This window comes from Actinomadura citrea (assembly GCF_013409045.1).
Classification (GTDB): Bacteria; Actinomycetota; Actinomycetes; order Streptosporangiales; family Streptosporangiaceae; genus Spirillospora; species Spirillospora citrea.
This window is the reverse complement of the sequence record NZ_JACCBT010000001.1, coordinates 1,793,607-1,851,277: the sequence shown is the minus strand read 5'-3', so window position 1 is coordinate 1,851,277 and position 57,671 is coordinate 1,793,607. Positions and strand designations below refer to the sequence as shown.

Genomic DNA, 57,671 nt, shown 5'->3' with positions numbered 1-57,671 from the left:
CACGCTCGGCCGTGTCCCGCCGGAAGCGCACCGGATCGTAGCCGAGGGCCATCCGCAACCGCCGCTGGTCGGGCACGACCGTCAGGTGCAGGGGGTAGTGCGGCTGCTGGATGACCCGCAGGTCGGCGACCCGGACCGTCCCCCCGTCGGTCCAGCTCGGCCGCACCGGATAGTTGATGTAGACGACCAGGCTCTCGAACAGCGCGGTGCCGCGCGGTACCTCGCTCCATCGCTGGACGTGCGCCAGGGGGCTGTAGTCGTACTCCCGGCCGTCGGCCAGCTGCGCCTGGAGCCCGGTCAGCCAGTCGGCGAGCGAGGTGTCCCCGGCGACCCGGGCCCGGACCGGAAGGACGTTGATGAACAGCCCGACCATGTCGTCCACGCCGGCGAACTCGGGTGGGCGGCCGGAGACCACCGAGCCGAACACGACGTCTTCCCGCCCGCTGTACCGGCTGAGCGTCAACGCCCACGCCGCCTGGACCACCGTGCCCAGCGTCAGCCGGCGCGTCCGGGCCAGAGCCTCCAGCCCTGTGAACACCTCCGGGGGCAGCGTCGCGTGGACCTCGCCGAACTCCGGCCCGTTCCTGACCGGGGGGTCGACGGCTTCTCCGCCGATCGGAGTGGGCTCGGTGAATCCGGCGAGGCGCTCGCTCCAGAAGCTCTCGGCTCTCCCGAGATCCTGCCGCTGGGTCCACGCGACGTACTCCCAGAACGGTCTCGGTGCCCCCCGCTCGGGCAGCCGTCCGGCGGCGAGCTCCCGGTACCAGCCGAACACGTCGTCGAGCACGAGATAGGTCGACCATCCGTCGAGCAGCAGATGGTGGTAGGACCAGACCAGCCACCACGCCTCATCGGCGACCCGGACCACGGCCAGGCGCATCAGCGGAGCCCGCCCGAGTTCGAAGGGACGGGTCCTGTCCTCGTCGAGCATGGCGTTCAGCCGCTGCTCGATCTCCTCCGCGGGCGTGCCCCGCCAGTCCGACTCCTGCCATTCGGGCTCGGCGTCATCGCTCACCACCTGCACCGGCAGGTCCAGCCGCTCGTAGTGGAACGAGGTGCGCAGGATCGGGTGCCGGCGGATGACGGCGCGCCAGGACTCCCGCAGCAGCGACGGGCTGAGGGCGCCCTCCAGGCGAAGGCAGAGCTGGTAGATCGTCTCACCGGAGTCCTGCTTGCGCAGCGCCTCGAAGAACATCCCGTCCTGCAACGGCGTCAGCCGGCAGATCCGCTCGATTTGGTCGGGACGCATCTGTAACCCACCTTCGGGGGACTGGGAGATCGAGTGGCGATCGACCGACACGTCGGCTCGCGGGCCGCCGGGCTCAGCCGGCGACCGGTTCGGGCGCGGGTTCCACCGTGGGCCGGCAGTCGGCCAGACTCACCTGTTCGCCCATCGCGACGAGGATCTTCCGATCGCCGCGGAAGGCCTCGCGGCCATGGCAGGACAGGATGTTGTCGACCAGCAGCAGGTCGCCCGGCCGCCACGGCTCACGGCGCTGGGCGCCGTCGTACGCGGCGTTCAGCGCGGCGATGTCCTCGGCGTCGATGGGGCTCCCATCGCCGTAGAGAGTGTCGAAGGGCAGCCCGTCCGGTCCGTAGCTGGTCAGGAGAACATCCCGGATGTCGGGGTCGAGGGAGTGCTGGTTCCAGAAGGCGATGTGGTTGAACCACACCTCCTCGCCCGTCCCCGGATGATGGATGGTCGTCGCCCGCCGCTGCGTCGTCGCCAGGCCGCCGTCGGGCAGCCATCTGTATCCGATGGAGCTGCGACGGCAGTAGTCCTCCACCCTGGCGCGGTCGGACGTTCCGAAGGCGGTCGACCACGGCAGGGAGACATGTTCGCGGTAGTTGCGCGCGAGTACCCACCCCAGCCGGCGGAAGCGGTCGGCCAGCTCCGCGGGGACCCGTGCGAGCACCTCCCGGGTGTCGGCCACGGTGGTGGCCCCGCCCTCTTCCGGTGCCACCAGGCAGCCGAAAAGCAGGATTCCGGGGAAGTCCAGGGTGTAGCTGTTCTCGTTGTGCAGCCGGATCACCTGCGCGCTGGGCAGGTCGGTGGACGACAGCACCCCCTCCCCGTAGTCGCTGCGCGGTGTCGCCTTCTCCCGGTAGCTCACCCTCTGGTCGAGCAGAACGTCGCGCGCCCCGGCGAAGTCGTGGACGCTCTCGATGGGCAGACCCCGAACCAGCAGACATCCGTATCGGGCCAGCGCCGCGCCGAAGGCACCGCGCCGCTCGGTCAACCACTCGCGGGCGGTCGCCATGGACGTGGTCTCGCCCGCCTGCGCGATCGGCGGCCCGGACTCTCCGACGGACAAGCCCAGTTCGGCGATGGCCTGGTCGTTCACCGTCACGTCCATCCCTCCTTCCCCGGTCCGCGCGCCGCCGCCGGACCGATCGGCCCCGACGGCGAGCAGTCCGCCATCCGCCGCGGCTCTCCCATGGCGACCAGCACCCGGCGGTCCCCGGTGAACGGCTCACGCCCATGGCTGCACAGGAGGTTGTCGACCAGCACCAGATCGCCCCGCCGCCAGCTCTCGCGGACCATCACCTCGTCGAAGGCCCTGTTGATGACGGCCACGTCCGCGGGATCGATCGGCGAGCCGTCGCCGTAGTAGGTGTTCTGCGGTAACCCGTCCGGACCGCATGCGGCCACCAGGATCTCCCGGGTCTCGGGATCGTGAGTCCACTCGTTGAACACCGCGACGTGGTTGAACCAGCTCTCTTCACCCGTCGACGGATGCCGGACCGTGGCCGAGCGGACTCCGCTGGTGCGCAGCCGGTCGTCCGGCAGCCACTCATAGCTCAGCTGGTTCTGGTCGCAGTACGACTCGACGGCCGCGCGGTCCGCCGTGCCGAAGGCCTGCTGCCACGGCATTCCCACATGCTTCTGGAAATTCCGGACGATCATCCAGCCGCGGCGCCTGAACCGTTCGACCAGATCGGCGGGCAATGCGGCCAGTACCCGGCGGGTGTCGCCCAGGGTGGTGGCACCGCCCCGCTCGGGCGGAACCAGGCAGCAGAACAGCAGGATCCCCGGGAACACCACGCTGTAGCTGTCCTCGCAGTGCAACCGGATGCGCTGCACCGGCGGCAGATCGGTCGCCGAGAAGATGCCGTTCCCGTAGCCGGTTCGCGGGGTCGTCTCCTCCCTGGGAACTTCCAGGTGGTCTTCGAGAAGCACATCCCGTGCGGCGGCGAAATGCTCAGGGGACGCCAACGGCAGTCCACGGATCATCAGGCTTCCATGGCGGCGCAACTCGGTCAGAACCCTCTCCCGGTTGTCCGCCAGCCATGCCTGCGCGGAAGCCGCGTCGGCGACGCCGTCCACCCGCACGAGGGTCGGCGCCCCGTCGGCCGCGGCGGCATCCGCACCGTCGGACGAGTCCCGTCCGGCGTGACGAACCATCGGTCATCCTCCGATCGGGCCGGTCGGCGCGACGGCCCGCTTCCCCAGCACGAAGCGGGTGATGGCATCGACGCTCATGAAATTCGCAATGTCCAGATCGTCGCCGGAGACCGCGAGATCGAAGGTGCGCTCGACCCAGGTGAGGATCTGCACGGCGAACAGGGAGCTGACGAAGCCGGTGGCGAAGATGTCGACATCGTCGGCGATCGACGCTCCCCCGGTGTGCTGGGACACGAATTCCCGCACCATGGCGATCACCCGCCCACCGTCGGGTTCCCGCGAGTTCCCGCCGAGTTCACCGTCCATGGGTCCCTGCCCTCCTCCACGTTGGTACGAGCCGGCGTCAGTCGTGGTCATAGACATGGAAACCTCGTCCGGTCTTCCGTCCGAGGTGACCGGCGTCCACATACCTGCGAAGCAGCGGGCACGGCCGGTACTTCGGATCCTGGAACTCCTCCAGCAGGACCTCCAGCGAATAGAGAACGGTGTCGAGACCGATGAGGTCGGCGGTCTCCATGGGCCCCATCCGGTGTCCGAAGCATTTCTTGAAGAGCCGGTCGATGTCCTTGGGCGAGGAAACCTGCTCGTGCAGCAGGAATATCGCCTCATTGATGGTGAGCATGAGCACGCGGTTGGTCACGAAACCGGAGGAGTCGCCGACGAGCACAGTCTCCTTGCCGATGTCGGCCAGCAGCCCCCGGGACAGCTCAAGGGTCGCGTCGCTCGTGTGGACGCCTCGTATGATCTCGACGAGAGGCATGACCGGAACCGGGTTCATGAAATGATTGCCGATCACCTTGTCCGGTCGGCCCGTGCACCCTGCCAGCCTGGTGATGGGAATGGCCGACGTGTTGACCGCGAGTACGCACTCCGGCCCGCAGACGCGGTCCAAACTCCGATAGAGGTCTTTCTTGACCGCCCACTTCTCGGTCACGTTCTCCACCACGTAGTCGGCGCCGCGAAGGTCGCCCAGGTCGGTGGTCGGCGTGATCAGTGCGAGGATCTCGTCGGGCGTGCGCTTTGCGGGCCGGCCGACCACCACGGGCAGCAGCCGGGCGTTTCCCGCGATCGTCTCTCTGGCGGTCTTCAGCGCCGCCTCGGAGATGTCGATCAGGGTGACCGGGTACCCCGCCTCGGCGAAGGCATGGGCGACTCCGGTGCCGATGGTGCCGGCGCCGACGACTCCGACCGTCTGAATCATCGATCGACTCCCCTACCGTGCGGGCGACCGCGTTCGTCGCCGCGGAACTCTTCCGGCCAGCCGCTTTCATCGAGCCCGTGCTGGCAGACGAAGGCGTATGCCAGCCGCTCCAGGCCGAACCCCACACATCCGGTCCAGACCGGTCCGCGGTCACGGCCGGTGATGTCGAACGCCGTCCCGAAGTGCTGCTCGTGGAAATTGAACGACCCGACGGCGACGGTCGCATCCGGGGCGATGTCCAGACGCAGCTCGTACTTCAGTTCGAGAAGCCGTTGCGCGGATATCCGCGACGCCCCGTCGGCGGCGCAGAAGAACGGGTCCGTGGCCACCTCGCAGCGTCCGGAGAGGCCGAGCCGTTCGACCAGTTCGATCGCTCGTCGCAGGAAGCGTTCCCGGCCGTCCAGGACCTGCTCGCGCTCCCCCATGAACACGATCTCGCGGATCGTGAAGTCCCACAGCCGCTCCAGCGAGGTGTGGTAGCGGCCCTCATACCGGAACGACTTTCCGCGAGCGGTGACCACCGTGGACGGCGACGAGAGCCGTTTCCCCGCGTACTGATGGAAGGTGTGATAGCACATGGTCGGCGGTAGGCAGTAGTCCGCGTTGCGGCAATGGGCGAGCATCGCCTCGCCGACGTGTCCCTCGTCGTGGTCCCGCTCGGTGAACTTCCGGTAGACGTCCAGGTCGCCCCGCAGCCGGGTGGCGAGCATGACGTGCTGGGGAAACGCACTGAAGTATCCGCTGCGCTGCAAGGCCCCGGTGGGAACGAGCGTGGGATAGCGGAACTCGGTGGCGCCGAGCTCGGTGACGGCGATCTCCCGCAGCATGCCGTCGAAACGGTCCATGAGCGTCAGCACGGGCTCACCGACCGCGATCTGCCCCTCCCCCGCCTCGAAGGCCGCGCCCCGGTCCGCCAGCGCCTCGAAGATGTCGGGCCGCGTGTCCGTTGTGCGGGTCGAGCGCCAGACCACCTTGGGGGGACGGGCCAGCTGGCCGAGGACGTCCATGCGGACCATGCGCCGGAGTTTGCGGGAGAGCGCGGCGGTCGGCTCGGCCGTGCCGGTCCGCAGCAGCACCGCGTCCACGGCGTCGCCCTGACCGCGCAGCAGCCGGAAGCTCGCGATGTCCTCGGAGACGAAGAAGATCCGCCTGGCCAGCTCGGTGGCGAGCTCGGAGGGTACCGGGCGGGGCAGCCGGACCGTGTGCTCGGTCGCCCTCCCCCCGGGCCGACCGTTCCTGCTCGGCCGGGTGCTCACGGCGCACCCGGCAGGCCGAGCAGGCTCGCGATGATCGACCGCTGGATCTGCGACGTACCGCCATAGATCGTTCCGGCGAGCGCGTCGCGCAGCTCTCGTTCCATCCCGCCCTCGGTGAGGTAGCCGCGGGCGCCATGGATCTGGACCGCCTCCAGGGCGGTTTCGAGCAGACCCTCGCTGACGACGAGCTTGAGGATCGACGACTCCAGCATGGCCAGCCGGCCCTCCCGCTTCAGCCAGCCGAACTTGTACAGCATCAACTGCGCGAGTTCGAGGCGTATTCGCATGTCGGCCAGCGTGTGGGACACGGCCTGAAACGAACCGATCGGCCGGCCGAACTGCTCACGCTTTGCAGCGTGGTCGACACAGGTCTCCAGCAGCCGCCGCAATGTCCCGACGCCGCTGGCGAAAAGGAAACCGCGCTCCCATTCGATCGTCGACGTGAATATCTGGTGCCCGGCGCCCTCCCGGCCCAGCAGGTGCTCCTCGTCGAGCCGTACGTCCGAGAATTGGATCTCTCCCATGGGGGCGCCGCGCAGGCCGGCCTTTTCCAGCTCGCGCGCGATCCGCACTCCTGGCGCATCGGCACGTACGAGGAACGCCGACAGCCCGCGCTCGGGCGCCTCCGATTCGCTGGTCCGGGCGAAGGTGACGAAGAGGTCGGCACACGATCCGTTGCTGATGAAGGTCTTGGTCCCGTTCAGCACCCAGCCCGAGCCGCTCCGGTGAGCGGTGGTGGCCAGCGCCAGCATGTCCGAGCCCGCCTGCGGCTCGGTCAGGGCGTGCGCGCCGATGACGGTGCCCTTGCATAATTCCGGTAGCCACCGGGCCTTCTGGTGTTCGGTGCCGTACTTGACCAGGTAGATCGCGCAGGCCCAGACGTGATTGTTGATCGCGAAGAGCAGGCCGTTGTTCGAACATCCGTAGCCGAGCGCCTCGAAGGCCAGCGCCGAGGTGAGCGGGTCGAACCCGGAGCCGCCGTGGTCACGGGGCACCGGCCAGCCCAGTGCTCCGAAGTCGGCGGCCTTCTGCCAGCCATCGGTGTCGAGGCTTCCCGACCTGTCGGAGTCGCCGGTGCGACCGCCCAGCTCTTGGCGTGCAAAACGAACTGTTTCTGCGCACAGCTCTCGCTGCCACGGGCTTATCGCAAAATCCACGCACTACCTCCTGGGCATGGGCGGCCATCGGCACCTGGCGAACGGCGTTGCGTTGTGCCGCCGGGCGACCCACATGCAGAGCATGGCCGCTCACCGCGTCCCAGGGCATGTCACGCAAACGCGGGACTTGCCCGCCTGTCCCGCCTGGGGCATCTGTTGAAACGGCCGTAGGCGTGTACTCCAGAACTGATGGGCGTCTTCACTAAGGAGAAAGCGTGCTGCTACGGATGGCTACCCCCGCAGATCTGAGCGCGCTGCTGGGCATATACGACAGCACCCTGCGCTGGCTGGCCGAGCGCGGCACGGACCAATGGCAGGAGCCCCGCCTGGAACCCGAGATGATGAAGGCGGCCATCCTGGCGTCCATCCACCACCGGCAGACCTGGTGCGCGATCGACGAACAGGGCGGACATGCCGGCCTGGTGACGATCAAACCGCACACCCCGCCGGGCCTTTGGCGGCCGGAGGAGGAGAGCGAGCCCCACCGTTACCTCTACCTGGCGCTCGTGTCCAGAGAGAACACCGGCGTCGGGCTCGGGGCCGACCTGGTGGACTGGGCCGTCACCCGGGCGGCCAAGGCCGGAGCGCGCTGGGCTCGCGGTGACGTGTGGACCGCCAACAAGCCCCTCCAGGAGTACTACCTGCGGCATGGATGGCAATTGGTGCGCTATGTCCATCGGCCGGACCAGCCGTCGGGTGCGCTGATCCAACGGCCCGCCGTGCCATGCGAGACTCCACGCCTCGTCGAGGTGCCCGAGACGTGAAGAAGCCCGATTGCGGGACGCACCGCTGAAAACCGCTTCTACCAGGCCCGCAATGCCGCTTCGCTCCGCGATGGGGCGTCTGCGGCCCGGTGGCGAGGCCGCGGGATGGCCAATACCGGCCGAATGACTTCCGCTCGAATGTGATCGGTCATCGCGTGGTCACGCCCTGGAGACCGGGCTGTCAAGGGACCGTCCCGCCGGCCGGCCCTGCACGGAAGCGCGGCTACTCCGGGGCGCGACTCGGGCGACATTTAAGGAACGGTCCAAAATAGCGGCCGTCTTTTGTCTTAGCACGTTCCATAACGCCTCTGAGCTGCGAAGACAGGAAACGGCGGGCCAGCCTCATGCACCGGGTGGAGCACCCGATAAGCGCTCCCGCCACCAAGGCCGATCCGCCGTTCCCCGCGCGCCCCTGCCGACGGATGACAAGTCCGCCGCGTTCAAGAGGGGCTTACGCGCTTGACAATATAACACTTACCACGGGCCGATCGCCCTGTTACCATCCGATTGAACTCAAAGAAGAGCCCGTTCCGGCTCTCTCAGCGAGTTGCACTGTTCACCAAGGTGCAACCAGGGAGAGCCGGGACTGACAACCCGGGACTTCCTGGTGCACCCATGCACCGAAAGGGGAGTCCCCGAATGGACTTCACCAAACCAAAAGCGGGCGGCGAGCTGGACAAGTCCAGCGAAGCCGCTCCGCCCCAGGGCAAGCTCGCCGCCCTCGTGGTGGCGGCACTCGTGATCGGCGAGACCGGCGTCATCCTCCAGCTCTTCTTCAACGTGATCAAGGAGGAGGGCGCCATCATGACCTCCTTCCTGCAGACCGTTGTGGGGACGGCGCTGCTGTGGTGCGTGGTCCGGCCGAATCTCAAGGCCGGGTGGCCGCTGTGGTGGCGTTCGCTCGCCATCGGCGGTTCGAGCGTGCTCAGCCTCGTCGCTGCGAGGGAGGCCATGACCCTCGTCCCCTACGGGACGATCACGTGCCTGGCGTTCGTCTTCGGCCCGATGGCCGCCGCGAGCTTCAGGATCATCCGCGCCAGGATGATGCGGACGCTCATATGGCCGCTCCTGGCCGCAGCGTCCGTGTTCCTGCTGGTCGACGGACTCGGGTCCGGCGACCTCGTGGGCTTCGGGCTCATCGCGCTGGTGGCGCTCGCCTACCACGTGTACGCGACGACCACCTCCGGCCTCCAGAGGGACGAGGTCAACACGGTGGCGACCTTGGCAAGGCTGCCCACCGTGCTCCTCCTCACGGGGATGCTCTTCTCCGCTGAGGAGCCCGACGCGCTGCTCCACGTCAGTGGGGAAGCCTGGTGGGTCTGCTCGGTCTCCGGCGCCGTCGGCGTCGTGGCCCTGCTGATGATCAACGCGGCATGGAAGCGCGGCCTCACGGTCACGACCCACGCCAGCGTGATGCCCGCCGACAACGGGCTCGCAATGGTCGACGGCATGATCGCCGGCCAATTCCCGTCCCTGGCCAACTGGCTCGGGGCCGGGCTGGTCATCATCTCGGAGGTGGGCGCCACGCGCGCCCGGATCCCGGACCGGAAGCAGCCGCCGAAGTTCTCCATGTGGCTCGACGGCCTTCCGGCCAGGTTCAAAGGCTGACCCGAACGCGTGGACACGCATCGGGTAACGAGGTGAGGCCCTAGGGCCGATCCGCTAGCCGCGGCGGGGAGGGATCACCCTCCCCGCCGTCTTTTGTGCAACCCGCCCGGCCCCGGTGCGACAGGCGGCCCCTCCGACAGGGCCGGAACGCGTCCGGTCAGGCGGTCACCAGGGTCTCGACGCCGGCGGGGAGGCTGCCGGCCAGGGCGGCCTCGACGAGGAACGTCTGGAGCGTCTCCTGGAATGCTCGGGCCGCGTGGGTGAGCTCGACGTCCTTGCGGTGGGCGAGCGCGATGGTGCGGAGCAGGCCGGGGCCGTGGCGGCCGCGGCGGGTCTCCTCGTCCGCCAGGACGAGCGGGGTTCCACGCAGGCCGGGGCGTCCGGCCAGCACCATGCTGGGGACCACCGCGATGCCGAGCCCGACCTCCACGAAGCGCAGGACGGCGTCCATCTCGCCGCCCTCGACCGCGAACCTCGGCTCGAACCCGGCGGCCCTGCACGCGCTGATGGTCGCCTCGCGCAGGTCGTATCCGGCACGGAACATCACCAGCGGGCGGTTCTGCAGGTCCTCGATGCGCAGGTAAGAGCGGCGCGGCAGCTGGGCGGCCCTCGGGGAGCGCTCCGGGGCGTCCGGCCCGGGTCCCGCCGGGGAGGCCACCACCAGGTACTCGCGCAGGATCGGTGTCGTGTCCAGTGGCGGGTCGCCGTGCAGGGGAAGGATGACCAGGGCCATGTCCAGCGAGCCGCGCGTCAGCTCCCGGACGAGGTCGCGGGAGCCTCCTTCCTCGACGATGAGCTGGATCCCCGGATAGGTGTCGTGGAAGCGGCGAAGGACGTCCGCCAGCAGGCCCGCGCACAGGGACGGAGTCGCGCCGAGCCGTACCCGCCCGCGCTTGAGGCCGACCAGCTCCTGGACCTCCAGGCGGGCCGTGTCGACATCGGCCAGTATGCGCTTTGCCAGAGGGAGCAGCGCCTCACCCGCGGGAGTGAGGGTGATGTTGCCCCGCGCGCGGCTGAACAGCGACACGTTCAGCTCGTTCTCCAGCGCGCGGATCTGCTTGGACAGCGAAGGCTGCGCGACGCGCAGCAGCTCGGCGGCCTGCGTGAAATGGCGTACCTCGGCGACCGCGACGAAGTAGGCGAGCTGCTGCAGCTGCATCCTGCACAGGGTACGGGTCACCGTCCCTCACGCCCTCCACGGGGGCGGTGTCCCTCCGGGGACGCCCCCGGCAACTCCGCCGGCCCACTCCTTCTCGGCGCTCGGTCGCGGGTCAGCGCGCGTGGCGGCGTAGGGCCTGGAGGTCGTGGACGATGAGGCGGCGGCGGCCCGTCTCTATCCAGCCGTGCCGGCGCAGCGTGCGCAGTGCCTTGCTGACCGCCTCGCGGGACGCGCCCACCCAGCCCGCCAGCTCTTCCTGCGACAGGTTCAGCGTGATCTGGACGCTGTCGCCGCCCGCCGCGCCCGTCCGGCGGTCGTAGGGCACGCCGAACCGCTCCGCCAGCTCGACGAGGCGCTGCGCGACCCGCCCCGTCGCGTCGAACATGCCGAACTCGACGCGCTTGCGGTCGGCGTCGCGCCAGCGCTGGCACAGCATCCGCATGATGAGGACGGAGACGCGGCCGTGCACCTGTAAGAACGCCATGAACTCGTCGGCCGTGACCGCGAGCGCCCCCACCGGTTCGAGCGCGATGACCGTCGCCGAGCGGGGCAGCCCGTCGATCGCGGCGACCTCGCCGAGCAGCGCCCCCGGACCGCGCACCGCCAGGATGGTCTCGCCGCCGAACTCCCGGTAGGAGCACGCCTTGACCCGGCCCCGCAACAGGACCGCCACCCAGCCGGGGTCCTCCCCCTCGACGAAGAGGGTCTCCCCTCGGTCGAAGTCGCGGACGCGGCCGCGGGCCGCCAGCTCCTCGCGTTCCACCGGGGTGAGATCGCCGAGGAACGAACCTTCGAGGGCGCTCATGCCCACAACGCTAAAGGGCCTGGAGCGTTCCCGCCTCCCGGGAAAGAATCACGGTTCAATCACGCGTTGTGTGCACTTATCCCTACTCGAACATTCGAGGGTGCGCCAGTGTTGGACGCGGCGTGCACGGCCGGAGTCGTCCCGGCGTCCACGGCGTTCACGGGGAACGGCGGAACGGCGGGCGGCGGGCCGGGGGCGCGCCGCCCGCCGGGCCACGGAGCGTCGCCTGCCAGAACGGCGTCCCGTGACGGGAAGCGGCGGAAACGCGAACGCCCCCCGTCGCGCGGGGCGACGGGGGGCGTTCGCGAAAAGCCGTGCGGGCGGGTCAGGCGGACGGGGTGTCCTCGCCCTTGCGCACGATGCCGAGCTTGCTGCCGAGCCACACCAGCGGGTCGTACTTGCGGCCGACGACCCGTTCCTTCATCGGGATCAGCGCGTTGTCGGTGATCTTGATGTGCTCCGGGCAGACCTCGGTGCAGCACTTGGTGATGTTGCAGAAGCCGAGACCGTGGTCGTCCTGGGCGATGTTGCGCCGGTCGGCCTGGTCCGCCGGGTGCATCTCCAGCTCCGCGATCCGCATCAGGTAGCGCGGGCCCGCGTACTCGGGCTTGTTCTCCTCGTGGTCACGGATGACGTGGCACACGTTCTGGCACAGGAAGCACTCGATGCACTTGCGGAACTCCTGCGAGCGCTCGACGTCCACCTGCTGCATGCGCAGCTCGCCCGGCTTGGCGTCGCCCGGGTCGAACGAGGGGACCTCCCGCGCCTTCTGGTAGTTGTACGACACGTCCGTGACCAGGTCGCGGATGACCGGGAACGTGCGGACCGGGGTGACGGTGATCGTCTCCTCCGGGTCGAAGGTCGACATCCGGGTCATGCACAGCAGCCGCGGCATGCCGTTGATCTCCGCGGAGCACGAGCCGCACTTGCCGGCCTTGCAGTTCCACCGGACGGCGAGGTCGGGTGCCTGCGTGGCCTGCAGCCGGTGGATGATGTCGAGGACGACCTCGCCCTCGTTCACCTCGACGGTGTAGTCGGTGAGCTCGCCCGTGCCGTCGTCGCCGCGCCAGACCTTGAACTTCGCCTCGTAGCTCATCGGCCGTCCTCCTCGTTCTCCGCGGCGTCGGCGGCGGCCGCGTCCGGCTCCGGCGCGTCCTTCGCATCGCCGGCGGACGCCTGCTCGGCGGGGGCCGTCGGCAGCTCCTCGGCGGTCAGGTACTTCTTCAGCTCGTCGTTGTCGAACAGTTCGAGCAGGTCCGTCCGCATCGGCGTGAGCGGCTGGCGCCTCAGCTCGACGTGCGGGGACGACGGGTCGCCGGCCAGCGAGCAGACCAGGTTGATCTTCCGCCACTCCGCCGACATGCCCGGGTAGTCGTCGCGGGTGTGGCCGCCGCGGCTCTCCTGGCGCTCCAGCGCCGCCTTCGCGACCGCCTCGGACACCAGCAGCATGTTGCGCAGGTCCAGCGCGAGGTGCCAGCCCGGGTGGTAGCCGCGCCCGTCGCCGACCGCGACGGGATCGACGCTGACGTTCGCGACCCGCTCGCGGAGCTTGCCGAGCGACGCGATCGCCTGCTGCAGCTCCTCTTCCTTGCGGATGATGCCGACCAGCTCGTTCATCGTCTGCTGCAGCTCGGCGTGGACGGCGTAGGGGTTCTCGCCGCCCTCCCGCTCGAACGGGGCCATCGCCTCGGCCGTCGCCGCCTCGATCTCGGCGTCGGGGACGGCGGGACGCGCGGGGAGGGCGTCCACGTACTCCGACGCTCCCAGCCCGGCGCGGCGGCCGAACACCAGGAGGTCCGACAGCGAGTTGCCGCCGAGCCGGTTCGAGCCGTGCATGCCGCCGGAGACCTCACCCGCCGCGAACAGGCCGGGCACCTTGGCGGCGCCGGTGTCGGGCTCGACCTCCACCCCGCCCATCACGTAGTGGCAGGTGGGGCCGACCTCCATCGGCTCCTTGGTGATGTCGACGTCCGCCAGCTCCTTGAACTGGTGGTACATCGACGGCAGCCGCTTGACGATCTCGGCGGCGCCGCCCGGCATCCGGTCGACGACGGTGAGGAAGACCCCGCCGTGCGGCGATCCCCGTCCCGCCTTGACCTCCGAGTTGATCGCGCGCGCCACCTCGTCGCGCGGCAGCAGCTCAGGGGGGCGCTTGTTGTTGTCGGGGTCGTCGTACCAGCGGTCGCCCTCCTCCTCGGTGGTGGCGTACTGGTTCTTGAAGACCTCGGGGATGTAGTCGAACATGAACCGCTTGCCCTCGGAGTTGCGCAGCACGCCGCGGTCGCCGCGCACCGACTCCGTCACGAGGATGCCCTTGACGGACGGCGGCCAGACCATCCCCGTGGGGTGGAACTGGACGAACTCCATGTTCAGCAGCGATCCGCCCGAGAGCAGGGCCAGCGCGTGCCCGTCCCCGGTGTACTCCCAGGAGTTGGACGTGACCTTGAACGCCTTGCCGATGCCGCCGGTCGCCAGCACCACCGCGGGGGCCTCGAACACGACGAACCTGCCGGTCTCCCGGACATAGCCGAACGCGCCGCAGATCCTGCCGTCGGGATCCTTCAGCAGCCGCGTGACCGTCGTCTCGGACCAGACCTTCAGCCTGGCCTCGTAGTCGCCGTGCTCGGCGTGGTCCTCCTGCTGGAGGGCGACGATCTTCTGCTGGGCGGTGCGGATCAGCTCCAGGCCCGTCCGGTCGCCGACGTGCGCCAGCCGCGGGTACTCGTGCCCGCCGAAGTTCCGCTGGCTGATCTTGCCGTCCTTGGTGCGGTCGAACAGCGCGCCCCACAGCTCCAGCTCCCAGATGCGCTCCGGGGCCTCCTTGGCGTGCAGCTCCGCCATCCGCCAGCTGTTCATGAACTTGCCGCCGCGCATGGTGTCGCGGAAGTGGACCATCCAGTTGTCGTTGGCGTTGACGTTGCCCATCGCCGCGGCGGCCCCGCCCTCGGCCATCACCGTGTGGGCCTTGCCGAACAGCGACTTGGAGATGATCGCGGTCTTCTTGCCCTGGAGGCGCGCCTCGATCGCCGCGCGCAGCCCGGCGCCGCCCGCGCCGATCACCACGACGTCGTAGAGGTGCCTCTCGATCTCAGTCATGATTCCTTGGCCTCAGTTGAAGATGCGCAGGTCGGAGATGGTGTTGCTGGCGACCAGCGCGACGTACAGGTCGGCCACCACCAGCGAGCCCAGGGTGATCAGGGCGTACATCCCGTGGCGCTGGTTGATCTTGGACACCCAGCCCCACATCCGGTAGCGGAAGGGGTGCTTGGAGAAGTTCTTCAGCCGGCCGCCGACCACATGCCGGCACGAGTGGCACGACAGCGTGTACAGCCAGAGCAGGACCACGTTCGCGACCAGGATGATCGTGCCGAGCCCGATGCCGAACCCGCCGTCCTTGCCGTGGAAGGCGCGGACCGCGTCCCAGGTGTTGATGAGGGAGATGGCGAAGGCGGCGAGCCAGAAGTACCGGTGCAGGTTCTGGCCGATCAGGGGGAAGCGGCGCTCACCGGTGTACTTGCCGTGCGGCTCGCGGACGGCGCACGCGGACGGCGACGCCCAGAACGAGCGGTAGTAGGCCTTGCGGTAGTAGTAGCACGTCAGCCGGAAGAGCAGCAGGAACGGCAGCGAGATCGCCGCGAAGGGGATCCAGCCGCGGGTGGCCGCCGGCAGGAAGGTCCCGAACTCCGCCGCGTCGCCCGTGTGCCCGTCCACCGTGACGTTGTTGCAGATCTCGTTCAGGCACGGGGAGTAGAACGGCGTCAGGTAGTGGAACTCCGGGACGTAGAAGGCCGCGCCCCAGAAGGCCCGGACGGTCGCGTACACCACCCATGCCGTGAAGATCACGAAGGTCGTGACCGGATACAGGCGCCAGTTGTCCTTGCGGAGGGTGCGTTCCTTGATCTGGGCGCGCGACTTGGCCGGCGCCTCCACAGTGGTCATCGATCGCTCTCCTGAGCTCGGGTCGTCGTGTCCCCGTACCACGGTCCGCGCGCACCATGCGGCCGTCGCGCCGCGGCCGACGACAGGGCGTCCCCGGCCGGGCCGCGCGCGGCGGCCGGAGACCGTGCCGCATGCGGGCGGTGACGCCTTGTGTGCGCTTCCAGCGAAGCGACCCTACGCCACCCGCCAGGAGCTGTGACATACATAACAGGCAGACCCGCATGTGACCCTGACCACAGACTTTAGCCCGCTCAGCGCCCTTTCACGGCTCCCGGGAGCCATAACCAGTCGTTATGATCAAAGTGAATCGAGACGAGACCGCTCGGGCATGACCGTCCGGTCGTCCGGCGTCTGCTTCAGCACCGTCCGGGCGAAATGCGCCTCGGCCTCGCTCGTGCGGCCGGTGCCGTACACCCGCAGCACCTCGGCGAGGTCGGGGAAGCGGTCGGCGACGAGCCCGGCGGCCGCTTCGATCTCGGCGGCGGACGCAACCTCACGCAGCAGGGCCTGGACGAGCCGCGCCGGCTCGGCCGCCGCGCGTTCCGCCGCGCCTTCGGGACCCGCCGGCACGGGACCGGTCGGAACACGGCCGGAGACCGCCCCGCGCATCCCCGACGTGGTGGCCGCGGACTCCCCCTTGATCCCCTCCAGGCGCGCCTGGAGCCCGGCGGCGGTCAGCGCGTCGAAGCCGGGCCCGGCGACGAGGTCCTCGACCGCCATCAGGCGGTGCAGGACGGCCGGGTTGCTGATCTTGGCGCGCTGGCCCGACATGAGCTGGGAGAGCATCGGCGCCGACAGCCCGAGCACGCCGGCGAGCCCCGACTGCGACATCCCGAGGCGGCCGAGCAGCGGCCGGACGCGGTCGCCGAGCGGCTCCCCGTACCACTCGGCCTGCAGCGCGCGGTTCCGGGCGATCGTGTCCTCGGCGACGCTCACCCGCAGACCCCCTTGACGATTCACAGATGCAAACGATAGATTCGCGACCGCACATGGAACTGCGGCGCATGACGCCATGGTGCCACGAACAACAGCATTTGCATATGTGACAGATCGAAAGGAACGACGATGGGTCTGGCACATCGCCTGGCCGCCGCCACCGCGACGGCCCTGCTCCTCACCGGCGGCCTGGCCGGCTGCTCGCTGCCCGGGACGGGCTCGTCCTCGAACTCCCCCTCGTCCCCGTCCGGCGGTAAGAAGGCCGAGGGTTCGGTGGGCAGGGCGAGCTTCGACAACGCCTCCAAGCCACTGGTGAAGGGCACCTTCGACAGCCCCCTGGCGCAGGGCGCCAAGATCGACATCGCCGTCATGGGCCTCAAGACGAGGGGGAGGCTGGCCACCCTCACCATGCAGCTCACCCCGCACGTCCCCCCCGGCGGGCCGACGCGCATCAACGCCTACGGCCTCAACGGCGAACACGGCCTCGGCACCTCGCTGATCGACCCGGTCAACCTCAAGCGGTACGTCGTGGTGAAGGACACCGGCGGCAAGGAACTGGAGACCGACGACATCTTCACCCACATGACCAACGACCAGGTCACTCCGTTCTACTTCACCTTCGCCGCCCCGCCCGAGAACGTGAAGACCGTCGACGTGCAGATCGGCACGTGGCCCACGTTCCGCGACATCCCGGTCGAACGGTGAGCCGCCTGCGCCGGCCGGCCGTCCTCGCGGGGGTCCTGGCCCTCGTGCTCGCCGTCCCGGCCGTGGCGGGAGCCGACCCCGGAGTGCCGGACCAGAACCTGGCGGAGAGCGTCCATTCCATCGAGACCGGCGCCTCCGTGTACGGCATCGACCTGCAGCAGGCGGTCATCCCCCTGGAGGAGGAAGAGGGCGACGGAGGGCAGGTCACCGTCCGCATCTCGGCGGACGTCCTGTTCGACTTCGGCAAGGCGACGCTCACCGGCGCCGCCCGCCGCCGCATCGCCGAGCTGGCTCCCCGCCTGCGCGGCGCCCGGGGCGCCGTCCAGGTGTCGGGGCACTCCGACTCCATCGGCGACTCCGCCTACAACCTCGCGCTCTCCGAGCAGCGGGCCGAAGCGGTCAAGGCCGAGCTGGCGAACGCCCTGACCGGGACGAGCCCGCAGATCGAGGCCAGGGGCTACGGCGAGACCAAGCCCGTCGTCCCCAACGAGCAGGGCGGCAAGGACGACCCCGCGGGTCGCGCCAAGAACCGCCGCGTCGAGATCACCTACGAGAAGGGCTGACCATCGTGCGGCGAGCGTCGCGAGCCTCCGCCGTCGTCCTGGCCGCGGGTCTGTCCCTGGCCGCGTGCGGCGGCGAGGGGCGACCGGAGCGAGCCGGGGGCGGGCATGACCGCACGGGCGGCGCGCCGGAGTCGCCCGCGGCGACCGTGCCCGCGCCGGAGCCGTCGAGCTGCCCCGGCGGCGGCCGGCTGATCAAGGCGGTCGAGATCCCGGCCGTGCACAGCGAGCCGGTGCGGATCCCGGAGGCCGTGATCGGCGGCCAGAAGATCCCGGCCGTGACGATCCCGGGCGTGGATCTCCCCGCCCAGCGGGTCCCGGCGCAGTGCGTCGAGCACAGGCCCGCCCCGGGCGGCTGCCTCGGGGCGGTCGCCATTCCCGGGGCCTCCATCCCCGGCGTGACGATCCCCGCCGTGCGGATTCCCGGGGTCAGGGCCCCCGGCATCGACGCTCCGCCGGTCGAGCAGGCGGCCGTGTCGAGCACGGCGGTCAGCCAGCAGGCGGTCACCGGCGCGGAGGTCTGCCAGAGCAAGCCGTCGAAGGAGGGCGAGTACGTCAGCTCGGTGTACAGGGCGTCGCTCTACCGCGCCAGCCTGTACCGTGCCTCGGCCTACCGGAGCAGCCTCTACCGCCCGCGTACCTGCAACGACAACAACGAATGCCTGCCGCAGGTCTCCGTGCCCGGCGTCTCCGTCCCGGGCGTCTCCGTCCCGGGCGTCAGCGTCCCCGGGGCCACCCTCAAGTCGTATGTGGCCGGGCCCGGGCAGGTCATCAAGGGCGATGACAGCATCGCCTACAACATCGAGGCGGACGTCCTCTTCGACTTCGGCGCGGCCGAGATCAAGCCCGCCGCGGCGGCCGAGCTGAAGAAGATCGTCGAGTCGCTGGGCCGGGAGGTCCCGGCCGGCGCGGCCGTCCAGGTCGACGGCCACACCGACGGCAAGGGCGACACGGCGTCCAACCAGGCCCTCTCCCTGCGCCGCGCGCAGGCCATCGTCGACTGGCTGGCCGCCGAGGGCGGCATCGCCCGGTCCCGCCTCAGGGCCACCGGCTACGGCGAGACGAAACCGGCTTATCCCAACACCGAGCCGGACGGTTCCGACGACCCCGAAGGGCGCGCCAAGAACCGCCGCGTGGTCATCTCGGCCGCCCGGTGACTCAGGCGGGCGCGGGCGGCGGGCCCAGGTGGTCGAAGATCTGCAGGGGCTCGCCGTCCAGCGTGCGGACGGGGAAGCGCAGTTCCAGCCGGCACGCGGCCAGCGCCCCGCGCGCCGCGTCGGCGTGGGCGGGACGTCGCCCCGGGTCGGCCGCGCACAGGTGGGCGACCACCGCCCACAGCAGGGGCGGCACACCGGGGGGCGGCGCGCCGATCCGCTGGCGCGGCTCGGGGTCCCCGGCGCCGGTCAGCATCCGCCAGGCGACCATGCCGGCGGCGTACAGGTCCTGCCGGGGGCCGGGCCGGTCCCAGTCGAGCACCTCGGGCGCGAGGTATCCCGGCGTCCCGACGGCGAAGCCGGTGGTGGTGAAGCGCTGGTCGGCCTCCCCCAGCGCGATCCCGAAGTCGGCCAGCCGCACGTGCGGCGCCCCGACCGGACTCGGTTCCAGCAGCAGGTTCGCGGGCTTGACGTCCCGGTGGACCACCCCGGCACCGTGGATGTGGCTCAGCGCGGCCAGCAACTGGTCCAGGACCTCGGCCGCGTACCCGGGCGGGAGCCTGCCGTAGTCCCCGAGGAGCGTCTCCAGCGAGCCCCCGCGCACGAGGTCCATGGCGAGGAGCACATCGTCGTACGCCGTGCACGAGGCGTAGGGCGTCAGCACATGGGGGTGCGCCATGCGCAGCGCCCTTTCCCGGACGACCCGCAGCATCGACGTGGGACCCGGCTGCCGGACGAGCTTGGCCGCGCAGTACCGCCCCTCCGCGTGGTCGTAGGCGCGCCACACACGGCTGGTTCCTCCCGCCCCGATCCGGTCGAGCATGGTGAACCGCCCGCCGATCACCCACCCCGAGTTCACGGCACCGATCGTACGGAAGACCACCCGCCCCCGGTTGCCAGATTTCCGCACACATGTCAACAGAACGGGTGTTCTGCGCATCTAACACCAGGAGTTACGGACGCCCCTGGACGGCGGCCTCCCTAGACTGACCGATCACGCAGACCACGTGCCCTCCCCAGGGCCCGCCCCCTAGACGGGACCGATGAGCGACAAAGACCCGCGCCGCGACGACCTCGCGGGGGACGAGGCCGCCCGCCGACCGCCGGCGGCCCCGGAGACGGCCGGCGACACCGCCCCAGGTTCCCCGGACGCCGGAGAGGCGTCGACCACCGGTGGGCCCGAACCCGGTGACGGCGAAACGGCCGCCGCGCCCAGCGGCACGGCGGCCGAGGAGAGCGGCGACGAGACCGACGGCCCCGCGGACGCCGAGGCGGCAGCCGGCCCGCACGCGTCCGGACAGGACGGCGACGGCGACGCCGAAGCGCCGGAAGAGACGGTGACCGGGGACAAGACGGTGACCGGCGACGAGGAGTCGGCCGCGGCCGGCGAGGCGGCGGACGATGACGGGCCGGACGACGCCGCGCCCTCCGGGACCGCCGCCAGAGCCCGGCGGCGTGGCGGACGGCGGAAGGGGCTGCGCCGGGTCGCGGTCGTCGCGGTCGCGCTGCTGCTGGCCGCGGGGGGCGGCGCGGCGTGGCTCTATCACGACCTCGTCGGCGGGATCGAGCAGAAGCACGTCAGCGACAAGCTCGGCACGAACCGGCCGAAGAAGCTGAACAAGTCGCTCAACATCCTCCTCATCGGGTCCGACACGCGGGAGGGCGAGAACTCGGAGTACGCGGTGCCCGGGATGGCCGGGGCACGGTCGGACACCACGATCCTGCTGCATCTCTCGCCGAACCGGGACCAGGCGGTCGGGATCAGCTTTCCGCGCGACTCCATGGTGAAGATGCCGGCATGCAAGAAGGAGAAGGGCGGCACCGTCCCGGCACAGTTCGGGATGCTGAACGCGGCGTTCGCCTATGCGGGGCCGACGTGCACGTGGAAGACGCTGGAGTCGCTCACCGGCATCCACATCGACCATTTCGTGCAGGTGGACTTCGCCGGGTTCAAGCGGATGGTGGACGCCCTGGGCGGCGTCGAGATCTGCGTCGACAAGCCCGTGAGGGACCCGAGGGCCGAGCTCTACCTGAAGGCCGGGAAGCAGACCGTGAAGGGGGACGATGCGCTCGGCTACGTGCGCGCGCGCTACTCGCTCGGTGACGGCTCGGACCTGGAGCGCATCGAACGGCAGCAGAAGTTCATGGCGGCGGTCGTCGACAAGGCCACCAGCGGGTCCGTCCTCACCGATCCCGCGAAGACGTACAAGTTCCTCAAGGCCGCGACCAAGTCGATGACGACCGACGACGACCTGGATCTGGCGGGGATGCGGAAGCTGGCGGACGGGCTGAAGGGGATGAGCGCCGGCCAGGTGCGGTTCGTCACCGTCCCCGTGGAGGGGTACGCGCCGGACCCGAACCGCGTCCAGTGGAACGGGGAGCTCGCGAAGCCGCTGTTCGAGGCGATCCGGCATGACGACGAGCTGCCCGCCGAGCCGGTCAAGCCCGCCCCGGCGCGACCGGTGCCGCCCCCGCCCGGCAAGGTGCACGTCACCGTGGTCGACGCGGGCGCCCGGGACGCGCAGGTGAAACGGGTCGTGAAGCAGCTCCGGCAGCGCGGGTTCACGGTGGCGAAGAAGGTCGAGAAGACCGCCGCGGCGCCGGAGACCCGCCTCGTCTACGCGCCGGCCGCGGAGGCGCAGGCGTCGGCGCTCGCGCGGGACGTCCCGGACGCGCAGCTCACCTCCGACACCGCCGGTCCGCGGGACGGCGTCCGGCTCGTCATCGGAGCGAACGGGGTGCGCCTCGCGCCGCCCGCCATCAACAAGATCGGCGGAGGCGTCAAGGCCGGCCGGAAGCTCTGCGGCTGACCCTCGGCCGGCGGCGGCCGGTCAGGGCCGCGTTCGGTCAGGGCGATGGTCAGCGGCGGTAATAACGACGGTCATAACGACGGTCGTAACGGTCGTCGTAGTCGTCATCGCCGTTGATGAGAAGCCAGATGAAATAGCACAGCAGCAGTCCGGCGAGCACGCTGCCGATATCGATCGCGCCGCCACCGGTGAAGGACTCATGGGTCGCGGGGGCCGTGCAGACACGGCCTTTGCACTTGGCGTCCTCGTGCTTCTCGCGCCATTCGTCGGGCGGTGAGGTCACGCGGACGTACGGCTTGTCCTTGATCAGTACGGCCGTCTGCCGTACACCGTCCTCCACCGCGGTGGCGCCGGGCTCGAAGTACTTGCCGGCATGGATCTGGGGCCGGTTCTCGTAGATCGCGTTCACGGCCTTCGCCTGCAGCCAGGAACGGTTGGCCACGCAGATGATCAGCACGATGCCCATCATCACGAGAAGAATGATGCGGGCTATCAGCCCGAAGCAACCCAGCCCGGGACTCCGACGGTAGAACACACTGAGAATCCGTCCGGAAACCGGCCGAAGGCGCAACCGGTTCCGATCGGCGCACCGACCACGCCGGACGAAGACGAGACCGCCGCAGGTCCGCTCTGCTCGCCACGGCCCGGCCGGACGTGTCGGACAGGTTCGGCCCCGGCGGGCGCCTTGCCCGGTACGACCGTGCGAGGACGGTCAACCCCGCGAGATCTCCGAGAACTCGCAGTCCATCCAAATCAGATTCCGAAGGAGGGGCCTCATGTATGAGGACTCCGACCAGGGCTTCACGCGCGTGAGCTCCTGGCACACCAGGTTCGGCCCCGGGCCCGCGGCATCCCGCAGGCTGGTGGGGAATCTCCTCTCCGGCCAGCCGGACAAGGCGACCCTGGCGCAGCTCGGCGTGACCGAACTCGTCACCAACGCCTACCGGCACGGGCTGGGCCTGACCGACGAGGAGATCCGGACCATGGACACGTTCCCCGAGGACGTGGTCCTGAGGCTGGCCGGCATCAGGCGCGGGAGGTCGTCGTACTACCTCCGCATCGAGGTCTACGACCCCAACCCGACACCGCCGGACTGGGCTCGCAGCCTCGATGACGGTTCCGCCCTCAACGGCCGAGGGCTGGCGCTGATCCGCAAGGAGCTGTCCCGGTACGGGGCCATCTCCACCAAGGACGGGAAGTGCGTGGTGGCCGAGTACGAACTCGACTACCCCGCCGCCTCCTGACCGCCCGGCCGAGCCGCCTTCCGAGGCGACGCGGCGTCCGGGCAACGGCGAACCGACCGGCCTTCACCCTCACAGGTGGAGGCCGGTACTCGTCCGCGCCCCTCACGCCCCAGGAGTTGCCGCCCGCGGCCGCGCCCGGACGGTAGATCCCGCGAGTGACCGTCACGGCTCTCGCTACGCAATCAAGAAGGAGCAATTCCATGAACGACCTGACCGGAGTCATCGGGTACCGTCCGCAGCCGTACCCCGAGTTCGAGCTGGGCGTTTCCGCGCCCGCCTTCAGCGGGGACGAGCGGAACACGTACGGAACGCCCACGGCCAGGACGGTCGAGGGCGCGATGTCGGGCATCTACGCCGACCTGCCCAGCAGGGTGCAGGACCGCGTGCGGGACATCGCGCTGGACCTGATCGACATCGCCAAGGGGAACTGGCGGCCGACGCCGGGGGTGCTCGAGCCCCACGCGCCGGCCTACACCCTGACCCTGGGCTGGTTCGAGGACGAGCACTACCGCTACCCCCTCGTCACGGTGTTCAGCCGTGACCCCGAGCTGCCCGAGCTGCCCGACGCGGCGGGGTCGCTGCGGAACTGGGTCGCACGGCTGATCACGCACACCTTCCGGTGCGGCGCTTTCAGCAGCGGCGGCCGCGGCAAGACCTTCTGGGCCGTGGTGGACTTCCAGGAGGCCCTGCCCACCATCTGAACGACGCCCGGCATCCACTGATCCGGGTGATGCAGTGGCCGGCCTCCATCCCCCGACGGGGTGGAGGCCGGTTCTCTTTGCCCGTCCACCGCATATCTCGGGCCCGATTCGAAGATACGGGTTGCCGACTCGGCCGGGCTCTGTACAGTCCACTATGCGGGTTCTCGAGACCCGTCATTTTGTTAACGATGAGTGCAACTGAAACGGGGTTATCACTATGTCCATGGCAATGGGTAAGAAGGTCGGCGACAACGAGGACGGCGACATCATCCTCGACGACGACGGCACCATCAAGGGTGCATGACGACAACTGATCGATGTGGCCTCCGGGCCGCGGTGATCTGATCAATAGGCCGCTCTCGTCCCGGACTTCCGGGGCGAGGGCGGTTCTTTCTTTTCTGGGGGGACGGACGCCGGGTCAGTCGCGGAGGCGGACGCGGCAGGCCAGGTGCAGGGCGAACGCGGTGTCGGGGTCGGACAGGTCGGCGCCGAGCCTTTCGACGATCTTCCTGATCCGGTAGTTGACCGCGTTGGGGTGCAGCGCCAGCCGGGACGCGGCGGCCTTCAGCGAGCCGCGCGCGTCGAGGTAGGCGCACAGCGTCGCGATGGCCTCGGCCGACCGTCCCGGGCCGAGCGCGTCGAGCGGGCGCAGCAGATCGTCGATCACCCGGCGGCTGAGCGCCGAGGCGGCGATCTGGGAGAGCACCCGGTTGATGCCCGCGGCGTCGAAGGTGTGGACGAGTTCGCGGGAGCGGACGGCGATCGCCGCCGCGGCGCGGGCCTCCGTGGCCGACTGGCGCAGCCCCTCGATCCCGCGCTGCGGTGTGCCGATCCCGAAGCGCAGCACCGTGCCGGGATGCTCCTCGGCGACGGCGGCGCGCACGGCGTCGATCATCTGCAGGGCGCGTGCTTGGCGGATCTCGGCCCGGGCGGTGCCGACCAGCACGATGTCGGCGGCGAGGCGGGCAAGGTTCCACGACTCGCCGGACGGCTGCGGGGCCTGGTGGGTGCGCAGGGTGAGGGTGTCGAACAGCCGCCGCCGCTCCGCGAGCTCGGCGGGGTCCGGGCCGGGCGGCCGGTCCGGGGTCATCCAGATGACGGTGTGCAGGTCGTCCACGGCCAGGCCGAGCAGCCGGGCCCGGTCGGCCAGTGCGCCCGCCTGGGCGCGTTCGCTGACGATCAGCTCGGTGAGGATGTCGGACCGGGTCTGGCCGGGCGCGGTCGCCCGCTCCAGCGCGTACTGCCGCAGGCGGCCGATCGCGGCGGCCACGGCGGGCAGCACCAGCCGTACGGCGTCGTCGGGCGGACCGGTCACGCCGCCCCGGCGGCGGCCCGCCACCCAGATCGGCTCGGCGCCGGCCGGCCCCGCCGCCTCGTCGGTCGTCGTCAGGGTGCGGCCGAGCACGGCCCCGACCCGTTCCAGCAGCGCGACGACGCGGTCGCCGCCCTCGGCGGGGCCGGGGGCCTCGCCGACGTCGCGGACGATCTGCAGCGCCGCCTGCGCGCGGGCGAGCGAGTCGGCGGCGTCGCCCCGGATGACCTGGCCGAGGTAGAGCACGACCTCGGCGACGTCGCAGTCCTCCTCGGCCGTGAGGACGGCCAGGCGGGCCCGGTCGGCCAGCCGGGCCGCGGTGATCGGCAGCGGTCCGCAGCCGATGAGGACCAGCGCGGGCACTCCGCGTTCGGCGGCGGTGCGGACGGCGATGTCCAGCTCGTATCCGGCGGCTCTCGCGGCCGACCGTCCCGTCACGACGACCAGGGCGCCCTCCGGGGCGCGTTGCAGCCGCGCCAGCGCCTCGACCGCGGTGACGGAGGTGAGCGGCTCGGCGTCGGCCGGGCCGGCGAGCAGGGTGAGGGGGATCCGGGAACCGGTCCCGACCAGGTCCGCGACGAAGGACACGCCCACATTGTGCCACCGACACAAACACTCGCGAAACCTTGTGCCCTCCACCCTTCCGCCAGGTCAGACGGTGGGACCATTCTTCCAGCATGCAGATGACACCTTCGAGGACCGGTCGCGTGACTCTCGACGACGTTCCGGCGCTCGCCCGCGGCTGCGCGATCCTGGGCACCGGGGGCGGCGGGGACGTCGAGACGGGCACGCTGACCGCGGTCCGGGCGATCGACGAGTTCGGCGAGGTGCCGCTCATCCCGCTGTCGGAGGTGCCCGACGACAGCCTCGTCCTCCCGCTGTCGGGGATCGGAGCACCCACCGTCGCCCACGAGATGCTGATGAGCGGCGAGGAGCCGCTGCTGATCCGGGACGAGGTCGAGCGGATCCTCGGCCGTCCGGTGGCGGCGGTCATGGCCTGCGAGATCGGCGGCTCGAACGGCGTCGGGCCGGTCGGCTGGGCGGCGCGGCTCGGCCTGCCGCTGGTCGACGCCGACGGGATGGGACGGGCGTTTCCCGAGGTCCAGATGGTCTCGATGTACGTGGCGGGACGGCCGGTGAACCTCGTCGTCCTGGCCGACGTGCAGGGCAACGTCACCACGGTCCGCCCGGTCGACGGGCTGTGGTCGGAGCGCATCTCCCGCGCGGTCTGCATCGCCAGCGGGGCGTCCGCGCTGATGGCCGACTACGTGCTGACCGGCGCGCAGGCGCGGGGCGCGGTCATCGAGGGGACGGTGAGCAAGGCCCTCGCGATCGGCCACGCCGTGCAGGAGGGCTCCGACCCGCTCGGCGCCCTGTGCGCGACGCTGGACGCCACCGTCCTGATCACCGGGAAGGTCATCGACGTCGAGCGCCGGACCGGCGGCGGTTTCGTCCGCGGCAGCCTGGTCGTCGACGGCACCGGCGACGACCGCGGCCGGCTGCTCCGGGTGGAGATCCAGAACGAGAACCTGATCGCGCTGGAGGACGGCCGGGCGCGCGCCTGCGTCCCCGACCTGATCACCGTGGTGGACGCGCAGACCGCCGGCGCCATCTCCACCGAGTCGCTGCGCTACGGACAGCGGGTGGCGGTGCTGTCCTGGCCGTGCGACCCGATCTGGCGGACCGAGCGGGGTCTCGCCACGGCCGGCCCGCGGGCCTTCGGCTACGACATCGACTACACGCCCGTGGAGGAGCTCTCTCATGGCTGACCGTACGCCCGGCGGCACCGTCACCCGCGACCTGCGCATCGGCGTCGACGTCGGCGGTACCAACACCGACGCGGTCGTCCTCAGCGCCAAGGGCGAGGTCCTGGCCAGGACGAAGCAGGCGACGAGCGCCGACGTCTCCTCGGGTCTGCACGCGGCGCTGACCGCGGTGCTGGACCAGCTCGGCGACGACGTCCGGCGGGTGGGCCGGGTCATGCTCGGCACCACGCACGCCACCAACGCGATCCTGGAGCGGCGGGGGCTCGGCAAGGTGGCCGCGATCCGGCTCGGCGGGCCGGCCACCACCTCGGTGCCCCCGGCGCAGTCCTGGCCGGCGGACCTGTCGGCGGCGATCACCGCGCGCACCGCCGTGCTCCCCGGCGGCCACTACGTCGACGGCAGGCCGATCTCCAAGCTCGACCCCGGCGCGCTGCGCGCCGTGCTCGCCGACGTCGCCGGCGAGGCCGACGCGATCGCGCTGACGAGCGTGTTCAGCCCCGCCTTCGCCGACCAGGAGATCGAGGCGGCGGAGATCGCCCGGGACGAGCTCGGCGACGCGGTGCCCATCTCGATGAGCCATGAGATCGGCACGCTCGGGCTGCTGGAGCGCGAGAACGCCACGATCCTCAACGCGGCCCTCTACCGGGTCATCAGCGCCGTGTGGGACGGACTGCAGCACACGCTCGCCGAGCGGGGCCTGGACGTCACCACGTACTTCGCGCAGAACGACGGCACCCTCATGGCGATCGACTACGCCGTGCGGTACCCGGTGCTGACGATCGGCTCGGGCCCGGCCAACTCCATCCGGGGCGCGGCCTTCCTGTCCGGCCTCACCGACGCGATCATCGCGGACGTGGGCGGCACCTCGACCGACTTCGGCGTGCTGTACGCCGGTTTCCCCCGGGAGTCGTCCGCGGGCGTCGAGATCGGCGGGGTGCGGACCAACTTCCGGATGCCCGACATCCTCGCGCTCGCGCTCGGCGGCGGCACCGTCATCGGGCCGGACGGGAAAGTGGGGCCGCAGTCGGTGGGGTACCGGATCACCGAGAAGGCGCTGACCTTCGGCGGCGACACCCCCACCATGACCGACGCGGGCGCGCTGGCGGGCCGCGGGGCGCCGGCCGGCGCCCCGATCCCGGACCGGCTGCGCGGCGCGCTCGGCTCGGCGGTGGAGACGGCCGACCAGATGCTGGCCGACGCGGTCGACCGCATGACCCTCGGCAAGACCGACCAGCCGCTGATCGCGGTGGGCGGCGGGTCGTTCCTGATCCCCGACGCGCTGGCCGGCGTCGCCGAGGTGATCCGCCCCGCCCACGGGGACGTCGCCAACGCCGTCGGCGCGGCGATCGCCATGGTCAGCGGGACCATTGAGACCATTATCCCGGCAGGCGAGGGCCGCAGGGAGGCCATCGCCGAGGCGTCCGGTGTGGCCGGTCGCCGGGCCGTGCAGGCCGGAGCCGATCCGGCCGGAGTGGAGGTCGTGGAGATCACCGAAGTACCGATGAGTTACCTGCCCGAACCCGCGCTGCGGCTGCGGGTCAAGGCCGCCGGCCCGCTCGGCAACCTCTAGCCCGGCCCCCCACTCCCCCTGTCCGGTCCCCCTGCAAGGAGATCCCGTCATGTCCTGGCGCATAAGATCACTGGCGCTCGCGGCGGCAGTCGCCGTGACCGTCACCGGCTGCTCGGGCGGAGCCGTCCGCAAGGCGGCCTCGACGTCCAGCACGTTCGTCTACTCGTTCAACCTCAACGTCGTCACCGACTGGGACCCCGCGACCTCGTACTCCAACGAGATCATCGCGATGCAGAACGTCTACGAGTCGCTGACCCGGTACAACACCAAGTCCAAGAAGGTCGAGCCGCGGCTCGCGACCAAGTGGACCTCGTCCGACGCCGGCAAGAAGTGGACGTTCACCCTGCGGGACGGCGTGAAGTTCCACACCGGCACCGCGCTGACCTCCAGCGTCGCCAAGGCCGCGATCGAGCGGACGATGAAGATGAAGGGCGGCGCCGCCTACATCTGGGACCCGGTGAAGGCGATCGAGACGCCGGACCCGCACACGCTGGTGTTCGAGCTGAAGTACGCGGCCCCGCTCGACCTGGTCTCCTCCTCCGGCTACGCCTCCTACATCTACGACACGAAGGCGCCCGGCGGCGGAGACCTCAAGGACTACGTCGCGAAGGGCCACGACACCGGCACCGGCCCGTACACGGTCGCCTCCTGGAACAAGGGGCAGGAGGCCGAGGTCCGGCTGGGTCAGTTCAAGGACTACTGGGGCGGCTGGAAGGGCTCGCACTACACCGGCATCGAGTTCCGCAACACCCCGCAGGTCACCACCGCGTGGCAGCAGTTGCAGGCCGGTGACGTCACCTACGTGCACCGGCTCAACCCGCAGCTGTTCGCTCAGGCGAAGGGGATGAAGAGCCTCAAGACCGACTCGGTTCCGTCGTTCCAGAACCTCATGGCGTTCTTCAACACCGAGGCCGGTCCGCTGAAGGACGTCAGGCTCCGCAAGGCCGTCCAGGCTGCGATCGACTACAACGGGCTCGTGTCGACGCTGAAGGGCTCGGGAACCGCCGCCAGCGGCGTCGTCCCGACCGGGCTGACCGGGGCGACCCCGGGCCTGGCCGGGCGCCAGGACACCGCGGCGGCGACGCGGCTGCTGAACGAGGCCGGGTACGGGCCGGGCAAGAAGTCGCTGACGCTCGACCTCACCTACGCGCAGGGCGACGACGACCAGCAGAAGTTCGTGACGCTGCTCAGCTCCGCGCTCAAGGGCCTGAACGTGAAGGTCCAGGCCAAGCCGATGCAGTGGGACGCCCAGTGGGACCGTGCCAAGAGCAAGGACGCGTCCAAGCGCCAGGACGTCTTCGTCATGTACTGGTACCCGGACTACCCGGACGCCTACAGCTGGTTCCTGAACCTGTTCCGCTCGGCCGACCCGGTCAACTTCAACCTCACCTACCTCAACGACTCGGGCGTCGACGGTGAGATCGACAAGCTGCCGGAGCTGACCGCCACGAACCGGTCCGCCGCGGAGGCGTCGTACGCGTCGCTCCAGCGCAAGCTCCTGGTCGACCAGGCCGTCGCGGCGCCGCTGTTCGTCCAGCAGTACCAGCGCGCGTACTCGGCGGACGTCGACGGCTACACCGACGACCCGGCGTATCCCAACGTCGTGTTCGCGCACGACCTCAGCCCGGCTGCGTGATATGACCCGCTACCTGCTCCGACGCCTGGCACAGGCCGCGTTCGTCGTGGCCGGTGTCGTGGTGCTCACCTTCGTGGTGATGCGGCTGGTCCCCGGGGACCCGGCGGTGACCTACGCCGGGCCCCGGGCCTCCGCCGCCGAGCTCGCCCGGACCCGCGCGGAGCTCGGCCTGGACGACACGCTGCCCGTCCAGCTCTGGGACTACCTCACCTCGCTGGTCCAGGGCGACTGGGGGATCAGCCTGCACACCCGCCAGGACGTGCTCGGCGACATCTCCACCGCCTTCCCCGCCTCGCTGGAGCTGGTCGGCACCGGGGTGATCATCGCGGTGCTGGTGGGCATCCCCCTCGGGGTGCTCGCCGCCCGGTTCCGGGGCCGGCCGGCCGACGGATCCATCCGGATCACCTCGATGGCGGGCGTGTCGGTGCCGGTCTTCCTGCTGGCGCTCTTCGCGCAGAACGTGTTCGCCACCAAACTGGGCTGGCTCCCCGTCGCCGGGGAGTACGACCCCAAGCTGGACGGCACCAGCCCGCTGCACCTGTACACCAACATCACGGCGGTGGACGCGCTGATCACCGGGAACTGGGCGGTCCTCGGCAGCACCCTGGCCCATCTGGTGCTGCCGGCGGCCGCGATCTCCGCCTATCCGACCGGCGTGGTCGCCCAGATGACCCGCGCCGCGCTCATCGAGGAGTCGACGCAGAACCACGCGCGGCTGGAACGGGCCCTCGGCTTCACCCGCTGGCAGGTGCTGACCCGGTTCTCGCTGCGGCCCGCGCTCAGCCCGGTGCTGGCGCTGCTGGCGCTCGTCTTCGCCTTCTCCCTGGTGAACGCCTTCCTGGTCGAGGCCATCTTCAACTGGCCGGGGCTCGGGCGGTACGCCGCCGACTCGATCCGCTCGTCCGACGCCCCCGCCATCGCGGGCGTCACCATCGCGATCGCGTTCACCTACGTCATCGTCAACCTGCTGGTGGACCTCGCGCAGGCCGCCATCGACCCGCGGGTGAGGATCAGATGACCGCTCTCGACACCCCCGTCGCGCCCCTCCGGGAACGGCCCGTGCACCGGGTGGTGCGGGCGGCCCGCACCGACCGGCTGGCCGCCGTCGGCGCCGTGGTCCTCGCCCTGGTCGTGATCGCGGCCCTCGCGGCCCCGCTGCTGTCGCCCTATCCGGGCGACGGGACCGACGCGACCCACCCGGCCGAGGCGCTGCGGTCGCCCGGCGCCGAGCACTGGTTCGGGACCGACGGGGTGGGCCGCGACATGCTCACCCGGGTCCTCTACGGGGCGCGCACCTCACTGACGATCGCCGTCGCGGTGCTCGCCCTGTCCGCCGTCATCGGCGTGCTGCTCGGCGTCGTCGCCGGCTACGCGGGCGGGATCGTCAGGGACGTGATCATGCGGATCACCGACGTGTTCCTGGCCTTCCCGGCGCTGCTGCTGTCGGTGGCGCTGGCGCTCGTGCTGCACCCGGGAACGCAGGGGGCGATCATCGCCATCACCGCCTCCTGGTGGCCCTGGTACGCCCGGATGAGCGCGGTCGCCGCGACGTCCATCAGATCGCGCGGCTTCATCGACGCGGCCCGCTGCCTCGGCGGGTCCCGGACGCGGATCGTGCTGCGGCACGTCCTGCCCAACTCGCTGACCCCGGTCCTGGTCCAGCTGTCCCTGGACGCGGGCGGGGTCATCCTCACGGCCGCGGCGCTGTCCTTCCTCGGCCTCGGGCCGCAGGAGCCCACCGCGGAATGGGGGCTGATGGTCCAGCAGGGGCAGAGCCTGTTCACCACGAACTGGTGGGTGGTCGCCTTCCCCGGCCTGGCCATCGTGATCACCGCGTTCTGCTTCAACGTGCTCGGCGAGGGCCTGCGGTCCGCCCTCGACCCCCGGCGGGAGGTCACCCGATGAAAGCGGTGCTCACAGCGGAGAACCTGCGGGTGCGGGCCGGCGACCTGCTGCTGGCCTCGCTCGACGAGCTGAGCGTCGGCCCCGGCGAGTGCGCCGCGATCGTCGGCGAGAGCGGCTCGGGCAAGACCACCGCCCTGAACGCGATGCTCGGGCTGACGGACGGGCTGCAGGTCAGCGGGAAGATCCTCGTCAACGGCACGGACGTCGTGACGGCGGACGACCGGACGCTGTCGAAGATGCGCGGCTCGGTCATCGCCCTGGTCAGCCAGAGCCCGCAGGCGTCCCTCAACCCCACGATGCGGCTCGGGGCCCTGCTCAAACGGGTGCTCGCCCGGCACGGCCTGCGCGGCGCCGAGGCCCGCGAGCGGACCGAGGAGGCGCTGCGCAGCGTCCTGCTCGACCCCGGGCTGCTGCGCCGCTACCCGCACCAGGTGTCCGGCGGCCAGGCGCAGCGCTTCGCCATCGCGATGGCCGTCGCCCTGCGCGCCGACGTCATCCTCGCCGACGAGCCCACCAGCGCGCTGGACGTCACCGTGCAGGCCGCCGTCCTGGACCTGCTGGCCCGGTTGCGCGACGAGCACGGCATCGCGCTGGTCTTCGTCTCGCACGACCTGGCCGTCGTGTCCGGCATCGCCGACCACGTCGTCGTCATGCGGCAGGGCAGTGTGGTCGAGGCGGGACCGGCCTCCGACGTCCTGCACAGCCCCTCCGCCGCCTACACCCGGGAACTGCTCGACGCGGTCCCCGCGATCGGGGAGTGACCATGCTCAGCGCGGACAACCTCACCGTCAGCTATGACCGGACCCCGGTGGTCCGCGGCGTCTCCCTCACGGTGCCGGAGAACTCCGGCGGGGTCGCCGTCATCGGGGAGAGCGGATCGGGCAAGACCACCATCGCACGGGCGCTGCTCGGCCTGGTCAAACCCGAGCAGGGCCGGGTGCTGTTCCGCGACCGCGACATCGCCCGGCTCGACCGGGCGGGGCGGGCGGGTTACCGGTCGCAGGTCCAGCCGGTGTTCCAGGACGGCAGCGAGGCCCTCGACCCCCGGATGCGCATCGGCGCCTCGATCTCCGAGGCGCTGCGGATCCGGAGGCGCCGCGCCGGCGGCGAGCCCGCGGGGAAGGACGGGGACCTCCCGTCGGTGACGGAGCTGCTCACCGACGTCGGCCTCGATCCTGCCCTCGCCGGGCGCCGCCCGCACCAGCTGTCCGGCGGGCAGCGGCAGCGCGTGGTCATCGCCCGGGCGCTGGCGGTCGACCCGCGGCTGCTCGTCCTGGACGAGCCGACCAGCGCCCTGGACGTCACCGTGCAGGCCCACGTGCTGGACCTGCTGGCGGGGCTGCGGGACGAGCACGGGCTGAGCTACCTGCTGATCACCCACAACCTGGCCATCGTCGACCGGCTCTGCGACACGGTGCACGTCCTGTTCGCCGGGCGGATCGTGGAGTCCGGCCCGATCGGCACCGTGCTCGGCGCCCCGGCCCACCCGTACACCGTCGCGCTGCGCGACGCCGTCCCCCGGCTCGGCGCCGCGCACCGGACCGCCGGCGCCTCGGACGCGCTGGCCGCCGCCGAGGGCTGCCCGTTCCGGCACCGCTGCCCGATCGCGGTCGACCGGTGCGCCACCGAGGATCCGCGGCTGCTGCCGCTCGCCGACGAGCACAGCGTCGCCTGCCACCAGGCCGTCCCGGCCAAGACCGACGACACCCGGTCCGGCGCCGGGCTCTGAAAAGGGGACGGCGGGAGGATGCATCCTCCCGCCGTCATCTGGATACGTGGCGCTGGCCGGCGTCACGCTGTTGTCGATTCCACGGTTCGGGTGCACGGGTTGGCCTGCCCGGTCCCGGACTGTGTTCAGATGTGCGGAGACGGTGGTCTCCGCACCCCTGCTCCGCTGTGGGCGGTATACGTCGCCGCTAGGACGACGTGGTCGGGGCCTTCTCCTGAGCGAGACGGACCCCCTCCTCGGCCGTCCTGACCGCGGCTTCGGCGGCGTTCTTCTGCGCCGCGGCGGTCTCCGCCTGGGCCGCGGCCTTCTCCGCCTCGGTCCGGGTCTTCACCGCCGTGGCCTCCGCCTTCCTCGCGTCGGCGCGAGCCTTCGCGAGCCTGGCCTCGGCGACCTTGCGTTCCGCCAGGGCGACGGCCTTCTCGCAGTCCCCGTACTCCTGGGTCAGCCGTTCGAGCGTCTCCAGGATCTTGCCGCGCTCGTCCAGAGCGTGCTGCAGGACGGCCTCGGGTGTGGCCGACGACAGCTCGATGAGCGGCGCGTGGCTCCGGTCCCGGAGGCTGAAGCTCATCTGGGCGACCGCTGCCGCGGCCACCGTGATGACGATGACCCCGGCCCACTGGATCGGGATCAGCCGCGTGTCCAGGAAGGCCAGCCCGACGAGCGTGGCGATCAGCGGACTCGCGGTGAGGAACACCGCGTACACGGCGTCGCCCGCGAGCTCCCTCGCCGGCATCTGGATGATGCGGGGCAGGGTGTTGTTCAGCAGCCCCACCAGCAACGCCCACAGGACGATCGGCCAGCTCAGGAAGGCGAAGCCCCCGGTGAGCATGACGATGCCGCCGGCGATCACGCCGACGGACAGCGTCGACCAGGCGATCACCTTCTCGGTGTAGAACCGGCCCGCGCCCTGGATGAGGCGGTCGGTGACGGGAAGGTACAGGGTCCGCAGGACGCCCGCGCCGAGGGCGCAGGTCACGCCGAGCAGGTAGCCGCTTCCCGCAGCCGGGCCGTCTCGCTGGACGAGCAGGACCACACCGACCGCGGCGGCCGCCGCGAAGAGCGTGAGGAGGGCGGCTCGCCCCCTGCTCCCGCTCCTGAACCCCGCGATGACGGGGATGAGAAGCGGGACGGTGTAGTAGATCCCTCCGGTGACGCTGAAGGGGATGAAGGACAGGGCCGCGAACAGCAGCGCCTTGTCCATGCCGATCACCCCGAACGTCATCAGGGACCAGATCCGCCTGGACCGCGCCGGCATCCCGGCGGCCGGCCTGTCGTCCCCGCCCCTCCAGAAGACGAGGCGGAGCAGGAGCAGGAGACCGCCGAAGGTCGCCTCCAGCGCCGTCGCCTGCTGCACCTGCAGACCGTTCGCACCGATCAGCCGGTTGTCCAGGAGGGCCTTGCCGGACGCGGAGCTGAGCCGGTCCGCGCCTCCGAGCGCCACCCCCAGCCAGGGGTACCGCCTGCGTTCAGAATTCTTGTTTGTCGTCATTTCCGGAACTCCTCGTGCGAGGTGCACACAAAGGGAACCGGTCGTGACCCGGCTCCCTTTGTCGCACCGATGAATGGGTACGACTCCGTGGAGCCGGGTCGTGCTCAACGATCTTCGTGCATGCCGACTCAGCTGCGGAGACCTGCGGGTGGCCGCCCGGTGAACAGGCTCTTACGAAACGCCCGTGTCGCCATTTCTGGATCTAGGCTGCGGGGGTGCATGCCCTCCCTTGAAAGCGGCGGCGTCGTGAACCGCCGGCGAGGGCGCACGGAAACGGCGGGACGGCTTCCGGAAGAACTCCCCGGAGGCTCCCGCCGTTTTCATCGTCACGTCCCGTGACCGGACCATCGCGCCCGGAGGGGAGACAACTCCCGTTCAGACGGCGTCCGACAGCGGACCGCACAGCGGCCGCCGAGAGGGCCGTCCGCACCCGATACCACAATCAGGCGACACTTCCGTATTGGCTATTGACTGCACGGCTGATTGCCGACTCACCACATCCGCCCCCCGCCCGCAAGTCGCCGTGCTTGCGTTTCCAGAATATTTCGGCACTGTTAAAGGTGTCCGGCAACGCCGGACCCGTCCGCGGCTCTAGGAGCCGCGGGTGGAACGTTCAAAGCACAAGGAGGAAGGACTCATGTTCAAGAGTCCGCAACACACTCGAAGCGGGTTCCCCCGCATCGAGGCCCTCGGATACGTGTCCGACGGCGAAACCTGCCTTCTCGCGGAGGGCGGCGACATCCACTGGATGTGCCTTCCCGAGATGGACGGGCCCAGCGTGTTCTCGGGTCTCCTCGGAGGCGCGGGGCACTTCTTCGTGGGCCTCAACGACGGCGCCAGGCCGGTCGCCCAGCGCAACGTCAGCAGGTCCCTCGGGATCGAGACGACGTGGGAGACCCCGGCTGGGGGACGCCTCGTCGTCACCGACGTCCTCGTGATGGTGCCGGGTTCCGGTGCCCGTCGAACCCTGGTGCGCCTCGCCCGGTGCACCAAGGGGCAGGTCCAGGTCACGGCCGACCTCAAAATGGTCTTCGACTACGGGCGCGAGCCCGCCAAGTGGGACCGGTCCGTCGCGCGGTCGCGCGACGGTCTCGAGGTCAGGCTGACCACCGACCTGCGCCGCCGCGGCGTGTTCAGCGGCGACGGGCTCAAGGAGCGTCGAACCCTCCAGCAGGGGGACGGCGCCTTCATCTCCCTCGCCTGGGGCGACGACGCGCCTCCGAAGAACTACCAGGAGGCCGAGCGCCTGGTGAAGGAGACCGCCACGTACTGGCGGTCGTGGCTCGACAGCGGCGACCTCCCGGACCACGAGTTCGGGGACCTCATCGCCCGGAGCGCACTGGTCCTCCGGGGCCTGTGCAACCCGAGCGGTGCGATCGCGGCCGCCGCGACGACCTCCCTCCCGGAGACGCCGGGCGGGGTGAGGAACTGGGACTACCGGTACTTCTGGGGTCGTGACGGCGCCATGACCGCGATGGCGCTGTTCGAGTACGGCTTCCGCGAGCCGGCGGACCGCCTCGTGCGGTTCCTCGAGCGTCTCCCCGAGGAGGACGTGCAGATCATGTACGGCCTTCGCGGGCAGACGCGCCTGGTGGAGGAGACCCTCACGCACCTGTCCGGGTACGAGGGCGCTGCTCCGGTGCACATCGGCAACGGTGCGTACAACCAGGTCCAGAACGACATCTGGGGTCAGCTCCTGGAGCTGATCTACAAGACGCAGCGAGGCCGGCTGACCGCCCGAACCTGGCGGCTGGTCGTGCGGCTCGTCCAGGGTGCCCTCAAGGCCTGGGGGCAGCCGGACCGCGGGATCTGGGAGGTCCGGGGCGTGCCCCGGCGCTTCACCAGCTCCGAGCTGTACCTGTGGGTCGCGCTGGACCGAGGCAGCAAGCTCGCCGAGGACCGGGGCGACACCGACCGGGCCCGGGAGTGGGCCAAGGCCGCTCAGGAGATCCGCAAGGAGATCCTGGAGGGTGTCGGCGAAGACGGTGTCTTCACCGCCTCCGCCGGCTCCCCGGAGCTCGACGCCTCGTGCCTCCTGATCCCCCTGCTCGGCTTCCTGCCGGGCGACGACTGGCGCGTGCGGAAGACCGTGCACGCCATCGCGGAGGGTCTGGAGTACAAGGGCATGCTCCGGCGGTACAACGCCGAGGAGTACGGCGACGGTCTGCCGGGCGAGGAGATGGCGTTCGTCATCACCGCGTTCTGGCTGGTCGAGTCGTTCATCGCCATCGGCGAGGTCGGGCGCGCCGAGGTGCTCTTCCGCAAGGTCACCGGGTACGTCGGTCCCCTCGGCCTCCTGGCCGAAGAGATCGACCCCGGGTCCGACGCCGAGTCCGACGCCGAGTCCACGGGGTGGAGGCAGTACGGGAACCAGGTTCAGGCCTTCTCCCACCTCGGCCTGCTCAAGGCCGCCAGGGCTCTGATCAAGGCCGGAAGGTCGTGATCGGGCTCAAGCGGCTGTAACACCGGGATGCGGTCGGTAACGGCCGCTCCCACCAGAGGGTGGCCGGCAACGGCCGCCCTCACCCGGCCCGCGTCTCCTGGACGCGGGCCGGTTTTTTGCGTCCGATCACTTCTCCCCCGCCGAAGAGAGGGGCCCCAAGCCCGGCTCCGGAAAAGAGAAACGGCCGGTCTGGCAAGGACCGGCCGTAAAGGTGATGGCCGTCCGGGGTTGCCCCCGGACGACCATCGAGAAGCGGAGTGGAGTGGCGCTCCCTTCCGCTCGGTGCTGAGGTCGGAGGCGGCCAGCCTCCGACCCTCGCGTGAGGTTCCGTGCCGCACTCGGCTCGGACACTTAGGGTTCGTCGGATTCGACGGAGGGTTGGCCGACCCTCGTCTCATCCGACTACACCGAAGTGCCCGCCTAGGCGGACGCCACAGTTTCGCCAGATGCGAAGGGAGGGTTGGCCGACCCTCACCTCGCACCCGACTACGCCGTGACGCCCGCCGAGGCCGACGCTGCGGTTCACCGAGATGCAGAGGAGGGTTTGGCCGGACCCTCGCTCCACACTCGGTTGAACCGCGGCATCTGCCGAGGCCGACACCACGTTTCGCCGAACGCGAAGGGAGGGTTGGCCGGCCCTCACCTCGCATCCGCCTACACGCGGTGCCGGTTAAGGCCGGAACTTTTGAACGACAGCTCTACTCGGCGCTCTGAGCGCCGGTCGAGCTCCCGTAGGACACCCGCTCGATGCGGTAGTTCCCGTCGGGGTCGGCCTGCACGGCCTCGCCGTCCCGGAACTGGAACTCACGGCCGCCACACGTGACGGTGCCGCGAGCCACCCGGTCGCCCCTGAAGCGCCCGTCGCTGCCGACGGTCGCTCCGTGGACGCCCTTGCCCTCGATCACGAGGCCGTCGCCGGTCTCGACGGTGAGCCCGCCGGCGAAGCCGAGACGGATCTCCCCGTCCGGCGTGCCGACCAGCCCGGTGGCCTCGACGTACTCGACCGACTTGACGCCGTTGGCGGCGGGGGGCTGTGCCTCCGCCTTCAGGGCGTCCAGTTCGGCCTGGAGCCGCTCACGCTGGGCGATCTCCTCGCGCAGCTTGACGTCCACCTCGTTGAACTGGCTGACCGCCGTGTCACGTGCGGTGGTCGCCGCACGCGCCTGGCGGTTGGCCTCGTCACGAGCGTCGATCGCGTTCCCGCGATCGGTGTTCGCCGACTCGACCTCGCGCCATGCGATCGCCAGCTCGTTCTCCCTCTGGGCGAGCCGGGCCTCCCACTTGGCACGGGTCGAGGCGTCGAGCCCCGCCCCGAGAGCGGCGAGGACGACCACTCCGATGCCGACCCACTGAGCGGAGTCGAGCGTCGGGGGGTTGACCCAGCCGAAGGAGGCCAGCATGAGCGCCGCGAGGGCACCCCACACGGGGGCCGTCGAGGTGAGCATCGCCTGACCGCCCTCGTCCAGCCGGTTGCGCGCCCAGTTCATCCCCAGGACGGGGAGGACCATGACCGTCGCCGGGATCGCCAGGTACAGGATCCACAGCGGCAGCGGCGCACCCTCGAACTTGTCCGGGGTGGGCAGTGCGTCCTTCCACCCGGCGTAGCCCAGGATGAGGAAGAACGTGATGCCGTTGGCCAGCGTCATGCCGATGTCCCGGTAGCGCTGGCTCAGCTGCTTGTTCGTCTCGGCGTCGAAGGCCTCGGTGCCGAAGGCCGTCAGTGCCTTCTGCACCATGAACATGTGCAGACCGACGACCGCCGCCCACACGAGGCCGGCGAGTTCGATGTGCCCGTCGCTGCTGAACAGAGCGACGGCGAACACGACGCCGCCGAGCAGAACGACCCTCATGACGAGCTGGTTCCAGTGGCGGTTCACCACGTAGACCGTGACGCCCGCCAGGAGCGTGCCCAGCGTCATGATGGCGGTACGGGGCCCGGTGCCGATGCTTCGATCGGCCTCGGCGATCCCGATGTTGATGCCCAGGCTGGTGAGCCCGATCACGACGACGAAGACCCATCGCAGGATCGCCGCGTCGACGGTGAAACCGCCGCCCAGCGACTCGAAGATCCTCGTCCTCTCCTCCCCACGGGTCCCCATGCGGAGCATCGAGAGCCCGTGCTTGCGGTACGTCCAGGCCGAGTAGGCACCCAGGAAGGGCGCCCCGACCAGGACGATGAGGGCGGCGCTCGCCAGGGCGACCGTGGCCGACGTGGTGAGAGCGCCTCCCACCCCCTGGGAGAACATGCTGCCGAGCAGAACGAGGCTCGGGATCAGCACGATGATGGCACCCCCCCAGCGGGAGGCACCGCGGTTGGTTCCAACCGCAGCAGTTTCGATGGACACGAAGGTCCCTCCTTTTGCATCCCACCCGGCCCTAGACCGGAGTGGTTGTTGTGTCTCGCCTGCCCCTGAGGGGTCGAGGCGAGCCGACTGTCGAGTCGGCACCGTTAACCGTCCTGAAACACGGCGCGATGGCAACTCGGAAGTTCATCGCGAAACCGGCACAAGGCGGTGGGCCCGGAGTACCGGGCAGGGGTGCGCCGGCACGCTCACCCGCCGGATCCGCTCCGACTTCGCCCGTCCGGGCGAGCGGGTTCCCAGGTGACCTGTCCGACCGGGCGGCCCGGCGACTGCGCGACACAAGAGTGCGCAGGCATTGCGACGGTGCGTGAAGTCAGACCACTCTCCGACTTCTCAATCCGGCCATGGCCGGCCAAAAAAGTGCCGGTCGCCTCTAGGCAGAGACGACCGGCGATTTAAGAAAAGAAACAAAAATAAAAAAATTTGCTAGCCGACGAGGTCGACCGGCACGTGCTTGACAGGGTCAGCTCTGCTTCACCGCCCCGCACGTACCGCAGAGCCACATGCTCCCGCCCTGGTTACCGGGCTTGAACATCTGGCCGCCGCACACCTTGCCGTTGACAACGTTGGTGCAGGTCATAGGGAATACACCCCTTTTGTTTTTGTGCGCGCCCGCGAAATCGGTGGCCGCGGACGATCACGCCCCTTGGTCGTGACACACAGAACCGTCCCTCCTCCTCACCATTCGCAACCATGTGTGAGGTTGATCACAGGAGAGATGGGATGATTGAAAAATACGCCGTATCACTTTGAAAAAGGCGTCACGCCGGCCAGCGGTCCCGGCGGTCGGCCCGACCACCGCCCGTGGGCGCTCCGGCCCGGGCACGGTCCGTGGAGCCTGCTTCCGCCCGGCCGCTCGGCGGTACGGGGAGGCCCGGATCCCTCACTTGCGTCTCTCACCTGGTCAGGGACGGTCTCAGGCAAGAGGGTCCTGGCTTGACCAGGAACCCTCTCACCGGAGTGGCGAGCAAGACGAGGTCGCCACGCACCAAACAAAAGGAGCGAACAGCTCATGCACGCAGATAACAACCACGTGCTCACCTTCGTGTCGGAGGCGGGCAAGAAGGCCTGGGAGGCCTTCGCGGAGAACCCCGAGCGGGCCGTCATCATGCTGGACGGGGACGGGACGATGTGGAAGGTCGTCAAGTTCCCGACCATGCCGACCGTCGACGGCCGGTACCGCCCGGTGCTCGACAGGCTCGTCGCCCAGACCGGCGCCACGGGCATGCTCACCGGACGATCGGTCGGGCAGGTCCAGAGCTTCGGTCTCCTCGGTGAGGGGCTGCACGTGCTCGGCCAGTTCGGGTGCGAGTGGTACCACCACGGCCGGCTCACCCAGCCGGTCGATCGCCCGGCCACGCTGTCCGTGGTCGACGCGAAGCTGTCCGAAGTGCTGGCGGCGGCCGGTCTGGCCGACGCGAGCATCGAGGGCGTGAAGTCGCACTTCCGCGCCGTCCACTACGAGGCCGGCACGGACCCCGACACGGTCGCCGGGCTGGTCGCCGGCCTCACGCACCTGGCCGACGAAACCGGCCTGGTGTGCCTGCCCGGTCACAACGTGATCGAGCTCGGCCCGAAGGTCAACAAGAGGGACGCCCTCGCCTGGTTCGTCGCCGCCCTCCCGTGGGAGCCCTCCGTGGTCCTCTACGCGGGCGACAGCGAGCCGGACCTGGCGGCCTTCGACGTCCTCGACGCGCTGAGGGCCAAGGGCGTCCCCACCCTCAAGGTGGGCACGTCCGACAACGCCGCTGTGAAGGCACGGTCCGACCTGCTCGTGGACGGCCCCCTGGGCACGCTCGCGATGCTGATGAGGCTGTGCAACCTCACTCGGTGACAAGCGCGCCGTAGTCGCTGACTGCGGCGCGACCACCCCACCCGTGGCCCCTGGAGCGATCCAGGGGCCACACCTCGTGCGGGCCGTCGAGGCGCCCTCCCGGTTCCCTTGCCGTCGCGAGACGCCCTCGTACGGTCCTTGACGAGCGCTTGTGTTCGGTCGGCGCGGTGAGGACGGGGGTAGGCGATGCGCGAGCTGGTTGCCGGTGGGAACCTTCCGCTGCCCGGCGGGGCCGTCTCGATCGAGGTGCCGGGGCCGTTCGACCTGTCCGCGTTGATCACCGGCGACGACCGGAAGGTGAGCGGCGACCAGGACTTCGTCTTCTACAACCAGCCCTCCGCTCCCGGTGCCCGTCTGGGGGCCGGAGCCGTCATGGTGGATCCGCCGCGGCTGCGGGCCGGCGCCAGCCGCGTCACGGTGGTCATCAGCGCGGCCGATGCCGGGACCCCGCTGAGCCGCCTGCCCGCCCCCGTGCTGCGGGCCGTCGGGAGCAACGGCGCGGTGGTGGCCCGGTTCAGCCCGCCGCGTCCGGCGACGGAGACCGTCCTGCTGCTCGTGGAGATCTACCGGCGCGGAGACCGGTGGAAGCTGCGCGCCATCGGCCAGGGGTACGCCGACGGCCTGGCCGGGCTCGCCCGCGACTTCGGCGTCGACGTCACCGACGACGGCTCCCAGGCCCCTCCCCCGACCATGCCGCCCATGCCTCCGACCATGCCGCCCATGCCTCCGGCCATGCCGCCCATGCCTCCGGCCGCGCCGCCGCCGGCCGCACCGCCTCCCCCGCCCGCCGTGTCCCGTCCGGCCCGGCCGCCGGTCTCCGTCCGGCATCTGAAGTCCTTCGCCCGCGAGGTCGGCTCCCGGCGGGCCCGGAACGGGCTGCCGCCCGTCAACCTGGACGGCCGGCTCACCGCGGCCGCGCAGGCGCACGCCGCCGTCATGGCCGCGCAGCGCCGGCTGGACGCCGACGGACCGGACGGCATGTCGGTCTTCGACCACGTCACCCTGCACGGTTACGTGTACCTGACCGTCGACGAGCAGTTCGTGTCCGGCCCGCGCTCGCTGGAGGAGTTCACCCGGTACCACCTGGACGGCGGGCAGCCGGTGGACGCCCTGCGCAACGGGGAGCTCTGCGACGTCGGCATCGGCCACGCCGCCGGGAGGGGCCGCGACCGCGACCTCTACTGGACGATCCTGTGGGCGACGCCGTTCTCCCCCGCCGGCCGGTCGCGCTTCGCCGCCGAGGTCGTCTCGCTCACCAACGCCCACCGCGCCGCCCACGGCCTCCGGCCGCTCGCCGACGATGCGACCCTGACCGTCGCCGCCCAGGCGTACAGCGAGGACATGGTCGCCCGCCGCTTCTACTCCCACACCTCCCCCGAGGGAACGCAGCCCTGGGACCGCGCCCGCGCCGCAGGTTCCACGCATCTCGGCATCGGCGAGAACATCGCCTGCGGCCAGCGCTCCCCCGCCGAGGTCGTCCAGGGCTGGATGGACAGCCCTGGACACCGCGCCAACATCCTCAAGTCCGACTTCACCCACATAGGGGTCGGCTTCCAGGGGGGCGGCAAGGCGGGCACCTACTGGACGCAACTCTTCGGCTCCGTGTAAGCGGGACGCGCATCGCGTTCCCGCCCGGTGACGGTCTTACGGCCTGACGGCGTTGCCAGACGCCGCGAGCGCGGCACGGTCACCCTTGCCCGGTCCTCGGACCGGGCCGTCCGCACGAAGCGTGCGGGCGGGCGACAACAATCGAAAGAAGGAGGGATGACGTATGTCATTCCCGATCAGGCGGCTCCTCGCGGAGTCCAGCGGCCAGCGGGTACCGGAGGTCCCGCAGGTCCTCAAGCCGGTCGAATTGTCGGCGGGCGAAAGCCTCGCCGGCCTGCGGCGCGAGGTCGGCGGACCACGCCGGCCGCTGCGGGGCGCCTCGCGTGAGGCGTGCCGCCGGCTGGATGCCGTCGTGGACGGGCTCGACCTGCACGGCATGTTCGCCAAGCAGGAGGCCGTCGTCGACACCACCGCCGGTCCTGACGGTCTCGCCTACGCGGGGTACCGCAACGGCGAGGAGACGGACCACTGGTGGATCGGAGGCGACCTGGAACACGCGTTCGGGGGCGCCGCACCCAAGGTCATCACGCTCCTCGTGGGCGCCGGCAACCTGCGTGGCAGGCGCCGTCCGGTCGCACGGACGGAGAAGCGCGAGTTCCCGCTGGAGCTGCTGACGTCCGAACGGTTCCTGCGGTCGATGAACGAGCCCATCACGTCCATCGGCTTCGGGGCCGACGGGCACCAGCTCGGGACGCGGGAGTCGTTCTGGCTCCTCGCCGGCAGTGTGGCGAAGCTGGTTCGCGCCCTGCCCGGAGACGGGCCCAAGGTGCGAGTCGTGTTCCGCGTTCCCGCCGAGGAGTACTGGCTTCCGTTGCTCCCCGCGCTGCAGGAGGAGATCGCCTCCCCCGAGCTGTGCGGCAGGTGGTTCGCGAAGACGAGGCGAGACCGCGACCTCTTCGTGCAGGGGTTCACCGGAATCCTCGACAAGATGCTGGGCGAGTACCGGAACCGTGTGACGGTTCTCGCCTGCGACGCACTTGACCACCTCGGGAACCGGCTCGTAGGAGCCGTCGCCCGGGGTGAGCAGCCGATGGTGTCCGACCTCCACGGCGAGCTGCGCGAAACGGACGAGCTCTGGAAGTTCGTCCTGTCTCCGCACCACCAGGAGGCGGTCCGCCGCGAGCTTGTCGCCGAGCGGCGGTTCGCGCCGGAAGATCCTCCCCGTCTGGACGGCCTCACCGGGCTCGTCAACGCGACCGACGTCGTCGACCTGCTGAAGTACGGCAGCGGCGGCCCGGCCATCGTGGTCGACGAGGCGAACGCCGCGCGGCGCATGCTCGGCCTGGCCGAGCGCTTCGCGCAGCGCCACCCGGACGGGGCGGCCCGGATGGCGGGGATCGGTCCGCTGGGCAAGATCCTCGGCGGGTCGTGGGGACCGGGTGGTCCCTTCGCCCAGTTCCGGGGAGACTCCGGCCACCTGGTCGTCCTCGACCCCGTCGACTCCTCCAGGGGCCAGCGGGTGCCGACCGGCGACCTGTTCAGTGAGCTCTACTTCGTGCGGTGACCGCACCGGAGTGAGCCCGATCCCGGTGCCCCGGTGGGGGCGGCTTCGCGCCGTCCCCGCCGGGGCACTTTTGCGTGCGCCACGCGGATCGCCTCGGCACCGCGGTTGCCGTTCCCTGTCCGCTTGGCACGGTCGTCACTGCCTACCGAGTCCTCGGGACCGGCAGATCCCGCCAAAAACGAAACAGGGAGACGAACGTGTCTACAACCCGATCCAGCAGGACTCCCAACGTTCGAGTCCTGTTCACCGCACTCGCGTGGCTCATCGTCATCGCGACCGTGTTCAGCGTCTCGGCGGCGCTGTCCAAGGGAAGCACGAACAACGCCACGGGACTGATCACGGCGGCGACCAACGTCACCGCCTTGCTCTTCCTGATGGCCCTACGCTGCCCGTGGCTCCGCGACCACGCGGGTGTCCACCGGGCCGGCGCCCCCGAGCTCCTCGCGAGCTGGACGATGTACCGCAAGGAGATCCTCCGCATCGCGATCTACCCCACCATCGGCAACCTGATGATGCTGTTCGCGTCCGACCTGAGCCTGTACCTGCTCGTGGCCAGGTCGGGGGAGAACAAGTTCGGCGACGCGCTGTTCGTTCCGCTCTTCGCCGGAGTGGCCGTCTGGCTCTACGCCCTGACCGCGAAGGCGATCCGGTCCATGCAGCGCAAGGCGAAGAGCGGCGCCGCCCACCACCCTGTGCTGGGCGTCGTGCTCGGGAGCCTGCTCACCGTCGTCATCAGCCTGCTGGGCGTGCTCTTCATGGCCCTGGCCGGGGCCCTGACCTGGCAGGTCCTCCTCCCCTGCGCCATCGCGGGGGCCACCACGTTCGCCGCCGCGCTGATCACCCTCGGGGCGGTCTCCACGGCGAAGAACTGACCGAACGCGCTGCGAGGCGCACCCAACGAACCCAGGCGGGGAGGAGCCATCCTCCCCGCCATCTTCGTTTCTCCGCCGATCCGGGACCTCAGGTCGCCCGTCGGGCGGTTTCAGAGATGCCCACCTCATTGCATCTTTCGAGTGACTCGGCACTGTCTTCCCTAACTGGCTCCTGAAGTCAGTCGCTGTCCTGGCCGCGTGCGGCCGGGATGTATCCGAGGTTCCCCAGGAACCGACGATGCGTCCTGGCCGATCGGTCATGGACGCATGGCGGTTCCTCGGAACCACCACCTGCGCCCCGGCTCAGCCGGGGCGCCACGCAAAGAGGGGTCCCTTATGTCAGGGGAAGCAGTTTCTCGCAGCCTCCGTTTGGTAGGCGGCGGGCTGATCGTGCTCGAACTCGCGATCCAGCAGGCAGGGTTCGCGGTGAGCAGCCGCATCGACCCGCTGGCGGCGGCGCTGTGGATGGCCATCTTCGGCAGCCTGCTGCTCGTCGGGTACGTGCGCGCCCAGGGAAGTCTCGGTGTCAGGGAGTTCGGTGCCGCAATGTGGGTGCCGGTCGTCCGAACCGCCTTCTCGAACAGCGTGATCGGGGTGGCTTACGTCATCGCGGTCGCCAAGCTCGGCCTCGGCGTGACCGCCGCGATCGTGGCCCTCGGGCCGCTGTCCGTCGGGTTCTGGGGCATCCTCGGAAGCCTCAGGAACAAGGAGCGCCCGGTCCGGGTCTGGGCCCGGGAGCAACTCGCGCTGCGGGTCGCGGCGTTCGGCGGTGTCGTGATGGTCAACCAGCCGTGGAAGTGGCTGGACGACTTCAGCACCGACATGCTGATCGGCCTGGTCGCCGCTGTCGCTTCGGCCGTGTGCTTCTGGAACTACATCCAGTGCGTCTTCGGCAAGATGGACGAGACGAAGACCAAGGGAGGGCTGGCCGTCGCCAACTTCCTGTCGGTCCCCCTCACCGTCTTCGCCGTCTGGCTCACCGGGAAGTACATGGGCGGCGGCCTGCAGGTGGCGTTCTCCACCGAGGTCATCGTCACCGGGCTGGTGGCCGGTGTGCTCGCGCTCACCATCCCCGCCCTCCTGCAAGACCTCGCCACCGGCAAGGTGAGCGAACGGGTGACGGGTGTCCTGTACCTCCTGGACTCCCCGATCGCCGCGCTCCTCGGCGCCGCGGGCGTGTTCTTCGGACTCCTGTCCGAGAACCAGGCCTCGGACATCTGGGTCTGGAGCGGGATCGCGATCGTGGTCCTCGCGGCACTGCGCGTCACACTGAAGGGCGACCAGCCCGCCGGCGTGAAGCCCAGCGCCTGATGTGGGCGGCGGCCGTCTGACGGCCGCCGCCCCACCCCGGAGGCGGGAACGGAGCACTGCTCCGTTCCCGCCTCTTCTCGTCATCCCCTCGGCGGCCGGCTCCGCCGTTTCTTATTTGTTTCGCCGTTGACATGATCGTCGATTGCTTTCAGTCACTCATCATGTAACCCCTTTCACATGGTGCTTTGGAGTGGTCCCGGTTGCTGAACCGGATCCGTTCCGCACTGTCTTCATCGAGCGGTTCAAAATGAGCCGCGCCATCCCGGCCAGGCCGGGGTGTGCACAAACAAGAGGGGAGCCTAAATTGGCTACCGCAACCCACCTTCTGGTGGGCGAGGGTCCCGAGGGGACCGTCTCGCCGGCCAGTCACATCGCACTGCCGGAAGGCGTGCGGACTCAGACCCCCCTTGCTGAGGGTCTCCTCCATGTGGGGAGTGCCGAGAAGGTTCGGCAGCCCTACGGCAAGCCGGCACGGAGCGTGATCGCGAAGGCGACCGACCTGGTCGGGTTCCTCGGCCTCGCGGCCAGGGTCCGTGGCGACGCCATCTGTGACCTCAACGTGTACGAGGACGGCCGCCAGGTCGTCCGGGCATACGCCGGGGTCGAGATGGACGGAGCCGTCGAGTTCCTGCAGACCCGGGGCAGCGTCCCCGGTGTCCGCGCGGCCAGGCTGGAGCGCCTCATCCGGTACGGCGACTCGGTCGACATCGAGCGTCTCGACCGGATCGAGGGACTTCGGCAGCTCAACCGCAGCACCGTGTCCGCTCTCGCCAGGAAGCCCCTCGGCGAGCTGACCGACAAGGAGCGGGTCAAGCTGGGCCGCCAGACGCAGGTCGATGCGACCGAGCTCGCGCACCTGGCGGAATCGAGTGGGGAACTGAGTCTCGCCGATCTCAAGGAGCTCGTCGAACTCAAGGAACTCAGCCGGCTGAGGAAGGTCACCTTCGTCCTCGGCGGCTGCCTGTTCGACGTGAACTCCGCGGTCGTGCACACCACGACCGGCACCTTCGACATGGTGGGGCTCGCGCACACCGCGGACCTCTCGACGAGGGTGCAGCGAATCGAGACCGTGGCCGAGTCCTCGTTCTACGAGGAGGAGACGCCGGCCCGTCTGGGGCGGCTCACGATCCTGTTCGCTACGGCCCTGCTCCGGCTCAACCCGGAGCTGGAAGTCGAACTGGTCGTCGACGTGCCGTCGGCGGAGTACACGCTCTACCCGTACGAAGGTGCGGTGAGCGGGCACATCACGCCCGAGCAGTGCGTCGAGTGGTTCCCGAAGGTCGAGGACCGCAGCGAACGCGTGGAGGGCTCTTTCCAGAGGGCGCTCGGCGAACTGCTGCACGACAGCCGTGTCAGCCTGCGCATGCCTCGCGAGCTCAAGTCGGTCGCCGGTTTCCTGAACGTGGAGATGAACGACGGCCGGACTCCCGAGTTCGAGGAGGTGCTCTCCGTACTGGAGGCTTCCGCTGACGCGGTCATGCGGCTGGCCCTCTTCCTGGTCCGGCCGGGCAACGTGCGAGCGCTGACCGGCCTGAGCTACGTCATGTCCTTGGTGCGGGGGATGCTCCGCAGCGAGTTCGTGATCGAGGTGGACAACCGCTCGGAGGCGTTCATGGCCGCCGAGGCCGAGCGCGTCATCGGGCTCATCACGCAAGCCCACCAGGCCTGGCGCGAAGGGCGTCTCGAAGAGGCGTACCCGGGCGAGGCCAAGAAGATCGCCGACCTTCTGGAGGAGATCGGCGAGGATCTGCGGGCCGGATCGCTGCTCGCGGTCTACCCGCTGGAGAAGGTCCACGTCCAGCGGGTACCGCGGGTGAACAACCCGCTGTACCGGTACGCGGTCGGCCGCACGTTCCGGCTGCCCGACGGTACCGAGGTGTCCCGCGAGGAACTCCTCGAACAGGTCTACCCGCGGCCGAAGATCACTTCGTGATCTGACGCTCGGGTGAACCGGTGCCCCGGTGGGATGGCTGTACGCCATCCCACCGGGGCATTCTGCGTCGGGCACCCAATCAGTTCGCCCTCCGCCGAGAGCCGAGCATCGAACGCGGCATTGGCCGACGGTATAGCCCGGCCATTGACACGAATCGGCCGCAGGGTCTCGACGTATCCGGTTGCCGGAACACTCGAACCCCGTACGGTCACTTCTGCGTGGCTCAACCACGTGAGTGGCTTCAGAGTCACGCCGCCCGGACTAGGTCCGGGCGACAGAACAACCAAGAAGGAGGGTTGCTCATGGCAACCGAAACTCCGGATGCCGGCGGTCTCACCCGCTGGACCACGGAGTCGGACCCGGAAGGGCCCGACTCATCCCGCATCACCCCTGTCCTGCTCACGGGAGAGGAGCCCATCCGGATCACACCGGACTGGCTGTGGTCGCCCAGGGCGATGAAGGGTGCCTTCGGGGACCTGGACTTCGGCAAGGGCAGGACCACGGGCAAGGCACGCCGTAAGGTCGAGGACCTGGTGAGGGGTCTTCGGCTGTCGGCGGATCCGGACACCGTCGCGGACGAGAGCGTCGTCTACGAGCTCCGGCTCGCATCAGGCGGCTATCGGTACGTGCAGGGCGCCTACGCCGGGTTCAACCTCGGCAGGGCCTCCGAGCACGTGCTCATCTCCGGCGAACCGGGCATGGTTCTGGCCGACAGGCCGGAGACCGTGTCCATCGTCCTGGGCGTCTGCAACGGTTCCAACCGGGCCACGATCTCGACCAACCCCGAGGGCCGGCGGACTGGGTTCCAGTTCGGCTCGCGCGGCGCGGCTGAGAGCACGCCCGAGTTCATCACCTCGGCTGGATTCGTCCGGCCGCTCTCCTTCTACGAGGAGAACCTCGCGCGCCTGTCGGCGGTGTTCGCCGGGAACGTGATGGTCCACTCCCCGGAGAGTGTCCGGTACTCGGTCGTGGTCGATGTCCCGTGGAGGGGCTACTGGCTGTACATGTACCCGGAGTTGCAGCAGGGGCAGGCATCCGCCCGCGCCTACGACCGGTGGCGCGAGGAAGTCACCCGGCGATCCCGTCTCTTGACGGACCACATCACGAACCTCCTTCGGGAGGTCCTCGGCGAGCGGTCCGGCGAGACGGAGATCATCTACCGGGACGAACTCGCCCCGCTCGACGGGATCCTCGCGGACATGGGGCCGGGGCGTGTCCCGGACCTCCAGGTCCTCGTGGACACGATGCGGAACTCCGGGGACGAGCTCTGGAACCTGATCTTGGATCCGGGAGTCCGGAGCCTCGTGAAGGCCAGGGACAGTTTCCTCGATCCGGAGATCCACTCGGTTCAGGAGCTGTGCCGGGCCTCCTACGCGGTGGCGGTGCTCCGGCGAATGCTCGCCGGCACCGTCATGTCGGTCAACGACTACGTGGAGATCCCCATCGAGCAGTCCGTGCAGCCGTGGACCAAGGTCCTCGTCGAGCACGGAAAGCTCGCGTTCCGCGGCACGTCGTTCGCCGTCTACCCCTTCTCGCATTTCGTTCCCCAAGAAGAGGGGGCGATCCTGTACCACAGGGACCCGGGACGGATCGTGACGGTCAACGACCGGAGCGGCATCTCGGGCTTCGACCACGGAGAGTGGGTCGACCCGGTCGACCTGCTCCCGAGGAGCTACCTGTGGTAGCCGCCTAGCGGCCTCCGAAGGGAACAACGGTCTCCGGCGGAACGGTCACGGCCGTTCCGCCGGTAAGACCCACGCTTCCTCCAGCCCGGGGGAAGTGAGCACACCGGTGCCCCGGTGGGAACGGCGTCAGCCGTTCCCACCGGGGCATCTCTCTTTCCGGCCCAGCGGACAGGTCTCGCCATACCAGGTTGCCGGAACGCTCGAAACCCGTACGGTCAATTCTGCGTGGCTCAGCCGCGCGAGCGGTTCCCGAAGCCGCGTCGTCCCGGATCGACCGGGGCGAGGACAAACAAAAGGAGTGATCGCGTGTTGCGCGAAGACCGAAAACTGGGGTGGCGGACGCTGTCGCGTCCGGGTGCCCTTCCCCTCATCTCCCCCGTGGAGATGCCGGCGGAGCAGCGGCAGTCGTTCGAGTTCGCTCCCGGGCGGGTGTACGTGACGGGTCTGCAGGACCTGCCGCGAAAGCCGTACGGGAAGCCGGCGCGCTCGATGCAGGCAAAGGCCGACCGCTGGTTGTCCTGGATGGGGGCGCAGGCCCTCGCCGGGGACGCCGCCATCTGCCACCACCTGGGAAACGAGGTCCGGGTCTTCACCGAGATCTCCCAGCGTGGCCGGGTCGGGTACTGGGCCCTCGCCGGTGAACTGCCCAAGCGGGTGGTCAGCACCGACAGGCGTGCCGAGCCCGAGACCGTCCCGCTGTCCGAGATCGACAAGGTCGTGATCAAGACCGGGCCCTGCCTGGTCAGTGGGCCGGGGTTCACCCTGCTCACCGCCGACGGGCCGTTCGACATGGTCCTCAGCAAGGCCACGACCGACGAGTTGGCCTCCGACGTCCACGACTTCCGGTGGACGAAGGGCCCGACCCTCTACGAGATCGAGAGCACCGCACGCCAGGCCAGTGCGATCGGCCTGATCGTTCTCGCCCTCCTGTCCGCCAACCCCGGGCTGGAGATCGAGATCGTGCTCAACATCCCGAACACCGGGTACGACCTGTACTTCCTGCCCGGAGCGCGGAAGGGGCACATCCCGAACGGGCTGTACCTCGACCTGATCTCCCTGTGGGACGGTCGGACCAGCATCGTCGAGGGCCTGTTCCGCGAGAACCTCGTCAACGAGCTCCGCGGCCAGATCACCGCGGAGCAGCGGGCCCGTCTCACGGTCCTGCCCTACGAGGAGGACCTCGACATCGTCCGGGACCTGCTCCGCGAGGAGCTGGAGACCGGGGGCCGCGTTCCGGCGCTGGAGACGCTGTTCGACCAGCAGATCCGGCACGGGGACGAGACCTGGAAGGCGATGGGGAGCACCGGTCGCCCGGTGGACGTGCACTCCGGCGCGAGCTGGGGCTACGTGCACGCCGTCCTCAAGCACTCGATGTCCAAGGACCCCTCCCGTGAGCGGGTCCTGCTGATCGGTGTCGAGAACGCCAGCGAGGGGCGGATCAAGGCCGAGGCCGACAAGATGGCCAAGGCCATCGTCGGCGGCGGCTCGGAGCTGAGTGCGGCCTACCCGGGGCTGACCTTCGACAACGTGACGATCCACCCGTACGAGGGGATCCACGCGGAGACGGAGGGCGATCCCGGATCGGGCGCGAGGCTCACCGCGCTGTACTACAACGACCCCGGCCTGCACGGGGTCCTGCCCGACGGGCAGCAGATCATCATCCCGGATCTGCTGGCCAGGTAACACCCGATGACCGTGCGCAAGTGACGGTCGGCGGGTAAGCACACCGGTGCCCCGGTGGGGACGGCTGACGCCGTTCCCACCGGGGCATCTCTCTGTTCCGGACCGGCTGCCGGATTCCGGCAGAAAAGGCGCCCCACGTCGTCGACGTGAGGCGCCTTGTTGCTCGGCGCCCGGGGTCCTGCCGGTCTATGGCAGGGCCGTCCAGGCGCATTCCGGATGATCCGGCCGTGGAATGGCCAGGTTGGGCTGGCGTTCGACGAGTTCCTCGTCGAAGCCTTCGTCGCCGGGGAAGCCCTCGGCGGCTTCGGCCCAGATGAGCTGGCGGTACTCGGGCAGCCGGCCGCAGTAGAACGCACGGGCGGTGCGCAGCAGCGGCGAGCCAGACCAGCTCTCGTGGACCCTGACGGTCTTGATCCTCAGGGACGTCAGCTCGGTGTCGACCTCGCCCAGTTTCGGCAGGTCGTACTCCATCGCGATGACGGCCCCCCGGAGTGCATCGCGGCCTTCCCGACGAGGAAGACCGCAGATCACGAATTCCGGAGAGGTGAAGTTGTGCCATTGGCCCACCGTGCAGAACCAGGCTTGCGGTTCGTTTCCGACGATCGTCCAGCAGCGCGAGAGCACCTGCCTGACGACGTCGTCGACTTCCGGATCGCCCGTCCGTTTCTCTCGGTGGATCAGACAGGCACATGATGTCCGAACGAGATCGGTCATCGGTACCGCCCCCTTCTTGTTTGTAGTGACTCACTGGAAACCGTCCGGACGGCGCCGTCCCCGACCACGCGAGCCCGTCTGCGGGAGGCCGTCGGCCGGACGGCCCACAAGGCGGCGGGATGAACGAGCCGCGGGGCGCGAACCACGGACGGTCGGGATGGAGACCGATGAATGGGATGCCATGAGGAATGACGAGCCGGACTACTACGAGCTCCTCGGCGTGGAGCGGACCGCGGAACCGGAGGAGATCACCCGGGCGTACCGCAAGGCGATGCGCGCGGTGCATCCCGACGCCAGCGGCACCTCCGGGCTGTTCCGGCTGGTCAAGACGGCCTACGACACGCTGAAGGACCCGGCGTCCCGGGCCGCGTACGACGCTCGCGGCCGGACGGCGCCGCCCGAGCCTCCTCGCTCCTCCCGGCCGGAGCCCGAACCGGCCCCTGAGCCCGGCCCGACGCCGCGGCCGGAGAGCGGGAGAGACCAGAGCGCGGGAGCAGGCCGCCCCTCCGGCACGCGACCCCCCGGTCCCTCCTTCACGAAACCGCAGGCGGCCGCACCCGCATCCGCCCCGCGCGTCCGCCCCCGGTTCGGCTCCCACTGGATCCGGGTGGCGGCCGTCGGCGTCTGGACGGTGGTGTTCCTGGCCGCGGTGTACGTGCTGTGGCCCGCCGGGCTCCCGGTCGGGTTCCTCCTCCTGCTGGTCCTCCCGCTGGTCGCGATGCCGCTCGTCGCCCTGGAGCCCACGCTGCGGTCCCTGTCCTGGCTCTGGGCCGTGTGCGCGCTGATGTTCGTCGGCGGCGCCGCGCTCGCCGCGACGGAGGCCGACGGCGACGGCTTCTGGACGCTCTGCGCCGCGCTGGCGGGGCTCGCGGCCGGGGCCGCGGGTCTGGCCGCGGCGCCGCACCTCGTCCGGAAGGGCCGCCTGCTGGACCGGCTGATCGCCCCCGACTCTCTCGACTACCAGATCTTCAACGTGCCCGGGGCGGGGCTCGACGGCAACCTCGCGCGCCAGGTGGTGGCGCGGGAGAGCGCCACCGAGATGGAGAGGCTCGTGCGGCTCGACGGGGTCCGGATCGTGCACGCGCTCACGGCGCCGCAGCCGTCGGGGCAGGGCCTGCACTATGTCGAGCACGTCGTGCTGCGGGGCGACCGGCTCGCCGTCGTCATGGCCCGCCGCTGGCCCGCCGGGACCTACGCCTGGACGGGCAAGGGCGCGATCACGACCGTCGGACGTCCGTTCCCCGGCGGCGACACCGGCATCGGCGCCGCGGTGAAGGAGATCCGCAAGGTGGTGCCGCGCGGCGTGCGGGTCCGCGGGTTCGTCGCCGTGCTTCCGGACGATCCCGTGCGGTCGTCCCGGGCGAAGTTCCCGGAGCCCGAGTACGGCGACCTGCTCGCCGGTGACCTGGAACAGGTCCGCGAACGGATCGCGGACTGGCTCGGCGAGGGCGACCCGGTCGTGGACCGGCGCGTGCTCGCCGCGCTGCTGCCCCATCTCCGCCGCCCCTGAGCGGGCCGGGCGTCAGCAGAGCGGAGCGCGGCCTCCGTCGGCGCAGAGCCGGTCGACGGCCTCCGTCACCGTGCGGACCGGCACGATCCGCAGGCCGGTGCCCTTGGCCGCCTCGACCGCGGCGGACCGCTGCCAGACCGGCACGAAGAACACGTCCATGCGCGCCTTCACCGCCGCGCGCACCTTCTCGGGGACATCGCCGACGCCCGTCACGGCCCCGCCGAGTCCGATCGCGCCGGTCCCGGCGACGCGGTGCCCGCCGGTCAGGTCGCCCGGGGTGAGCGCGTCGAGGCGGGCCAGCGCCAGGATGAGCCCGGCCGACGGCCCCTCGACGGGACCGAGCGGGTAGGCGGTGAGCGCGACGGTGGGGCCGGCCTCCGTCCCGGCGAGCCGGGCGACGGGCATCCGCCGGACCTCGGCGCTCCCCCACGCGTCGGCGGACGTGCGCGGGACGACGAGGACGTGCACGGTCGCGCGCCCGGCGGTCGCCGTCTCCAGGTCGGCCGGGGCGCGCAGCGGGATCAGGCGGTCGGCCGTGCCCGCCGCGAGGAGGACGTCGCCGGGGCGCAGGCCGCCGTCCCGGGCCGGTCCGCCGACCGCGCCGACCTGGAGGCCGGCGGCGCTCAGGGGCGCCCGGCGGGCGGCCAGCTGGGCGGCGACCAGCGCGGCGTGCGTCTGCGCGGTGCTCATCGCGTCGCCGCCCGGCGCCGGACCGCCGCCGCCGCGCCCGCGCCCGGCGTCCCGGATCACGTGTTCCCCGGTGAGCTCGGCCTTTCCCCACTGGAGCCAGTTGCTGCGCTGGACGCGGGACGTCATGACCGACCAGGACCCGCCCTCCGGGCGGCCGACCTCGATCGCCGGGCCGGGACCGACGCGGTTGTACGGTGAGCCGCTCATCCCGAAGACGGCCAGGACGACGACGGCCGCGACCACGCCGTACAGCACACGGCGCCCCACCGGCACCCCAGCCTGCTCGCTGCCGCTCCGGATGGTCCTCGCACCCCCGTTATCATGGCGCCATGGCGCGGATCCTGGTCGTAGATGATGATGCGCGTCTCGTCAAGCTCGTGTCCGGTCTGCTGCGCAAGCGCCACTACCAGGTGGAGTCGGTGGCCAACGGCGAACTGGCCCGGCTGGCGCTGCGCCGCGGGGACATCGACCTCGCACTGCTGGACATCAACCTCCCCGACATCGACGGGCTGTCCCTGATCGACCAGCTGCGCGACCAGGGGAACACCACGCCGATCATTCTGCTGACCGCCCGCTCCGAGCCGCACGAGCAGGCGCTCGGGCTGCGACTGGGCGCGGACGACTACGTCGTCAAGCCCTTCCACCCGGAGGTGCTGATCGCCCGGATCCAGGCACTGCTGCGGCGCAGCGCGGGAAGCATCGCCCGGCACGCCGGCGAGACCCGCGGTGACCTGCTCGACATCCCGCCGGTCCGGGTCGACTTCACCGCCCGGCAGGTGTTCAGGGAGGGAGCGGAGGTGCGGCTGGCCCCCATGGAGTACGCCGTCCTGGAGTTCCTGGCGGTGAACCGCGGCCGGGCGGTCTCGAAGGAAGAGATCATGCTGCACGTGTGGGGCACCGACCGGGGGGTCTCCCGGACCCTGGCCGAGCACGTGTCCCGGCTGCGCCGCAAGCTCGGCGACGGCGTGATCGTGACCCGGACGGGCTTTGGGTACCTCATTCCGGCGGCTCCGGAGGATTCCGCAGCCACAGCTCGGTGACCAGGACGTTCTGCGCTTCGAGCCGGCACCACATCTGGTCGCCGTCGGACTGCATGGTGGCCCGCCACCGGGCCAGCCCCAGGTGATCGCCGACCCCGCTGGTCACGCGGGCCGGCCACGGCAGCCCGATCCGGGTCCGCATCGGTTCCAGATCCGAGCGGGTCAGGTGCCGGGCGACCGAACGCACGGTGTGGACGGTGAAGTCGTCCTGCTCCCGCGCCGAGACCTGCTGGTGGGCGAGCACGCCCAGCAGGGCGGAATGGGTCCGGACGGTGTCGGCCACGATCCGGTCCGCCTTCTCGCCGGGCGACCGCGTCTCCTCCAGGTCGGTGAGCAGCCGGGCGAGCCCGTCGATCGCCGATCCGAGCAGTTTCGCGTCCTCGTCCCGGTTCCCGATGGCCGTCTCCCCGAGCAGCCCCGCGGTGACCGAGGCGATGGTGAGCTCGCCCGCCATCCGGTGCGCGAACCCCCGGGTGAACCTGTCGTGCCACAGTTCCGGCGGCGTCTCCGCGTCGTTACCGATGATCACCGCGGACGCGGCCGTCAGCGGGATCGCGGTGAGCGCGCCGCTGGTGAAGACCGATCGCCAGGTCAGCGCCTGGCCGGCCGCGACGAGCGTCTCCCGGTCCAGGGTTCCGCCGCCCGGACCGCTCAGATCCTCTACGCCGCAGGGCGGGACCCCCGCCGGGGCGTGCACGACCACCGGAACCACGGTGGCTCTCCCTCAGGCCTTCTCCGCGGCGGCCTTGTCGGCCACGAGCTGGTCGAGCGCCTCGCGCAGGTCGGTGCCGGTCTTGACGACGCGGACGTAGTGCCCGGTCAGCCGCCCGGCGAGCTGGGCGTTCAGGCCGCCCTCACCGATACCGCCGGAGAGCTGGTGCTCCTCGACGGCCACGATCGCGTTCCCGCGCTCGGCGAGCGCGTCGGTGACCTGCACCGGGTTCATGGCGTTGACCAGGAAGGCGGCCGGGTCCTTGGCGTACTCGATGATCTCCAGGCGCTCCCTGCCGTAGCCGTGGTTCAGCAGGCTCTGGGCGCCCTTGAGCCGGCTCGCGCCGCGGCCGATGCAGGCTCCCCGCGCGTCGACGCCCGTGACGGTGGGCGCCACGGCGATCTTCGTCTTCGTCCCGGCGACGCGGGCGATGGCCTTGATGACGACCTTGCCGTTGAGCAGTTCGTCGACGAACCCCGCCAGCAGGCGTTCGACCAGTTCGGGCGCCGTGACCGAGAGCATGAGCCGCTCGGAGCCCGGGTCCGGGCCGGCGGCCACGCCGACGACCAGCGCGATGACCTTGCTGCCCGGCGCCAGTTCGGGCGGGGCGGCCCCCTCCGGGAGGTCGAACGCGTCGGCGCGCGGCAGAAGGGCGTCGCGGGCCTCTCCGGTCGCGACGTCATAGACGGCGCAGCGGAAACCGTCCGGCCCGCTCGACTTGATGTGTGCGGTCACCGTCGTCCCGACGAGCGGGGACTCGAGACCGAGATCGCTGAGGATCGTTTGCACCGTCACTCTTCCTTTCGTTGGCAGACGAGGCCCGTGGCATCGCCTGTTCCTACCGCAGCCTAAGCGCGCACCCCCTGACCTCTAGAGTCCGTCGGTTCCGCGATCCGCAACCCGACGCGGCGAACTGGTTCTGCGTTCCCTCGTCCGACACACCGCGCCTACACCAAA

At 70.3% G+C, this 57,671-nt stretch carries 48 protein-coding genes (1 of these 48 only partly in view); 26 read left to right on the top strand and 22 right to left on the bottom strand.

Annotated elements, in window-relative coordinates; genetic code table 11:
• The 7 genes from BJ999_RS08835 to BJ999_RS08805 form a co-directional block, all read right to left on the bottom strand.
• Nucleotides 1–1,249, bottom strand: partial view of a condensation domain-containing protein gene (locus tag BJ999_RS08835; RefSeq protein WP_179832838.1) — the beginning only. It extends 3,173 nt beyond the left edge of the window; 1,249 of the gene's 4,422 nt are visible here — the first part of the coding sequence; the start codon lies at nt 1,247–1,249; its stop codon lies beyond the left edge, outside the window.
• 73 nt (nt 1,250–1,322) lie between these two features.
• On the bottom strand, nt 1,323–2,357 hold the full coding sequence (locus tag BJ999_RS08830) for a TauD/TfdA family dioxygenase (protein ID WP_229810259.1): 1,035 nt from the start codon (nt 2,355–2,357) through the stop codon (nt 1,323–1,325).
• A complete protein-coding gene (locus BJ999_RS08825; protein WP_218934993.1) occupies nt 2,348–3,328 on the bottom strand; it encodes a TauD/TfdA family dioxygenase in 981 nt (326 codons plus the stop codon). Before BJ999_RS08825 ends, BJ999_RS08830 begins: the two co-directional genes overlap by 10 nt.
• A gap of 81 nt (nt 3,329–3,409) precedes the next feature.
• Nucleotides 3,410–3,712, bottom strand: a complete 303-nt coding sequence (locus tag BJ999_RS08820) for an acyl carrier protein (RefSeq protein ID WP_218934992.1) — start codon at nt 3,710–3,712, stop codon at nt 3,410–3,412.
• A 37-nt stretch (nt 3,713–3,749) separates the two neighbouring features.
• Nucleotides 3,750–4,607, bottom strand: a complete 858-nt coding sequence (locus BJ999_RS08815; RefSeq protein WP_179832836.1) for a 3-hydroxyacyl-CoA dehydrogenase family protein — start codon at nt 4,605–4,607, stop codon at nt 3,750–3,752.
• Complete coding sequence (locus BJ999_RS08810) at nt 4,604–5,863, bottom strand: class-II aminoacyl-tRNA synthetase family protein (RefSeq protein WP_179832835.1); 1,260 nt, start codon at nt 5,861–5,863, stop codon at nt 4,604–4,606. The genes BJ999_RS08815 and BJ999_RS08810 overlap by 4 nt, the downstream gene beginning before the upstream one ends.
• Nucleotides 5,860–7,020: an acyl-CoA dehydrogenase family protein gene (locus BJ999_RS08805; RefSeq protein ID WP_179832834.1), complete on the bottom strand. Its 1,161-nt coding sequence runs from the start codon at nt 7,018–7,020 to the stop codon at nt 5,860–5,862. The genes BJ999_RS08810 and BJ999_RS08805 overlap by 4 nt, the downstream gene beginning before the upstream one ends.
• Before the next feature lie 215 nt (nt 7,021–7,235).
• Here BJ999_RS08805 and BJ999_RS08800 point away from each other — a divergent pair, with 215 nt between their 5' ends.
• Both BJ999_RS08800 and BJ999_RS08795 read left to right on the top strand, forming a co-directional pair.
• Nucleotides 7,236–7,784, top strand: coding sequence for a GNAT family N-acetyltransferase (locus BJ999_RS08800; protein ID WP_179832833.1), 549 nt, complete (start codon nt 7,236–7,238; stop codon nt 7,782–7,784).
• 639 nt (nt 7,785–8,423) lie between these two features.
• The gene (locus tag BJ999_RS08795) at nt 8,424–9,392 is read left to right on the top strand and encodes a DMT family transporter (protein ID WP_179832832.1); all 969 of its coding nucleotides are present in this window, start codon (nt 8,424–8,426) and stop codon (nt 9,390–9,392) included.
• 157 nt (nt 9,393–9,549) lie between these two features.
• Here BJ999_RS08795 and BJ999_RS08790 read toward each other — a convergent pair whose 3' ends face one another.
• From BJ999_RS08790 to BJ999_RS08765, 6 genes are all read right to left on the bottom strand, one after another.
• On the bottom strand, nt 9,550–10,551 hold the full coding sequence (locus tag BJ999_RS08790; protein WP_179832831.1) for a LysR family transcriptional regulator: 1,002 nt from the start codon (nt 10,549–10,551) through the stop codon (nt 9,550–9,552).
• 112 nt (nt 10,552–10,663) lie between these two features.
• The gene (locus BJ999_RS08785) at nt 10,664–11,356 is read right to left on the bottom strand and encodes a Crp/Fnr family transcriptional regulator (protein WP_179832830.1); all 693 of its coding nucleotides are present in this window, start codon (nt 11,354–11,356) and stop codon (nt 10,664–10,666) included.
• 325 nt (nt 11,357–11,681) lie between these two features.
• The gene (locus tag BJ999_RS08780) at nt 11,682–12,452 is read right to left on the bottom strand and encodes a succinate dehydrogenase/fumarate reductase iron-sulfur subunit (RefSeq protein WP_179832829.1); all 771 of its coding nucleotides are present in this window, start codon (nt 12,450–12,452) and stop codon (nt 11,682–11,684) included.
• On the bottom strand, nt 12,449–14,452 hold the full coding sequence (locus BJ999_RS08775) for a fumarate reductase/succinate dehydrogenase flavoprotein subunit (protein WP_179832828.1): 2,004 nt from the start codon (nt 14,450–14,452) through the stop codon (nt 12,449–12,451). The genes BJ999_RS08780 and BJ999_RS08775 overlap by 4 nt, the downstream gene beginning before the upstream one ends.
• 12 nt (nt 14,453–14,464) lie before the next feature.
• On the bottom strand, nt 14,465–15,295 hold the full coding sequence (locus BJ999_RS08770; RefSeq protein ID WP_179832827.1) for a hypothetical protein: 831 nt from the start codon (nt 15,293–15,295) through the stop codon (nt 14,465–14,467).
• Nucleotides 15,296–15,592: 297 nt separating this feature from the next.
• Nucleotides 15,593–16,231, bottom strand: a complete 639-nt coding sequence (locus BJ999_RS08765; protein ID WP_179832826.1) for a helix-turn-helix domain-containing protein — start codon at nt 16,229–16,231, stop codon at nt 15,593–15,595.
• A 129-nt stretch (nt 16,232–16,360) separates the two neighbouring features.
• Between BJ999_RS08765 and BJ999_RS08760 the strand changes: the two genes are divergently transcribed.
• Genes BJ999_RS08760 through BJ999_RS43460 form a run of 3 tightly spaced genes read left to right on the top strand, consistent with a single transcriptional unit; the run spans nt 16,361 to nt 18,653 of the window.
• Nucleotides 16,361–16,936 (top strand): hypothetical protein, encoded by a 576-nt coding sequence (locus BJ999_RS08760; protein WP_179832825.1) that lies wholly within the window; start codon nt 16,361–16,363, stop codon nt 16,934–16,936.
• Nucleotides 16,933–17,499, top strand: coding sequence for an OmpA family protein (locus BJ999_RS08755; RefSeq protein ID WP_179832824.1), 567 nt, complete (start codon nt 16,933–16,935; stop codon nt 17,497–17,499). The genes BJ999_RS08760 and BJ999_RS08755 overlap by 4 nt, the downstream gene beginning before the upstream one ends.
• A 5-nt stretch (nt 17,500–17,504) precedes the next feature.
• Entirely contained in the window at nt 17,505–18,653 is a 1,149-nt protein-coding gene (locus BJ999_RS43460) for an OmpA family protein (protein WP_179832823.1), read from the top strand.
• A 1-nt stretch (nt 18,654) separates the two neighbouring features.
• On the opposite strand, the gene BJ999_RS08745 is transcribed toward BJ999_RS43460, so the two are convergent.
• Nucleotides 18,655–19,509: a serine/threonine-protein kinase gene (locus BJ999_RS08745; RefSeq protein ID WP_179832822.1), complete on the bottom strand. Its 855-nt coding sequence runs from the start codon at nt 19,507–19,509 to the stop codon at nt 18,655–18,657.
• 184 nt (nt 19,510–19,693) lie between these two features.
• On the opposite strand from BJ999_RS08745, the gene BJ999_RS08740 reads away from it, so the two are divergent.
• The gene (locus BJ999_RS08740; RefSeq protein ID WP_179832821.1) at nt 19,694–21,460 is read left to right on the top strand and encodes an LCP family protein; all 1,767 of its coding nucleotides are present in this window, start codon (nt 19,694–19,696) and stop codon (nt 21,458–21,460) included.
• Nucleotides 21,461–21,509: 49 nt separating this feature from the next.
• On the opposite strand, the gene BJ999_RS08735 is transcribed toward BJ999_RS08740, so the two are convergent.
• Nucleotides 21,510–21,932: a hypothetical protein gene (locus BJ999_RS08735; protein ID WP_179832820.1), complete on the bottom strand. Its 423-nt coding sequence runs from the start codon at nt 21,930–21,932 to the stop codon at nt 21,510–21,512.
• A gap of 304 nt (nt 21,933–22,236) precedes the next feature.
• On the opposite strand from BJ999_RS08735, the gene BJ999_RS08730 reads away from it, so the two are divergent.
• Nucleotides 22,237–22,704 carry an ATP-binding protein gene (locus BJ999_RS08730; protein ID WP_179832819.1) on the top strand — a complete coding sequence of 156 codons (468 nt, stop codon included), beginning with the start codon at nt 22,237–22,239 and terminating at the stop codon, nt 22,702–22,704.
• A 200-nt stretch (nt 22,705–22,904) separates the two neighbouring features.
• Nucleotides 22,905–23,405, top strand: a complete 501-nt coding sequence (locus BJ999_RS08725) for a hypothetical protein (RefSeq protein WP_179832818.1) — start codon at nt 22,905–22,907, stop codon at nt 23,403–23,405.
• A gap of 418 nt (nt 23,406–23,823) precedes the next feature.
• On the opposite strand, the gene BJ999_RS08720 is transcribed toward BJ999_RS08725, so the two are convergent.
• Nucleotides 23,824–25,305, bottom strand: coding sequence for a PucR family transcriptional regulator (locus BJ999_RS08720; protein WP_179832817.1), 1,482 nt, complete (start codon nt 25,303–25,305; stop codon nt 23,824–23,826).
• 119 nt (nt 25,306–25,424) lie between these two features.
• Here BJ999_RS08720 and BJ999_RS08715 point away from each other — a divergent pair, with 119 nt between their 5' ends.
• The 7 genes from BJ999_RS08715 to BJ999_RS08685 are packed head-to-tail and all read left to right on the top strand — an operon-like array spanning nt 25,425 to nt 33,323.
• On the top strand, nt 25,425–26,486 hold the full coding sequence (locus tag BJ999_RS08715) for a DUF917 domain-containing protein (RefSeq protein WP_229810260.1): 1,062 nt from the start codon (nt 25,425–25,427) through the stop codon (nt 26,484–26,486).
• Nucleotides 26,479–28,053 carry a hydantoinase/oxoprolinase N-terminal domain-containing protein gene (locus tag BJ999_RS08710; RefSeq protein ID WP_179832816.1) on the top strand — a complete coding sequence of 525 codons (1,575 nt, stop codon included), beginning with the start codon at nt 26,479–26,481 and terminating at the stop codon, nt 28,051–28,053. The genes BJ999_RS08715 and BJ999_RS08710 overlap by 8 nt, the downstream gene beginning before the upstream one ends.
• A 49-nt stretch (nt 28,054–28,102) precedes the next feature.
• Entirely contained in the window at nt 28,103–29,689 is a 1,587-nt protein-coding gene (locus BJ999_RS08705) for an ABC transporter substrate-binding protein (RefSeq protein ID WP_179832815.1), read from the top strand.
• A gap of 1 nt (nt 29,690) precedes the next feature.
• The gene (locus tag BJ999_RS08700; RefSeq protein WP_179832814.1) at nt 29,691–30,707 is read left to right on the top strand and encodes an ABC transporter permease; all 1,017 of its coding nucleotides are present in this window, start codon (nt 29,691–29,693) and stop codon (nt 30,705–30,707) included.
• Entirely contained in the window at nt 30,704–31,594 is an 891-nt protein-coding gene (locus tag BJ999_RS08695; protein WP_179832813.1) for an ABC transporter permease, read from the top strand. The genes BJ999_RS08700 and BJ999_RS08695 overlap by 4 nt, the downstream gene beginning before the upstream one ends.
• Nucleotides 31,591–32,355 (top strand): ABC transporter ATP-binding protein, encoded by a 765-nt coding sequence (locus BJ999_RS08690; protein ID WP_179832812.1) that lies wholly within the window; start codon nt 31,591–31,593, stop codon nt 32,353–32,355. The genes BJ999_RS08695 and BJ999_RS08690 overlap by 4 nt, the downstream gene beginning before the upstream one ends.
• A 2-nt stretch (nt 32,356–32,357) precedes the next feature.
• A complete protein-coding gene (locus BJ999_RS08685) occupies nt 32,358–33,323 on the top strand; it encodes an ABC transporter ATP-binding protein (RefSeq protein ID WP_218934991.1) in 966 nt (321 codons plus the stop codon).
• A 187-nt stretch (nt 33,324–33,510) separates the two neighbouring features.
• Here the strand turns inward: BJ999_RS08685 and BJ999_RS08680 are convergent, their stop codons facing one another.
• Nucleotides 33,511–34,812, bottom strand: a complete 1,302-nt coding sequence (locus BJ999_RS08680) for a DMT family transporter (protein WP_179832810.1) — start codon at nt 34,810–34,812, stop codon at nt 33,511–33,513.
• Nucleotides 34,813–35,449: 637 nt separating this feature from the next.
• Here BJ999_RS08680 and BJ999_RS08675 point away from each other — a divergent pair.
• Entirely contained in the window at nt 35,450–37,255 is a 1,806-nt protein-coding gene (locus BJ999_RS08675) for a glycoside hydrolase family 15 protein (protein ID WP_179832809.1), read from the top strand.
• Between the two features lie 698 nt (nt 37,256–37,953).
• On the opposite strand, the gene BJ999_RS08670 is transcribed toward BJ999_RS08675, so the two are convergent.
• Nucleotides 37,954–39,534, bottom strand: coding sequence for an ATP synthase subunit B family protein (locus BJ999_RS08670; RefSeq protein WP_179832808.1), 1,581 nt, complete (start codon nt 39,532–39,534; stop codon nt 37,954–37,956).
• Between the two features lie 1,096 nt (nt 39,535–40,630).
• On the opposite strand from BJ999_RS08670, the gene BJ999_RS08665 reads away from it, so the two are divergent.
• From BJ999_RS08665 to BJ999_RS08630, 8 genes are all read left to right on the top strand, one after another.
• Entirely contained in the window at nt 40,631–41,452 is an 822-nt protein-coding gene (locus BJ999_RS08665; RefSeq protein WP_179832807.1) for a trehalose-phosphatase, read from the top strand.
• A 186-nt stretch (nt 41,453–41,638) separates the two neighbouring features.
• On the top strand, nt 41,639–43,060 hold the full coding sequence (locus BJ999_RS08660) for a CAP domain-containing protein (RefSeq protein WP_179832806.1): 1,422 nt from the start codon (nt 41,639–41,641) through the stop codon (nt 43,058–43,060).
• A 163-nt stretch (nt 43,061–43,223) separates the two neighbouring features.
• Nucleotides 43,224–44,564, top strand: coding sequence for a hypothetical protein (locus tag BJ999_RS08655; RefSeq protein ID WP_179832805.1), 1,341 nt, complete (start codon nt 43,224–43,226; stop codon nt 44,562–44,564).
• A 197-nt stretch (nt 44,565–44,761) separates the two neighbouring features.
• Nucleotides 44,762–45,436 carry a hypothetical protein gene (locus tag BJ999_RS08650; protein WP_179832804.1) on the top strand — a complete coding sequence of 225 codons (675 nt, stop codon included), beginning with the start codon at nt 44,762–44,764 and terminating at the stop codon, nt 45,434–45,436.
• A gap of 390 nt (nt 45,437–45,826) precedes the next feature.
• On the top strand, nt 45,827–46,747 hold the full coding sequence (locus BJ999_RS08645) for a DMT family transporter (protein WP_179832803.1): 921 nt from the start codon (nt 45,827–45,829) through the stop codon (nt 46,745–46,747).
• 478 nt (nt 46,748–47,225) lie between these two features.
• Complete coding sequence (locus tag BJ999_RS08640) at nt 47,226–48,680, top strand: hypothetical protein (protein WP_179832802.1); 1,455 nt, start codon at nt 47,226–47,228, stop codon at nt 48,678–48,680.
• A gap of 218 nt (nt 48,681–48,898) precedes the next feature.
• A complete protein-coding gene (locus BJ999_RS08635; RefSeq protein WP_179832801.1) occupies nt 48,899–50,365 on the top strand; it encodes a hypothetical protein in 1,467 nt (488 codons plus the stop codon).
• A gap of 306 nt (nt 50,366–50,671) precedes the next feature.
• The gene (locus tag BJ999_RS08630) at nt 50,672–52,048 is read left to right on the top strand and encodes a hypothetical protein (RefSeq protein ID WP_179832800.1); all 1,377 of its coding nucleotides are present in this window, start codon (nt 50,672–50,674) and stop codon (nt 52,046–52,048) included.
• Nucleotides 52,049–52,234: 186 nt separating this feature from the next.
• On the opposite strand, the gene BJ999_RS08625 is transcribed toward BJ999_RS08630, so the two are convergent.
• Nucleotides 52,235–52,762, bottom strand: coding sequence for a DUF4262 domain-containing protein (locus tag BJ999_RS08625; protein ID WP_179832799.1), 528 nt, complete (start codon nt 52,760–52,762; stop codon nt 52,235–52,237).
• Between the two features lie 181 nt (nt 52,763–52,943).
• On the opposite strand from BJ999_RS08625, the gene BJ999_RS41260 reads away from it, so the two are divergent.
• Entirely contained in the window at nt 52,944–54,272 is a 1,329-nt protein-coding gene (locus tag BJ999_RS41260; RefSeq protein ID WP_218934990.1) for a J domain-containing protein, read from the top strand.
• Between the two features lie 12 nt (nt 54,273–54,284).
• On the opposite strand, the gene BJ999_RS43455 is transcribed toward BJ999_RS41260, so the two are convergent.
• On the bottom strand, nt 54,285–55,229 hold the full coding sequence (locus BJ999_RS43455) for a S16 family serine protease (protein ID WP_179832797.1): 945 nt from the start codon (nt 55,227–55,229) through the stop codon (nt 54,285–54,287).
• Nucleotides 55,230–55,291: 62 nt separating this feature from the next.
• Between BJ999_RS43455 and BJ999_RS08605 the strand changes: the two genes are divergently transcribed.
• On the top strand, nt 55,292–56,002 hold the full coding sequence (locus BJ999_RS08605) for a response regulator transcription factor (RefSeq protein WP_179832796.1): 711 nt from the start codon (nt 55,292–55,294) through the stop codon (nt 56,000–56,002).
• Here the strand turns inward: BJ999_RS08605 and BJ999_RS08600 are convergent.
• Together BJ999_RS08600 and BJ999_RS08595 are read right to left on the bottom strand one after the other, a co-directional pair.
• Nucleotides 55,959–56,714 (bottom strand): hypothetical protein, encoded by a 756-nt coding sequence (locus tag BJ999_RS08600; protein WP_179832795.1) that lies wholly within the window; start codon nt 56,712–56,714, stop codon nt 55,959–55,961. The two genes, BJ999_RS08605 and BJ999_RS08600, sit on opposite strands and share 44 nt — an antisense overlap.
• Nucleotides 56,715–56,726: 12 nt before the next feature.
• Nucleotides 56,727–57,503, bottom strand: a complete 777-nt coding sequence (locus tag BJ999_RS08595) for a hypothetical protein (protein WP_179832794.1) — start codon at nt 57,501–57,503, stop codon at nt 56,727–56,729.
• Nucleotides 57,504–57,671: the final 168 nt, after the last annotated feature.

What these genes read in the sequence shown, in the direction of transcription:
- BJ999_RS08775 (WP_179832828.1), bottom strand. Translation starts at nt 14,452, where the DNA reads ATGACTGAGATCGAGAGGCACCTCTACGACGTCGTGGTGATCGGCGCG.
- BJ999_RS08785 (WP_179832830.1), bottom strand. Translation starts at nt 11,356, where the DNA reads ATGAGCGCCCTCGAAGGTTCGTTCCTCGGCGATCTCACCCCGGTGGAA.
- BJ999_RS08710 (WP_179832816.1), top strand. Translation starts at nt 26,479, where the DNA reads ATGGCTGACCGTACGCCCGGCGGCACCGTCACCCGCGACCTGCGCATC.
- BJ999_RS08760 (WP_179832825.1), top strand. Translation starts at nt 16,361, where the DNA reads ATGGGTCTGGCACATCGCCTGGCCGCCGCCACCGCGACGGCCCTGCTC.
- BJ999_RS08780 (WP_179832829.1), bottom strand. Translation starts at nt 12,452, where the DNA reads ATGAGCTACGAGGCGAAGTTCAAGGTCTGGCGCGGCGACGACGGCACG.
- BJ999_RS08730 (WP_179832819.1), top strand. Translation starts at nt 22,237, where the DNA reads ATGTATGAGGACTCCGACCAGGGCTTCACGCGCGTGAGCTCCTGGCAC.
- BJ999_RS08700 (WP_179832814.1), top strand. Translation starts at nt 29,691, where the DNA reads ATGACCCGCTACCTGCTCCGACGCCTGGCACAGGCCGCGTTCGTCGTG.
- BJ999_RS08665 (WP_179832807.1), top strand. Translation starts at nt 40,631, where the DNA reads ATGCACGCAGATAACAACCACGTGCTCACCTTCGTGTCGGAGGCGGGC.
- BJ999_RS08675 (WP_179832809.1), top strand. Translation starts at nt 35,450, where the DNA reads ATGTTCAAGAGTCCGCAACACACTCGAAGCGGGTTCCCCCGCATCGAG.
- BJ999_RS08625 (WP_179832799.1), bottom strand. Translation starts at nt 52,762, where the DNA reads ATGACCGATCTCGTTCGGACATCATGTGCCTGTCTGATCCACCGAGAG.
- BJ999_RS08820 (WP_218934992.1), bottom strand. Translation starts at nt 3,712, where the DNA reads ATGGACGGTGAACTCGGCGGGAACTCGCGGGAACCCGACGGTGGGCGG.
- BJ999_RS41260 (WP_218934990.1), top strand. Translation starts at nt 52,944, where the DNA reads ATGAGGAATGACGAGCCGGACTACTACGAGCTCCTCGGCGTGGAGCGG.
- BJ999_RS08680 (WP_179832810.1), bottom strand. Translation starts at nt 34,812, where the DNA reads ATGACGACAAACAAGAATTCTGAACGCAGGCGGTACCCCTGGCTGGGG.
- BJ999_RS08660 (WP_179832806.1), top strand. Translation starts at nt 41,639, where the DNA reads ATGCGCGAGCTGGTTGCCGGTGGGAACCTTCCGCTGCCCGGCGGGGCC.
- BJ999_RS08685 (WP_218934991.1), top strand. Translation starts at nt 32,358, where the DNA reads ATGCTCAGCGCGGACAACCTCACCGTCAGCTATGACCGGACCCCGGTG.
- BJ999_RS08795 (WP_179832832.1), top strand. Translation starts at nt 8,424, where the DNA reads ATGGACTTCACCAAACCAAAAGCGGGCGGCGAGCTGGACAAGTCCAGC.
- BJ999_RS08830 (WP_229810259.1), bottom strand. Translation starts at nt 2,357, where the DNA reads ATGGACGTGACGGTGAACGACCAGGCCATCGCCGAACTGGGCTTGTCC.
- BJ999_RS08725 (WP_179832818.1), top strand. Translation starts at nt 22,905, where the DNA reads ATGAACGACCTGACCGGAGTCATCGGGTACCGTCCGCAGCCGTACCCC.
- BJ999_RS08740 (WP_179832821.1), top strand. Translation starts at nt 19,694, where the DNA reads ATGAGCGACAAAGACCCGCGCCGCGACGACCTCGCGGGGGACGAGGCC.
- BJ999_RS08695 (WP_179832813.1), top strand. Translation starts at nt 30,704, where the DNA reads ATGACCGCTCTCGACACCCCCGTCGCGCCCCTCCGGGAACGGCCCGTG.
- BJ999_RS08770 (WP_179832827.1), bottom strand. Translation starts at nt 15,295, where the DNA reads ATGACCACTGTGGAGGCGCCGGCCAAGTCGCGCGCCCAGATCAAGGAA.
- BJ999_RS08705 (WP_179832815.1), top strand. Translation starts at nt 28,103, where the DNA reads ATGTCCTGGCGCATAAGATCACTGGCGCTCGCGGCGGCAGTCGCCGTG.
- BJ999_RS08605 (WP_179832796.1), top strand. Translation starts at nt 55,292, where the DNA reads ATGGCGCGGATCCTGGTCGTAGATGATGATGCGCGTCTCGTCAAGCTC.
- BJ999_RS08790 (WP_179832831.1), bottom strand. Translation starts at nt 10,551, where the DNA reads ATGCAGCTGCAGCAGCTCGCCTACTTCGTCGCGGTCGCCGAGGTACGC.
- BJ999_RS08690 (WP_179832812.1), top strand. Translation starts at nt 31,591, where the DNA reads ATGAAAGCGGTGCTCACAGCGGAGAACCTGCGGGTGCGGGCCGGCGAC.
- BJ999_RS08815 (WP_179832836.1), bottom strand. Translation starts at nt 4,607, where the DNA reads ATGATTCAGACGGTCGGAGTCGTCGGCGCCGGCACCATCGGCACCGGA.
- BJ999_RS08655 (WP_179832805.1), top strand. Translation starts at nt 43,224, where the DNA reads ATGTCATTCCCGATCAGGCGGCTCCTCGCGGAGTCCAGCGGCCAGCGG.